This is a genomic window from Nostoc sp. NOS(2021), from assembly GCF_017115025.1.
Lineage (GTDB): Bacteria > Cyanobacteriota > Cyanobacteriia > Cyanobacteriales > Nostocaceae > Nostoc.
Map to the genome: position 1 here is coordinate 1 of NZ_JABXKM010000243.1, position 57,219 is coordinate 57,219.

Genomic DNA, 57,219 nt, shown 5'->3' on the forward strand with positions numbered 1-57,219 from the left:
GCGCTTTCTCCCCCATTAAAATGATTATCATTTTTATTAGCTGTATATTTTATTCTCTGGAAGTCCCTTAACCAAAATTTCAGAGTTAAAAATAAGTTAGGAATCCCGTAATGATTAGTTTCAGAAAAGCATCTTCCATTCATGACAACAAAACTATTCAACACTCTCGCTGCTGCCACAACTTTGGCAGGAATTGTTGCAACATCTGGAGCAGCTAATGCAGCTTCTCTCTCGTACACTAGTTCCAGTAATTACGATCTCACAGATATCATTGATGCACCTCTGAGCGTCCAACAATTTAATTCATCTTTAGGCACACTCCAAGGTGTAACAATAGAATTTACTGGGGACGTACTTGAAAATGCAGGTTTTGAAAACAGGAGTCAAACCCCAGGTCAGGTGACACTAAATCTTACCAGTGACTTCAGCTTACAACTAAATAATCAGTCTCTATTGGAGTTCAATCCACAATATACTTATAGTTACCAAGTTGCTAAATATGACGGCAACCTTGATTATGGTGGCACCTCTGGAAAAACTGTTTCTAACTTAACTGCCACACAATCTGCTACCCAGTCTTTTACTAATCCCCAATTCTTGCAGTCGTTCATTGGTAATAGCAACATAGACTTTTTGTTCTCAGCTCTAGCCAACTCAGTAGTTACAGGATCGGGCAACATCAGATCCTATGTTGATACATATGCCAAAGCAAATATCAAAGTAACTTATGACTACGATGATGTGAAATCAGTACCTGAACCCTCTACCACACTTGGAGTTGGTTTAATTGCTGGGCTTTGTTTGTTGTCACAACGCAAAAAAACCTGGCTCAAGGTGTCCAACTCATAGACTTTTTTAAATAGGTAGGTTTTTCCTATCCCATCTATCGGTATAGGCTATCTAATTTAAATGAAAATCCCCGATTTTTTCGAGAATCGGGTTTTTTTGTTGCGTCTATTAGTTAGAATTTTTAACAATTTAATTGTGTGACTCAGTATCCTCACAGTAGGGAAATTGGGTTGATTAGAAAACCCAATTTTTTCTACTACTCCCTACTGGTCGCTAGAGACTGTTAACCTCTTACTGTAACTTAAAATCTAGGAAATTATGCAGAAAGAATCTGCCACACATTTGGCATCTATTGATAATCAGGCTGCTGCAAAAGACATTAAACTACTAGTTTTGGATATAGATGGCACGATCGCCGGACATTCTAACACCATCAGTACAGGTGTAAAGCAAGCGATTATTGCGGCCCAAGCACGAGGAATTCAAGTGGCGATCGCTACAGGTCGAATGTATCGTTCAGCCTTGCGCTTTCACCAAGAAATCGCCTCTATTCTACCATTAATGGCTTATCAAGGAGCCTGGATTCAAGACCCGATCACCCAAAAAATTCATCGCCATTGGGTTGTTTCCAGGGAAATCGCCCACCAGCTAATCGACTATTTTGAACAGCCTGAGTTGCGATCGCTTCTATCTGTCCACTTTTACATCAATGATCAGCTATACGTCCGTGAGTTAACTAGAGAAACCCAAATTTATGCAGAACGTTCTGGTGTTATCCCGATTCCTGTGGGTGATTTGCGCCAAGCCTTAACGAATGAACCGACAAAAATTCTCGCTTTGTGTGATGACACTGATGTGATCAACCAGCTATTGGGGAATTTGCGCCGCCAATACACACCTGCTGAACTTTATCTGACAACATCTGTTGCTACCTTTTTTGAAGCAACTAACGCCTCTGTGAATAAGGGAACTGCTGTGCGTTACCTAGCCGAAGAATTGCTGGGATTACAGTTAGCCAACGTTATGGCGATTGGCGATAACTTCAATGATGTGGAAATGCTGGAATCTGTTGGACTTGGTGTAGCTATGGGTAACGCACCAGCAGGAGTGCAAGCGATCGCGCAGTGGGTAGCTCCTAGTGTAGAGGAAGATGGAGCAGCAGTAGCAATTGAAAAGTTTTTGCTCTAGTGAAAGTACTTTTTCAAACCTAACCCATACAAATCAGAAAGGACACCGACGACTGGCCGTGTTTCGTCTCGGTGCCCTAGCTGGTTCGCTCCTCACACACCTGCTAATGTAGCCGAGGTGATGCATTGAGTCAATAGCTGTGATAAAAGTTTTTATTTTCTGGTTAAGCAAAATTACCGATTTATAGCTCCAAGGGCGCAAAAACACCCAAATTTTCCTCTAGCACATATCTTAATACTGACTGAGTAGCCATCAGCAATCCCAGTCTGGCTTGGGCTAGCTCTGGTGACGTAATTTTCACCTCACCCCAAATCCGGCAATTAGACCAGAACTTTTCAAAAGCTTGGCTCAAATTCAGCGCTACTTTTTCCCATTTGATATAACCGCTAACATCTGGGCACTCTATGTTGTCTATCACTTGTACTAACTGGGCAATTAGACGACGCTCATCTGGGTGATTTAGTCGCAGTACTCCATCACAGTTGAGCCAAGGTATGGGGTTCGGAGCAATAACACTCCAAAATGCTGGACTACTATTTGGAACTGGTTCTGTAAGTTTAATCAATCCCTCTCGGTGAGCCAGCAACACTAGCGAACAGCAGCGTGCATGAGCATGTTGAACAGCAAACAATGAATTGGGTATGGGGCATGGGGCATCAATTGTCACCTCATCTTCCCCTGCTCCCCTGCTCCCCTGCTCCCACTCTCCCCCTGAACTCCCGACTGCAAGACTTTGTAACCAAGTCACTAACGTGGAGTGAGTCAATTCAAAATGTATCCAACCAGGGGGAACTATTTGGATGCTAAAAACGTCTTCACAAATCCCTGATATATCTGAGGCGATCGCACTGGCAAGCTCCATAGTTTTTCGATTCTGAGATTTTGACAGCCATAGAGCCACACCTGAGATATACAAAACTCTAGTATCATCTCTACCTTTATATAGAGGAATTTTTTCATCTTTTATGCATATATTTTCTATTTTATAAGTATCAATACTTAGTGATTTTATTAAATAACCGTATATTAGCTGTTTTATTGACGTATATTTGCTAACTAGTAATTTCTGATGCACGTAATTTTATTGAAATAATCATGTAAAATATATTTATTAATTTTCTGTCATCTATCTTGCGAGATAAGTTTAATGTAGATGAAGAAAAATGAGAGGAGGATAAAATTTGATGAATAATCGATGAATAGTAAGTAAACTTTACTACCATCATTGTACAGTAGGAAGTATAACAAAAGAGTAGAGAGTAATTTACTTTCTATTCTTTGTATGGCTGGCGCTGTTAGGCGTTAAGCCTGCCTCGCCAACACAAAGACACTCCTTGCACCTTTTTATTTACGTCTTTGTCTTCAGCCGATCGCTCTTTGTTACCTATGCAATCTCCATCCTCCTTTTCTGAGGCATCACGGCCTTTTTTGACTTGGCAACGAATTCTTGACTGGGCTCAAGAACACTACCGCTGCCGTACCTTTAGCAAAGATGAGCGCATTCCAGCCCGACCTGGATTGCTATATTTGGTGCAAAGGGGTGCGATCCGTATGGTAGGAACCGCCCAAGTTAGTGCGACTGCCAGTCAGCTAACGTCTCGACGAATCAACAGAACCCCAGAAGAAGCGTTCTTGGGTTTTGTGGGAGCGGGACAGCCATTTGAAATTGTTGCTCAGTCACCATTCACACTCCAGGCTTACGCCCATGTTGACCAAACTGCGGTGCTGTGGATGTACTGGCACGACTTAGACAACTGGCCTCACTTCCGTCGCGAAGTTATGGATGCCTTTAGGTATCAGCATCAGCGTAAGCTGCTGTGGCTGAGTGCCTTGGGACAACGCCGCACAATTGACCGACTCTTAGGATTTCTCACATTGTTAATTGAGGAATATGGAGAGCCAGCAATGAGCGACACTGATCCTGATGTGATTCGCGGTTATTGTCTGCCCTTTCCCCTCACCCATGCCCAAATTGGTAGCGCGATTGGTTCCACTCGTGTCACCGTTACCCGCTTGATGGGCAAGCTGCGTCAACGTGGCTTAATCCTTACTCAAGGGGATAATCTCATTTGCTTGCCAGCAGAGTCGATTAATAGAGCTGGTTAAAGCACAGTTCAGAGCGGCGATTTCCGCCACTCTGTCTGAGTGCGATCGCCTCCGCCGGGGCGTAGCCCATCGCAGGTGTCAGCGAATTTTGACAAACCCGGCTTGGGTAATCAGTTCCTGTCCCTGCTCAGTTAGCAGTAAGTTGGCGTAAGCGACACCTGCTTGCTGCTCAGTCTGACCATTCTGTTTGACCACCACAAACAGATTGCGGGTAATCGGGTATTTTCCTGATTGGAAAGCCTCAATGTTCAACTTGTTTCGTTTACCAGGACATTCAGACGGGAGGACAAATGTTCCTTGGTAGGGAGCAATATATTGCCCTTGCGTCCGCCCCAACGGCAAGGGTTTGATTGAGCATTGAGGAATCACCTCTGGGGCAGAAGCGTAGTAGATACCAGCAGGACTACCAGCCAATTTTTGCAAGGCTTGGGTGGTTGTGGAGATAAATTCTACATTGGAGCTGAAAGCTTGACCACCCAAGATGTCTTGGACAAAAAGCTCGACCGTACCGCCATCAGCAATGCGGCGGGAATAGGGCTTAATCGGAATATTGGGGCCGCCCACCTGGCTCCAATTATTGATTTTGCCTGTGTAAATTGACTTTAACTGGTCTACCGTTAGTCCTGGGATATTGAGGTTGGGGTTAACTGCGATCGCTAAACCATCAATTGCCACAGGAATTTGTTTTAAAGTAAACCCACGCTGCTGGGCACGGCTTAATTCCTGATCTAGAACTGGTCGAGAGGACTGGGCAAGAGCTAGTTGACCGTCTATCAGCGACTGGATACCAGTACCAGAACCAGGAGATGCATTACTGGGTTCTACATAGCGCAGCCGAAACTCTGGTCGCGCCGCTTGAATTCCTGGATCAACTACTAATCGAATCGGTGCCCAAGATGTACTGCCTCCGTAATTAAATAATCCTTTAGGAACATCCTGTACTGAGGTGAAAGTCTTGCCACTAGGTTGTTCTGATGTGGTTTGGGGCGTTTTGGTGCTACTAGAATTAATTGTATTTAGCTCAAGACCAGACTTTCTGCTGAACCACCAAAAACCGCCAGCTACTAGCCCGACGGTGATTAGGATGGATAAGACAAGAATAGGTATTTCATTTTTTTGGGACATAGTAAATTAGCCGCGCGTCCATTCAATACAAGTGCTTGCTACTTGAGATTGTATTTGGAGGACGGGTGTTTTATTAACGAATTCTGACCCTCTATGTTTGGTTGAAATTAATCGAGGAACGGACTCAGAAGAAGTCCTCCCCGGAAATGGTTCGCATTTAATCCGCGATCGAGCTTGAGTAGGGAGCCTTTCCCTAGATGGCGATCAAAGATGTCGCCATAGTTGCCTACAGATCCAAGAACGCGGCGCTGCCACTCCTTGTCGAGGCCAAAATCTGGTGCGGAGATCGGCATCGCTCCAGCACCGCCCGCATACCAGTGTGTTTCCGGTCTTTCTGCGTTGATCAATGTATGCACTGTCCACGCGACGATCGCCGACCACTGTCCGTCCTCGGTTCCGGTGGCGGCGATCACCGGAAAGGTCGTCAGCGACTCCGGGAGGATGCGGCTTGATAATCGGTTCACCCCAGAGTCGAGGCGGATATTTGCAAGGGTCGTGATCTCACCGGCGATCGCGTGGCAATTTTGCACGTTGTATGTATCGATCATCTCCCCATCCTCAGAGAACGGGCGACGGAACCAGTTTTTATGGAGCGCACCGAAGTAAGCCGTGAGACTCCGCTCAACCGAACTGCCAATCATGAAGCAGATGCTTTCTCCGGCCAGGTCGCTGACGTGGTGTGCAACCGAGGTGGACGCGACCATCACCGCAGTAGATTCTACGAAGATAGTAGGGCCAGGCAACAGCTTACCCGCCAACTTCTGCTCCTCAATCTCCGATCCTGTGAGAAAGTATACGTCGTCCTGCTGGTTACGCACCGCGTCGAAGTCCTTCGACGTTTCATATTCATGATATTCGATGCGGTCAGAAGATCCCAGCACGGCGGCGGCGATCGCACGGCAGATATCGACATTGAGACCACTCCAGCCACCTGACTCGGCTTCAGTTGCCAAACCTGTCCGCTCGACGCTGCCACACCGAACTACATTGTGTTCCTTCACACGTTTAATGACCGAACCCGCCTGAGCGGGGGAAATCGAGCCGCAAAAACCAATCAGAGTCACGAAGACTAACACAAAGCGCATGAATTCTCCTCAGGGAATGTCGAAAAACGGGGATATTGAACTGACAATTCAGGTCATGTGGAAAAGCCCACGAAAAACCTAACCCCCTTCCCGACACTCTAAGGGGGAAAATTCAAAGTCTCTCTCCTTTTAGGAGAGAGATTTAGAGAGAGGTTTTCCAGATACCATGAAAAGTCAGGGATATTGAAGGGTGCTGAGTAAAGAAGTGCTGAGTGTGAAATCTCACTTCTTGACTCAGCACTTTAAGGGTTAGCCACTGGATAAGTGCTTGGTAGTGGGTTGAAGCCCTTGGGGATTTTGTTGACTATCCCCTGGCGCTTGTCCTCCGGCGTGATCCCGATCGCTCGGCAGCCTTGCCCACCGTAGTGCGGTAGTGTGTTCACAACGCTGTCTGGAATCTTCGCAAAGGAGGCTGGCAGTGGGGGTGAGATGCCGAGCAGGCGCTTCGGATCGAAGCCCGACAGCAGGCTGTCGGTGATTGGCGAATTGATGTCCCGTGGGCCGAGGTACTTCTGCTGGAATCCTGGCGGCCCGAACTTGTTGAACTCCGGGGAGTTGCCAGCAGCGAGTGCCTGTGCCTCATCGGGCAGGCTGGCGAGGGCAGGCAAATTAAAGATTGTGTTGATCGTCTCGATCACCGAGTTGTGATCGCCCTCGACGTGGGAGACAGCGTGCGTCCGCGCGTAGGGTGAGATGAGGATCAACGGCACACGGACACCACGGGAGAGTGGCAGCCCGTCAGGGCCATAGGACAAGATCCTCGGTGGTACATGGTCGTAGAAGCCATCGGACTCGTCGTAGGTAATGATGATGGCACTCTGCTGCCAGATTTTCGGATTGGACGCGATCGCGTTGATCGCCCTGGCCGCCATCCCCTCACTGAGCTGGCGATCGCTGTAGCCCGGATGGTCGTCATCACCAGACTTCGCCGCATTAATCGCGGCGATCTCATCCGCAGGCGTCTTGGGGTTCGTGATCGGTGGCTTCAGACCCTGCTGGTTCGTGTAGCCGCCACGAATGTAAAACACGCCGCCTTTGGGCAGCGCATTGTTGGCTATGTCGCTAAATAAGTCACCAAGCCCACGGAGATTTTTACTCACCTCCGGCGTGTTGGAAATATAGCCGAAATACTGTGCGCCGTTGTGATGGGTGACATAGGCATTGTGGGAAGCGATCCCGTTGGTATCCGTCGGTTCGAGATTGTAGCCTTCTTGATACCAGCGCCAACTGACAGGCTCAGTCTGGAGTTTCTGGATATAGGGGATATCCTGCTGGATGTCGGCTAGATCGAATAAAGGATTCCTGTTACCAGCCAAGACCGACCGAATATTGCGCCCTTGGAAGGTGAGCGGCAGACTGGCGAAGGTCAGGTTCGAGGAGATGTTGTTATCGGCGTAGCTCTCTTTCGTGCCAGCAGGTTGCTTGTTATTCGTCGTTGTGTCGAACTGGGAGCCATAGAAGGGCTGTGGATCGTTGACCAGGGGTACACCCTGCGTAGTACCAGTGTGGCTGCCTACAGTGTAGGATTGCCCGCTCGCACCGTGCTTGACCCATTGCGTTTCACCCCCCTGCCCCGCGAGCATCGCCACCGCATTCGGGGTTGAGGGGGTGTCTTCGGTTGCAAAGATGTTGTCGAAGACTGTGAAGCGACTAGCCCACTTCCAGAAGAACGGAATGGTGTCACAGTCGATGTGTGACATGACAAGGTGCGCGAACTGCTTGCCCTCAGCAATGTTGGCGGCTCCACCCTTCGACGCGAAGCGCGTGTACTCGTCGTAGACGAACTGATCCATTTGTGGCTTGCCGTCCACAACGTGGATCTTGGTTGCAAGTCCGATGTGCGAGTGGTCAACGCTGTCAACGGCGCTGGCATTCTGCTCAGACCCGATCCGGAATGGCTGAACTGTGACGTTCACGCCGTTAGCATCCGTGTAGGTTTGGGTGAAGCCAGGTGTTTTTTTTGGGTCACGAGGCTTTTGTCCATCTGAGTAGAGTCCGTTAACACCGGGCAAAGTTCCATACTCGTTGTCGAAGGAGTGGTTCTCGTTAAAGATTACGAAGACGTACTTGATCCGCTGCTGAAGCAGTTTTTTGAGCAACTTCGGCGGCAGATTGGGTTCTTTGGCTGGATCATTTAAGTATCGCGCCACGTCTGGCGCTGCATCTGGCTGAGTTGTGACGGTTGAGTTTGCTTCGTGTGGAGAGGAATCCTGTGCGATCGCCGAGCCGAGAAACATCGACGGTAGTAGCAAGAATGTTAGAGCAAAATAGAACTTTGTAAATCGTTTCAAAGCACATCTCCTTGGTAATTTATATCCAGGTAATATCGCTACGCGGAATTCAGAATTTCTATTCATATACCGCAAGCATTTGATTGATTTAAAATAGGTATTTTGGTTACGCCGTGCTTTATTGGTTCCGAAATTCAGAAAAACTTAACACCGTTGAGCGTAAGCAAAATTATGTCGCTATTTAAGCTTTTTGCTTTCTTTTCAGCCACAAACCGATAGTAGCAAAAACTACTGCTCCCGCAATAGTTCGAGGTTCAGGAACAAGCTCACTTTTAGCGAAAGTAACGGCAGTAATGCCGGACTTTTGGACACTTCCAAGGTCGCTGTTGTCCAGAAAAATTCCATAATTGGTACTACCAGTACCTGTGAAATTGCTGTCAAAATACAGTTCTAGACTGTATAAATTATGGTTTTGCTTTGTCAATAAGCCTGCGTCTGCAAAAGCAAGTATGTTCTCTTGAATGTAAGCTGTATTGCCAGCCAAACTGTTGGATAATGTTCGCAAAACAGTATTATCATTGACTAAGTTGATAGTCCAACTTGTCAAATCTACAAAAGAACTAGAAGCGGGTAATTTATCCACATCTACTGTGTAAGTCCCATTAAAAGAACCATTTGCTAAATTCACAGGTAGCCCTACTGAACCATCAAGAGGCGTAGGAGCAAAATTTCCGGAAATATTAAATGTTTTCAAATTGACAGCCTGGGCAGGATCTGTGCCAATAGCTGCTAGCATAGCGAAACCAAGCGCAACGTTAGCAGCTGCTTGCGATAACCTTCTTGAAGGTGTTGCACTCAGCATAAGTTTGCTCTTAATATTTTTGCCCATAGTTTAGAGAAGTGCGCTTTTTGCACACCGAAAATAATGCCAAAGTGAAGAAACTACTATGGCTAGGCTTGAAGGTATACAGCAGAATTCAGAATCCAGAAGTAAAACAGGGTTTATAAGCTAATCGGCATTGAAGTTGCATAATCAGGGCGCTCATATTGCCCACCCCACAAGATATTGAGAAAATTTTAATATGCAAATTAGATGTGTTTTAGCTTACCTGGCTTTGGGACGAATCGTCGTGTACTTCACCAACTTGAAATCTGCTGTAAATAAAAATCCAGAAGTCATAAATGACTGCACCCATAATTTGATACAATTTTCATCGCAGCAAATTATTCTTGATTTTCCCCACAAGGGACAAGGTATTAAACCACTTGTCCATTAGCTCTCTGGGTTCGGCAGTTACTCACTTGGGAAAACCTCAAGATTGCACTACCTCAGCAGCTGCTAAAAATCGCCACTTCTGTATTTTGTTACCTGAAAATTAATGACAAGTTAAGGAAAAGCAAAGGTTATTAAATAGTCGTCTTTAATTTTAAATTTGGAATTGTTAACGCACTGGTTCAAAGTCATAACCAGTGCGGGAGCGAGAACCAGGAACGATTTTTACAAGTTGGACTGGCGCATTGCGATCGCCTGATGCTAAAAACCGAATTGTACCAGAAGCACCGATGGCAGAAAAGTCAGAGGAGGTTAATGCTTCTTGGACTCCAAATCGCGTGGGATTGCGTTCTAATGCCGCAATTAGAGCGACAGTGGCATCATAGCTGAGGGCGGTTCGCCAACTCACATCACCGCCCCATAGCTGCCGGGATTTCTGACGAAAATCTGACTTAGGATCGCTATCAATATGCCAAGGAACTGCCAATACCATCCCCGCAGCTTGCTCTCTGCCAATTTCTAAAGTTTTAACGGTGTAAACATCATCTCCCGCTAACAGAGTTAACCGTTTCTGATTAATTTGAATTACTTGCAGTGCTTTATCCAGAGTTTCAGTGTTAGCAGCTAACATCAACACTTCTGCACCTTGCTTTGTTGCTTGTTCTACACTTTTAGCCGCACTAAAATCCGCCTTGGATAAGTCAAATTCGCTCGATACCTGTCCACCCTCTAGGGAAACAGATGAAACAAACTCCGACTTTAAAGACTGGCTATAGTTACTCTGAGAATTAAAGAAAACCACTGCATTTTTTTTCTGCAAGGTTCTCGCCATGTAGTTGGCTAAACTTCTAGCAGCCATAAAATCACTGGGAACCGTGCGAAAAACGTAGTGGCTAAAGTTAGAAATTTTTACAGATGTGCTGGTAGGAGAAATTGCTACAAGTTGTCCAGAAGTATAGATAGTACCTGCGGCTAAGGTGGAATCGCTAGTAATCGGCCCAACTACACCTAATACTTCGGAATTGCTGACTAGGCTAGAAGCGATTTCCTTGGCTATTTTTGGATTGTCGTCGTCATTAGCTATCCCTACTTTTAAAGGTACTCCCTTGATTCCTCCAGAGCGGTTAACTTGATTTTGGGCTTGGGCTATGCCACGTAAAACTTCTAAAGAAGCATTGGGATCAGTGCCGAATGGTACAGAAGCGACAATGGTGTAGCTCTTGGAAGAACCGATGCGGGCATTGTTAAGAAAAATTAATGCTTCTGGATCGTTAGGGTTGAGTTTTAGGGCGGCTGTGAAATTAGCGATCGCTTGATCATAACTTTTAGCAGCGATCGCCTGTACTCCTTCTTTTTTTGCAGGAGAAATGTCACCTGGAGTCAAAGTTTTTTCCCCAAAACTAATCCGGTCTTGTAAGGATGGATTGCTGCCTGTTTGCTGATTTGGAATGATGGTATTACCAATTTTGACCCCAGAGCCATTAGTAAACCACCACACACCACCGCCAACTATTCCAACTGTCAGCAGCAGGGCCAAGGCTAAAACTGTGGTTTCATTCTTTTGTGACATAAATAAATTTGAATAAAATAAAAATGTTTATTATTTGATTATTTTGCTAAATCTAACCACTTTGATCATTTAATTCTGACAAATCCAGCTTTTTCGATCAGTTCTTGACCTTGAGGTGTCAGCAGCCAATTTGCATAAGCAACGCCTGCTTGCTGATCTGTTTGACCATTCTGTTTAACAATTACAAATAAATTACGGGTAATTGCATAGTCCCCACTACGAAACGCCTGAGTATTCAACTGATTACGCTTATTGGGACATTCAGATACAGGTACAAAGGGTTCTTGGTAGGCAGGCACAAATTGACCGCTTGTGCGCCCTAGTGGCAGGGATTTAATCGTACACTGGGGTACAACCTCTGGGGCAGAAGCATAGTAAATTCCGCCAGGACTTGCGGCTACTTTTCGTACCGCTTCAGTAGTTGTGCCAATATAACTAACGTTGGCACCAAAATTCTCTTTATTTAGAACATTTTCGACAAAGAATTCTACTGTACCCCCAGCTTCTTTGCTACGAGAGTAGACTGTAATTGGTAAATTTGGCCCACCCACCTGTTGCCAATTAGTAATCTTGCCCGTGTAGATGTCTTTGAGTTGGGCGACAGTTAAACCAGGGATGTTGAGATTGAGGTTAACTGCGATCGCAATACCATCAATCGCCACCGGAATTTCTTTCAAACTAAATTCTTTTTGTTTAGCTTCTGTATTTTCTTCAGCTTTAACTGAGCGAGAAGATTGAGAAAAAGCTAGTTGATTATCTATCAACATCCGAATCCCAGTTCCAGATCCTGCTTGACCTAATGAAGGTTGAGTGTAGCGTAAAATAAACCGAGGGCAAAGGCTTTGCAGTTTAGAGTCTACGTCTTTACGGATAGGTGCCCAGGTTGTACTACCACCATAGTTGAATGTCCCCTCTGGCAGGTTTGGCACGTTACATCTGTTGACAAACTGGTTTATGGGATTACCTGTGTTGCCAGTTTCTGAAGGTTTAGTAACAGTTCCATTTAATTGCGCCCACCGTTCCATAAAAAACCATAAGCCACCAAAGATTAAACCAATGGTGATGACGACGGCTAAGAAAAGACTAAGTGTTTCGTTTTTCTGAGACATAGGTGGCTGTTAGCAGCAGGAGTTTTTTAAAGTAAGAGAGATAATAATTTATAAATAAGTCGAAATACGGCTGTTAGTGAAATGGCTACTAAGCCTGCTACAACTGCTAAAACAACTACTGCTTGAATGCCAAGACCCCCTTGTAACAAGGGGAGAAAAAAAATAATCGCAAAAGTAATTGTCGGAATAATTAATAAATCGAACTTTTCAATCCACCGCCTGGTTTGAGCAAAAATTAGTATACCTAAAATCAGGGCGGAAGTAGGCAAAGTAATTATTAGTGATTTTACTAGACTGAAGAGAGCGATCGCGATCAATGCACCCTCAAATCCACTAAATGCAGCCCCACCTAATAATTCCAGTGTAGAAAACGCTGGTTGAGTTGGTGGACGGCGAGGGACGACGGGACTAGAACCTTTGGGTGGTTGTGGCGGAAGTGTTACAGAGGGCGAATTAAGTTGTGTAGGGGCTTGAGCCGCCTGTGAGTTAAGTGCATCTAGAACCTGCTGGGCTGACTGGAAGCGCTGATTCGCAGCAGGTAGCAGCATCTTGTCTAAAATGTCAGCAAGGCGAGGGTTGACACTCACTTGCGATCGCCATTTCCACTGGTTGTTAAAGGCATCAAATAGTTGAATTGCTTCCTGATTTGTCAACAAAGTAATAAGAGTTACAGCCAACGCATATAAGTCTGTAGATGGGAATACTTGACCCCCAGCCATCTGCTCAGGTGGTGCAAATCCCATAGAATAAATTCCTGTGGAAGAAGCAGCAGAACCAAGTGCAGCATTTGTTACTTGCTTAACTGCGCCAAAATCTAGTAAAAAAAGTTTACCATCACGACGACGCATGATGTTAGAGGGTTTGATATCTCTGTGGATAATGCCTCTATCATGAACAAACTTTAGCACCTTCAGGATTTCTTGCAGCACCTCCACCACTTGCTGTTCAGAAAATTTGCCCTGTTGAACTAATTCTTCCTCTAAGTTTTTCCCATCAATGTACTCTTGTACCAAGTAAAAAAATTGGTCTTGCTGTCCTGGTTGCAAGCTATTAACTATCACTGGAAAGAAGGCAAACAAGTCAGGAATTTGCTCGTGATCATTACCAAGTTGTGCTAAAACTTCGGCCTCTCTCTCAAACATTAACTGCGCTTGTTGCAGTTGAGTTGAGGTTAAATTTCCGACTGGTTGAAACTGCTTAACTACGCATTGACGCATTCCAGGTATTCGGCGATCGCGTGCCAAAAAAGCTGCTCCAAATCCCCCCCTTCCCAGCAGCTTCATGGTTACATATCGACCATCTAGCATCAGTGGCATACCACAGGTGGTACAGTACTTTTGCTGCATTGTTTTCAGCGTCGTAATATCATCTAAATCGGCAAAATAGTTCTGTGGGCGTGGGCAACGTGGACGAGTGCAGTAAACTTCCATTTTCGTGATTAGTCAAAATAATTCGTAATTTATAATTAGTAATTCGTAATTCATTCATTCATTCAGATTACATAGAAACTAAATTTCTTTATCAAGAACAGGAAACTTTTTTGCTGAGGTCAAATTCTTAACTTGCCTACGGTACGCTACGCGAAAAGCTATGAGATAATAATTACGAATTACGAATTACGAATTACGAATTATTTGGTCATTGGTCATTTACAAAAAAACAAAGAACAAATGACAAAAAAAGAAGTATGAGCGCCTGCTTCTGGCGATAGCGCAGCCTCAACTCTTTGAGAGGCTTCTCTACGAGAGGCTACGCCAACGCCAACGAGTCCGCGTACCCCTCCCCTACTCTTGAAGCTTGCTAGCAAGAGCGTCAGCACTCTTTGCGTCTGGCTACGCCAATGCCAAGGTTGAACAGAACTTCAAAGACTAATGACCAGATTTTAGTCTCCAGAGGAGGTGGACGTCGCTGCATCTAATGTAGTTACCACTATGCTTTTTTGTGCCAATGTTAACACATCTTGATTCCATCCAGGGTTAGCAAACTGGGGCAAAATCTCTTGACTAAAAGCTTCTGCCGCCTTGGATCTATAGCGATTAGGATTAAAAATCAGCCACAGTGTCCGTTTGACGACAACGCCTTCAATGTTGGCACAGTGCAGAACGCCCATTTGTAACTCTTTAGCGATCGCGCTAGTTGAAACAAAGGCACCCCCCAAACCAGATTGCACAGCATTTTTAATTGCTTCAATGGAATTCAATTCCATTTCAACCTTAAAACGCCTGGTATCAATCTCACAGCGTGCTAGCACTTGGTCAATTACTTTGCGGATAGTCGATTGGGAATCTAGGGCAATGAATTGTAATTTATATAGGTCTTCTTTTTGGATTTTTTCAAGTTTGGCAAAGGGATGAAAGACAGGTAAAATCAGCGCTAGTTCGTCTTCAGCGTAAGGAATAACTTCTAAAGATTCTGATAGTTCACCAGGAATTTCACCGCCAATAATTGCCAGATCAACTTGTCCATTAGCGACACTCCAAGCAGTTCGCCTAGTGGAGTGGACGTGTAATTGCACTGCCACATCTGGATATTTTTGTCGGAACATCCCGATCATTCTGGGCAAAAGATAAGTGCCGGTGGTTTGAGAAGCACCGACAATCAAAGTACCGCCTTGAAGATTTTGTAAATCTTCGATCGCGCGGCAGGTTTCCTGACACAGACTGAGGATTTTTTCACCGTAACTTAGGAGTAGATGGCCTGCTTCGGTTAATTGAGCGCGTCGTCCTCCACGGTCGAATAAGGGGACATCTAGCTGCCGTTCGAGATTTTGGACTTGCAAGCTTACGGCAGGTTGGGAAACGTAAAGACTATCAGCGGCACGCTTGAAGCTTCCTTCTTGGGCGATCGCTTTCAGAATACGTAACTGATCTAAAGTGAAAGGAAGGTCAGACATAAGGCTCAAACCACAAACTTTAAAAGGAGCGGATGCACGTAACAAATCAGGTTTGGCAGTAATTAGCCCGTCATGATTTGTTGCATATTAAACTTGAAGGCTTGACTCGAAAAAGACATTAGCACAACATCTCGACTAAAGTCTCCTTTTGAATACTTTGTGGTATTGGTTGTACTGAGTTCCATTTTCTTTAAATTATTTCACTCGTGTATATGCTACTGATTTCTTGGTTGACACCCAGTCATTTTGTCATACTGGGGTTACAAATAGCTTTTGCGATCGCTCACAGTGGAGGCGCTGCTTTGCGTCCAAGGGCCGAAAAATATATTGGCCCAAGGCTTTATCGCATTTTCTTTGCATTAGTTAGCCTCCCGTTGGCTGTGATATTAATTATTTACTTTTTTGGACACCGATATGATGGTTTGCAACTTTGGCAGGTACAAGGGGTGCTAGGAGTGCGAGAATTTGTTTGGCTGCTGTCAGCGATCTCGTTTTTGTTTTTATATCCTGCTACCTTCAATCTACTAGAAATTGCTGCCATTCAAAAGCCCCAAGTTCATCTTTACGAAACAGGAATTATTCGGATTACCCGTCATCCCCAGATGGTGGGACAAATAATTTGGTGTATTGCCCATACTCTATGGCTGGGTACTACCTTTACCCTTGTGACTTCCATTGGATTGGTGTTGCATCACTTGTTTGGGGTTTGGCACGGGGATCGCCGCCTAAGCGATCGTTATGGGGAAGCTTTTGAAATTGCCAAACAGCGGACTTCAATTATTCCCTTTAAAGCAATTATTGACGGGCGTCAATCTCTCAAATGGCAGGAATTTCTCCGCCCTGCCTATTTGGGAGTCGCTATTTTTATAGTTTTGCTTTGGTGGTCGCACCCTCTGTTGCTAGAAGCAACTAGTAGGATAAGATGGGAAATTTAGGCGATCCCCAGTGTCAGCAGAAAATCCCAAATAAATGAAAATTTCAGCTTATCAATTGCCCCCAAATCAATGTAGGATAAGTTCAAACATCTATTTAGTGGGGGTGTATTCTATTCAGCTTGAGATTTTATATTGGTAGTCGTTGGTCAGTTGCCTTTCCTTGGGAGTGAATGGCAGATTCAATCTAAATATCCCAAGCAGCCACGGCGATCAGGAGTTTAACATCCAAAAAAGCCACCGTAAAAGTCGCGCTAGCTTTTTGATTCAGAGACACATCAACGCGCTCAATTTTTGCCTAATTATTCTGTGTCCTGAGATTTGTATCCTGAAAGCATCTATACGGCAGTTAGTGGCTTGCCAATCCTTCACTTCATTGCGGATAGCTAGTTTAATATAAAAACCCTATAATCCAAGAGGCGTCATGGTATTGTCGGTTAGTGAGCGGACATTTACTCAAGAAGTTTTAGAATCTCCTATTCCTGTTTTAGTTAATTTTGAAGCACCTTGGTGTGGCTTGTGTCGGGTTATCCACCCACTGTTGTTGCAATTTCAAGCCCAATGCGGCGAAGAAATTAAATTAGTTGGGGTTAACGCCGATCAAAATTTTAAATTGTCTACTACTTATAGGCTAAAATCACTACCCACTTTACTATTGATTCAAAATGGCAATGTTCGCCATCGCTTGGAAAGCTTTCGCGGCAGAGAAGATTTACGTCTAGCTTTAGAAGACATTAAAGCCAGTTACAGCAGTTGCCCCAAAATCTACAAAAGTTCAAAAACAGTGGGCTTAGAGTATCGGTCAGCCTGATGGCTATTGGCATTGGGCATAGGAGGAAGGACAAATGACCAATGACAAATGACCAATGACAAATGACCAAATCTAAAACCATGCTTAATACCCCACCCAAAGGTCATTGGGTGGGTTATTTTATCCTAAAGGGTGTGTGTCACAATTATTAACAGTTCCGACACGCTAGTTAAGAATTCTAAAAGTAGGCGTCAGTGATGGAAGTAATCTATCAGTATGCGTGGCTGATTCCGGTGTTACCTCTTTTTGGGGCAATGCTGGTCGGTCTAGGGTTAATCTCGTTGAATCAGGTGACAAACCGCCTACGGCAGCTTAACGCTGTGGTGATTATCTCCCTAATGGGAGCAGCTATGGGGCTGTCGGTTGCCTTGCTATGGAGTCAAATTCAAGGACACGCGACTTATATCCGCACCTTGGAGTGGGCGGCGGCAGGTAATTTTCACCTGAACATGGGCTACACTATTGACCACCTAACAGCCCTAATGCTGGTGATTGTAACAACGGTAGCCTTCTTAGTCATGGTTTACACCGATGGCTACATGGCTCACGATCCCGGTTACGTGAGGTTTTACGCCTATCTCAGTTTATTTGGCTCCTCAATGTTAGGTCTGGTGGTCAGCCCCAACCTAGTACAGATTTATGTATTCTGGGAACTGGTCGGAATGTGTTCCTACTTGCTGGTCGGCTTTTGGTACGATCGCAAGTCAGCAGCCGATGCCGCTCAAAAAGCATTTGTGACCAACCGCGTGGGCGACTTTGGTCTATTACTCGGCATTTTAGGGCTGTTCTGGGCAACGGGAAGCTTTGATTTTAATATCATGGGCGATCGCCTCGCCCAACTTGTAGAATCAGGTTCTATCAGCAATTTTCTCGCTGTCCTGTTTGCGATTTTAGTTTTCTTAGGGCCAGTGGCGAAATCAGCCCAATTCCCCCTCCATGTCTGGCTACCAGATGCAATGGAAGGCCCCACCCCCATTTCTGCCTTAATCCACGCAGCAACAATGGTGGCGGCGGGTGTTTTCCTGATTGCCCGGATGTACCCAGTATTTGAACACGTTCCAGCAGCAATGAATGTGATTGCTTTTACTGGGGCGTTTACGGCGTTTTTGGGGGCAACCATTGCCATTACCCAAAACGACATCAAAAAGGGCTTGGCTTACTCCACCATTTCCCAACTCGGTTATATGGTGATGGCGATGGGAATAGGTTCCTACAGTGCTGGACTATTCCACCTGATGACCCACGCCTATTTCAAGGCGATGCTGTTCTTGGGTTCAGGTTCAGTAATTCATGGTATGGAAGGTGTCGTTGGACACGACCCAGCCTTAGCTCAAGATATGCGCTTGATGGGCGGACTGCGAAAATATATGCCCGTCACGGGAATTACCTTTTTGATTGGTTGCTTGGCAATTTCTGGTATTCCGCCCTTTGCTGGTTTCTGGTCAAAAGATGAAATTCTGGGGAAGGCTTTTGAGGCTAACCCATTTCTCTGGTTGATTGGCTGGCTAACTGCCGGGATTACAGCTTTCTATATGTTTAGGATGTATTTCTCGACATTTGAAGGCGAATTCCGGGGTAATGACGAGAAAATCAAGCAAAAACTCAAAAAGGCGACGGCGACAATTGTCCTGGAATTAGAGTCACAAGAACCAGCCCCGAATTTTGGGCCTGGGGCAATGAAAAAAGGAGAATTGGCGGCAACTAGTGAGCATCATGACTCCCATGACTCTCATGGGCATCACAGCGACTCGCCTCACGAGTCGCCGTGGACGATGACGCTGCCGTTGGCACTGTTGGCTGTGCCTTCTATTTTGATTGGTTTAGTGGGAACTCCCTACGCCAATTATTTTGAAGAGTTTATCTTTCCTCCTAGCGAAACTCTCACCGAAGTTATAGAAAAGGCTTCCGAGTTCAATCCGACGGAATTCTACATTATGGCGGGGGCCTCAGTCGGAATTTCTTTGATTGCGATTACCCTGGCTTCGCTGATGTATTTGCGCCGTAAAATTGACCCGGCGGCGATCGCTGCTAAAATCAAACCACTTTACGAGTTATCCCTCAACAAGTGGTACTTCGATGACATTTACCATCGGGTTTTTGTTGTGGGTTTGCGTCGCCTAGCTAGACAAGTTATGGAAGTTGACTTCCGCGTTGTCGATGGTGCTGTTAACCTCACAGGCTTTTTCACCCTTGTCAGTGGTGAAGGTCTGAAGTACCTAGAAAACGGTCGCGCTCAATTCTATGCCTTGATTGTGTTTGGGGCGGTTTTGGGCTTAGTGATTGTCTTTGGTGTTACCTGATTTTAACCGGGGTGGGCGATCGTCCGCCCCTACATCATTTCTTGAATTTTGTGATACAGCCATTTTCAGGTAAGTAAACTAAATCTTTTTTGTTTCACGCACAGGCACGTGGAGAAATTGAGAGTTGAGTTTCAAAAGATGACCAAAATTTTTAATACAACCTATAAAAGTTTAGCTTTCTAGTTCCGCTCTGATTTTTTCAAGATGTTTAATAATCTTCAAAGAATAAAATCGTTCAGAACATTTAATTATTTATGACAGAAGAAGAGATCAGAATCAGGCGGCACTATATACCAGATGATGAAGTTTGGGAACGAAGTCATAATACATGGAAACAACTCAAGCCAAGACTCAACTTTAATTATCGACTTGACCCATCTAATGAAACGCCTCTAGAATATTCACAAAGGATAATATCAATATTTAACAATATTCCTATAGACGTACTTCTTCAGTGGCAATTTGAGCATATCTATGACTTGGATATGGTAAATAACTATGGCTGGATTAATTACCATCAAGTGACTTTTAACCTTGTTTATTGGTCTGAAAAAGAGTTTTCTAAAGTGCAGATATTTTCAGGCTTTAAGGATTATGTAGACCGCAAAAGTCATATATCAAATTTTGAGCATCTATCATGCACTGATGAAGATAAAGATTATTGGAAGCAGTTTGGAACTTGGCTAGTTCCAATAATTGTATTAGAAACTGAAAATATGATTAATATACCAAGTTATGCAGAATTAAATTGCCCATACCAGCTTGTAGAAGGACATACGCGCTTTGGAAACTACAATGCTATTAAATGCTTAAGTGAGCAAGGAAAGGTTCAAATATCAAATAAACACAAACTTTTTCTGATGTCTGTTAGTTGAATAATCGATTGTTGCTGAAGTTCGCTGCAACACATTGTTATAAATTGTCCGACACATCATTATTTATGAGTATTTCATACTCGGTAAGAAAGAAAGAAATGTAAGAACGAATAAGATTACAGAATAAGCGACTTTCAGAAAGAGTGATTGGTTTGCCCTCTTTTATATCAAGTCCATGCCGACCACCACCACCAGTTGGTGACGAATGATAACCATGTAAACTTTCTAAAGATTTTAATATATACTTGATTGCTGTCCCTTCATTTGCATTGTGGAGTTCCTTCACAATTAGGTTAAAGTATGTCCCTTTTATTATTGTGCCAGATGGTAATTGCTCACCTCTAAAAGCAGTTGTAATTGATTCTAGAATCCAAAGCAGTTCTTGAACTGCTTCTCTAGCCCGATTTTCAATCAGTAGTTGTTCAGAACGGCTTAGAGACTTAGTAATGAGTTGCTTTGCAGACTCAGTAAAGGTTGATGGCGATTCGGCCACAGGGATAGCTTCTTCACCTTCGGATAGCTTCACAAGTTTTGGTGGATGGATTTGATAAGCAATCTTATGTTCAAGACAAATACTGTTGATACGTTCAATGTCAGGGATTGCATATTTATCCCGAAGATTCTCACACGCCTCGTAGAACGCCTCCAGAAACAGGGGTGAGTTTTTAGCCGCGTCTTCCAAATATGACCGTAAATCTGTGCTTGCCCAACTCTCTGAAGTACTCCAGTCACTCGTAGAGCCTACTACATGGGCAAAACACTCTTTAAAATACTCTAGTAACTTCCAGCGATCTCCCTTAGCTACTATTATGCCAATAAGTTTCTCAAATTCATCAATCGCTGCATTAGGAATAACTGAATCTGGTGAAGATATAAAGCGCCATGAATCAGGAAATTGAAGTGACATTTAAATGTTACATATTAAACAACAGTACTTGTATAACTTATTAGAGGTTCATCTTGCAAATCTTCCAGGTACTCTCGGAGTAGAAGATCAGACACATTTAGGTGAGACAACTTGATAAATCACGCGATATTCACCACTTTTGTCCGTCTGGATATCACTATTTTTTGCTCAAACTTTAAAAACGGTCAAGTCTATCCCAGAGATTTGATCACCGATAAAATTTCCAGCCTCTAGCTGATCAATAATGGGTTGAATGTCAATTTGAATTTGGCGATCGCGATCAAGAGGTAAAATATAAAAATCTTTTTGCGCCGTAACCCACAATTAATTATCAATACTCATGGTGGGTTACTCTGTCGCTAACCCACCATACAAATTAATAGAAACCCAATATTTAGCAAAATAATAAACTTCTCACTAAATATATATAATTAAAAAAATAATTCATGTATTGTCAAAATCTAGTTTTTTCTCGTCATGCTATCCAACAAATGTTTTATCGCCGCATCAGTCAAAAAGAAGTAAAAACTGCAATTTCTTATGGAGAAGTGATAGAAGAAAATCCTGATGATACACCCTACCCCAGTTATCTAATATTGGATTTTATAGAAGGTAAGCCGATTCATGTTGTATTTTCTTACAATGAAGCTACAGATACAGGATATGTAGTAACAGCTTATATTCCTGATACTAATATTTGGTTAGATGGTTTTACAACTAGGAGACAAAGATGATGAAATGCGTAATTTGTAAGCATGGAGAAACTAAGCCTGGTTTAGTAACTGTGACATTAGAAAGAGATGAATGTATTATTGTCTTAAAAAAAGTTCCAGCAGAAATTTGTGATAACTGCGGTGAATATTATTTAAGTGATGCAGTTACCGAACAGGTTTTAGAAAAAGCAGAGTCAGCTATTAATAATGGAGCAGAGTTGGAGATTCTTAGATATGCAGCTTAGTGTTCTTATTCGCGTCTCTGCTACCATTCATGAAGCTGATGGTACAGACATTGTTTAGTCAGAGTTTTGAGACGGCGTTTGAAGGGAGGTGTAAAGCGAACTTCTGACATAAATCTAGGCTTCGATATCGTCCCAAAGTTCTGAAACTGGGAAAGTTTGCCCTACTGCTGCTTGTCGCACGGACTCATGCAAATCGGCTAATATTTGTGCTTTTGGCTCTTGTTCATCAATCCAAGCTAAACCACTGACGTTATCAGAATTTATGGAACTTATAAGCTGTTGCCAAAGTTCTACAGGGACGAGTACATCTGTTGTTTCTCCATTTACGTTAGTGACATAACGAATTTGACTTTCAATTTGTGCGATTATCATAGTGTTATCTATCCTGTCATGCTTTTTTTGCACCAAATCGCTTTTTTCAACAACCACGCATACAGCATCGTGTATTTTGAGCAATAGGTTGTGCTATGCGATCGCATCGCTAAAATTCTAGTTTAGCGGCTTTTTTAGGGTAAATTTTTGACTTGATTGGGAGTATCACAACTCACATTCCGCACCCACAAGTGTCAAAAGAGACTCCCAAGAGAAAAAATCGGGGATTGCCAATTTAATTAAATCAACCTAACGAGGAAGACTAAATCACCAAAAAGCTGTTAGTTAATAACTAGTGACTTTTTGCCAAACATGATTTTGATAGCAGACAAATTGTGATGAATACAGCTAATTTTCCGTGGCTGACGACGATTATTCTGTTGCCTATAGTCGCGTCGCTACTTCTTCCCATCATCCCTGATAAAGAAGGCAAAACAGTGCGTTGGTACTCCCTCATCGTAGGGCTGATAGATTTTGCACTAATTGTTTACGCTTTTTATACTGGGTATGATTTCTCCAATCCAGATTTACAGTTGGTGGAAAGTTACCCCTGGGTACCACAATTGGGTTTGAATTGGTCAGTAGGGGCAGATGGCTTGTCCATGCCCCTAATCATTTTGACTGGATTCATTACCACGCTGGCGATTTTAGCAGCTTGGCCTATTACCTTCAAGCCCAAGCTATTTTACTTCTTGATTTTGGCAATGTATGGCGGTCAGATTGCCGTGTTCGCCGTCCAGGATATGCTGTTATTTTTCCTGGTGTGGGAACTGGAACTAGTGCCGATATACTTTCTGCTGTCGATTTGGGGAGGCAAAAGGCGACAATATGCAGCGACCAAATTTATTTTATACACTGCCGGCGGTTCGCTGTTTATTTTGCTGTCTGCCCTGACAATGGGATTTTACGGCGATACGGTGACATTCGACATGCGATCGCTCGCCTTAAAAGACTTCGCCCTCAATTTCCAACTTGCACTTTATGCTGGCTTCCTGATTGCTTACGGCGTCAAGTTGCCGATTATTCCCTTGCACACTTGGCTACCTGATGCCCACGGTGAAGCTACAGCCCCCGTACACATGTTATTGGCAGGTATTCTCCTGAAAATGGGCGGTTACGCCTTAATTCGGATGAATGCCCAAATGCTCCCCGATGCTCACGCTTTCTTTGCGCCTGTATTGGTGGTTTTGGGGGTAGTTAATATCATCTACGCTGCCTTGACATCCTTTGCCCAGCGCAACCTGAAGCGAAAAATTGCCTACTCCTCAATTTCCCACATGGGCTTTGTGATGATTGGTATTGCCTCCTTCACCGATTTGGGATTGAGTGGGGCAGTATTACAAATGGTTTCCCACGGGTTAATTGGGGCGAGTTTGTTCTTCCTCGTTGGTGCAACTTACGACCGGACACACACCTTAATGTTGGATGAAATGGGCGGTGTCGGTAAGAGAATGCCGAAGGTTTTCGCCATGTTCACCACCTGTTCAATGGCTTCTTTGGCATTGCCAGGGATGAGCGGTTTTGTGGCAGAATTAATGGTGTTTGTCGGCTTTGCAACCAGCGATGCTTATAGCTCTACCTTCAAAGTCATTGTGGTGTTTTTGATGGCAGTGGGAGTGATTTTAACTCCGATTTATCTGCTGTCGATGTTGCGGGAAATTTTCTACGGTAAAGAGAACGAAGAATTAGTTTCTCACCAAGCTTTGATAGATGCTGAACCCCGTGAAGTATTTATCATTGCCTGCTTGTTGGTGCCAATTATTGGTATTGGTTTCTATCCAAAATTGCTAACTCAGATGTACGACTCCACAACTGTACAATTGACGGCAAGATTGCGTGATTCCGTGCCGACATTAGCACAGCAAAAAGAAGAAACGCTAAAGGTTTCTTTGAGTGCGCCCCAAATCGGTAATTAGTTGCGATCGCTAGTTTAGTTTAAATATTTATTACTTTGAGGGCGGGTTATGTACCTGCCCTTTTTTGATGTAGATTCCTTGCAGGCGATCGCTTAATCAATTTTCTAGTTTAAATATTCAAAATCCTTCTATTTTTATCTAATGCCAAGAAGGTTTCCTCACCTTTGTAGACAATATTAATTTGTCCTCCAAACACATCATCAATAGCCAAAAACTTCTTGCCCTCTATCTTTTCAAATTCGCAACTCCCGATTATTCTAGAAATATTTCCAATTTCAATATAATTAGCCATACTTATCTGTTCAATACCCGTTAATCGGATGAAAATATAGGCTTCACCGTCGGTAATACTTTTTTTGATTTCATCAGGCAACCAAACAGAATCCCAGTCAATAGCTAAAGTTATGGCTTGTTCATATCCAATGTTATAGAAAATACCTATCCAACAAGAATCATGTAATGTATATTGTTCATTAAAATTTCCAAAGCTCATATTTTTGCCTTCCTGCCAAGGTAAGCAATTATTAATAAGGTCTTGAGAAAGCCAACTTGGGTAATAATTTTCTATCAAATTAAACAGCCCTACTTTTTAAGCTTTTTTGGACGTATTTGCAAGATGAACTTGGCTAATCAAAATATACAGCCATCTTAAATTATTCGTTAAATTTTTCTCTTATACCGATTATCTGTGAGGTTGCATAGAACAAGGGGCTTAAGCCCCTTGTCTCACCAAGGTTGATTTTGTGTAGCTTCACAAAGAATTGGTATTACTTCTCTTCGGAGTTAAGGCTAAAACTCTTTTAGGACTTACGCAAAAGTACACACTGTAGGGGCAATTCATGAATTGCCCCTACCTGAAAATAAGGGTTTCGGCTATTGTTTGCGTAAGTCCTGTCTTTGTCAAAAGTCAACCGCATCCCTGCGAGATACTACACGAATGGGGAATTTAGCTATGGCAACAATCGACCCAAACTAAAACTGCTCAAAAAATTAATTACTAGTTAATACTGAGGCCAGAAGATCAGGACGAGACAAATGCGGGCAATGTCCAGAAGGTAGCTCAATGGCATCGACTCCTAAGCGCTTGCGTGCAGCGTAGCGTGACCATGTAGGAGATAGTATTCGGTCATCGGTACAAACAATATATTTACGCTCAACTGAAGGCAAAGCTTTTAGAGGATTCGTTTCAAAAATATATGCCATAGATTGTTGCGAACGACTTTTCGAGATTGCCCACTGTGCTACATCCGGTTGACAATCATGAAAGAAAAAATCCCTTAATACTGCTTCGTCTGAATAATCTTTCCCTACGGAAGCTGGTTCATACATACCAGGCTCATCGTGGAACTGTTCGAGTTTACTTGGGTCTTTTGGCTGGTAATTGAATGATTTGAGCGTATCAGAATCAAGATGATGAGAAAATTGATCGAGTGTACTGATTCCAGGATACGGGAGCAACGCAGCCACAAACACTAGTTGACGCACTTTTACCGCTTCTGCAACCAGGGGAATTATAGTACCAGCCATTGAGTGACCAACTAGCACAATATCATCATCAGTTTTTGGCAGCGCTTGAATTACTGCATCCGCAAATTGGGACAAAGTAGCAGATGCATTTTCAATTGGCAAATCCATTGCTACGGTTTTGTGACCCTGTGCTTCTAAGTAGGGAATTAGCAAATCCCAACACCAAATGCCTTGGAAGGCACCGTGAACTAGACAAAAAAGACTCATGTCAATTGAATAGTGGTAATGGTGGACGAGTTTCCTGACTTCTCTTATTTTTCAGCAAATTTTAAACCTTGACCAGGTAAATTAAACCAGCACTCTGACTTTTACTCTTTATAACTACACCATCTTTTGACAAGAGTCGCACCCAAATAAATGCTCTAGCAGTAGCAGCGCGGCTTTGATTATACAATTGTGCCTGGGTCAATAGCGATCGCTAACTAGGTCAGCCACGCCTCGAATCAGTTCCACCTGATGATCACTCCAGCAACGAAGCGCCCTACTATGTTCGCAGACTTTTTCTCTTAGTAGGTATAGATAATTAGCCCAGCTACCAAATTCACCATCAAATTGAATACTTTGCAACTTCTGGAATGTTCAATTTGAACAATGTTCCACCCTTTTTTGCTATTGTCAGTTAGACACTCTGGTAGTCAGTACCGAAAAACCACGAATTAAATGTAAAGATTTTACACTTCTATGTATTTAAATACTGAGAAGCCAGATACAAGGCGATGTCTACGACGGGCTACGCCTACGCTAAAAATGGTTTTTGATTTTTGCTATGCGATCGCACATCAATAGATTACCTACAATCTATCTAGAATCAGATTTGGCAAAACCGCTCATGTTAAACTACAATCCGCTGCATTGCTTGCCATCTTCCGAAGAACTACCCGACTCCAATGATACCGCTGTGGATAATGAAGTCCAAAATTTAATTCCCGGCTTGCTGAAAACCACACTGGCTTTGGTTTGGTGCGATCGTTGGGATTGGTTCTTTGGTGTTGACATGGGTATTTATTATGACCCAGACAAACCAGCCATTGTCCCTGATGCATTTCTCAGCTTAGGAGTTAAACGCTTTATTGATGAAGACTTACGCCTAAGTTATGTGCTGTGGGAAGAAAATAAGCTGCCAATTTTAGCACTAGAAGTTGTTTCCCAAATATATCGGGAAGAATATAGCACCAAGAAAGAATTTTATGCCAAAGAATTAGGAATTTTGTACTACGTTGTATACAGTCCCCTGCGGCGTAAAAAGACACCTTTGGAGGTGTATCGCCTAGTTGAAGGGGAATATATTTTAATGTCAGGAAATCCCGTTTGGCTACCAGAAATTGGTTTAGGAATTGGGCGAGAACGAGGAATTTATCAAGGTATAGTGCGGGAGTGGCTGTACTGGTATGAGGAAGAAGGGCAAAAATTGCTGACACCAGAAGAACGCATCAGGGAAGCGGAAGAACGCACAGCTTTTGAAGAACAGCGACGTGTGGAAGCAGAACAACAAGTGAAAATGTTAGTGGAAAGGTTGAAGGGGCTTGGTGTTGATCCAGAAACTTTGTCATAGATTCACCAAATTTTGTAATTTTCGCTGCTTTAATGTTAATTAGCTTCCTGGCTAGGGAATTATATCTATAAAGTAACTCATCGCTTGACGGTACAAATCGTCAAGGCTGGTTGCTCAATAAATATATTTACCAAAACCTGCATCAAAAATATGGAAGTTAAATTAGGATTTGGAGCAGTACCAAAACCTCAGTATGTCTTTGTCAGCAAAGAATCGGATCACTGCTGGTATATGCTATCCGACGATACAAGACAAATCCCAATTTATGAGAGAGCCTTGACTGGGGTGATAACAGGGATAGAAGTTAATAAAAAAGTGGAAACTTCACATGGAGAAGCAGAAAAAATTGATTTGCATATTTTAGCAGACAAACCTTATGTTATCCGCTCAGGAAGTGAATCTTACTTTTCTAAAAGTTTGTTGCTTTCACTTGATGCCTTGACTTCTGAACAATTGCATCATCCACTTACGATCGCAGTCAGTGCTGGAGAGAGAACAATTGTGTTTTGTGCAATTTATAATCCAGTCACTTATCGTTCTATAGGTGTTAGTTGGAATGGACACAGGGAAATTGACTGGCAAGCTTTAGGACAAAAAGTAAGTTTAAAAATTAATTGTATTCAAAATTTACATCAAGATGAAATCCAAATATCTGCTAATACAACGGCATCAGAAATTCATGCAGTTTTGATAGCTCAAAGTGACACATATTTAGCCCAATTAAATTGGACTCCAGATCAGGGAAGGGAGTATTTACAGCAAAAATATGGCAAGCGATCGCGTCTACAACTCACTGATACAGAAATTCTGGACTTTATTGATTACCTGAAGCTACAACTAACCTAAAACTGCCCAACTTAGCTGCTGTTGTATTAGTTTTAGATAATTGCGTAAGTGTAGCCCGTCGTAGACTTTATTGTTACAGGTGACTTGGCTATTCGCAATTGTGCTTTAGCAAAAAATTCTTCTGACAAGGGTGGAATATCTGAGGTGTCGATGTCTTCGTCACTCATTGCATCGACTCTAACCCAATCTGTTCTTGAGGTATTGTTCATAGCGTTTTCGTTCGTGAGACAGTGCCTTTCTTAATGAGATGATACGCCCTTAGCAACTAGAACTGAGACAATAGGTTGTCGTAATCTCCATGAGTGCCAATCCAGTACCACACAATACCAATCTCGTTTCGCACACCAACAGCACGATAATTTTTGCTAACACGGGCAGAGTATATAGGCTCTCTAGGATGCACTTGCTTGAAACGAAGGCTAGGATGCCAGGGATCTTGCTTAAATAGATGATAAGCTTCGCGTGCCTGTTGCTGAACCTGCTGAGGAAGACTAGCAAATAAGTCGCGAAACTGAGCCGTTGTTCTGGATTTCACAAGGTTTCTGGATCTAGCTCTTGGGTTTTGCCTGCTTGGTCTTCAGCTAAGGCTGCTGTTGCAAGTTCAGCTAATACATCAGGAGACTTTGCAAATATTTTGTCCCAATGGGCTTCGTCTTCCAGTTCTTCCAGAATGAGCGCAGCAATTGCATCTTGCTCAGTTTCGGGAAGCTGTTTCACTCGTGCGATCGCTTGTTCAAGTAGCTTCGTCATAGCTGTTATACTGCTGTCAAAAATACCTGCTAATTATTCTAAGCTTTCAGGGGAAATTAAAGCTGCGTACTGTAATGAAAAGGATGCTAAATCAAGCTGATCTTGTTCAGTCCAGGTATCACTTTGGTCGGTGATAGACAAGTTTTGCTCGACTAGCTCATTTAGAATCAGGGTTGCCAAGCGTAGCCGCTCAGTTAGTGACATCGTGCGGACAACTTTATTATATATTTCTTGAGCAGTATTGGACATAGTAAACTCTCCAGTCCCTTATGGTAATAGCAATTAAGTTAAGTGATCGCCTGTTTGCTGCTATGAGGTGTTAGCTTGTTATCAATGCGATCACATAAGTAAGTAGTTGCTAAAGATACATATATTATTGGATATCCTAACTTCAACTGAAGTTAAGGTAATGAGCGACCATACTGCAAACAAAAAGATACTAACTTAACAATGAGGCATTAAGCTACAGATACATCTTGTGACAACTCCTCTAACTTCTCCCGCCTTAATGTATCTAATGTTTTGTTAGTGGGTTCATGAACTGTCCACTCATAGATATTAATAGAAGACCATCCAGTAAGCTTCTGACCCCAATCATTGTATTTCATTTTTTGCTCTTGATATTTGACATAGGCATGGTCGATAATTTCTGCACTGTCTGAATCATAATATCGAATATAGAGACGATCACCTACAGAAACAAGCCCCCAATTAAGAAGATCATTCATGCGAGGTAATACTTGCCTCGGTTGCATTTCTGTAATAGATGTAGCTGCGATACTACTTATTGTCGGTTCTGCAATTTCAACGTAATATTTCTCTAGTGCTGGAGGTGGTATTATCTGCTCAACCTTGAAGAAGTACTGTTGGTCATACTGCATTGGGGAAATTATTATGCATCGAACATCAATATTATTTTTAGCCAACCAAGCACAGGCTGATAAAGTTTGTCCGTCAAATGAAGCTGCAATTAGAAGAATTCGCTGATCTCGGTTGAGTGTCCCTTGAGCCTGATTATCTTGTAAAAATTTAGCTAGGATGCGAGTTGCAAGTTCGGAAGCTGTTAGACCACTTGATAATGCTTGCTGAAACTTAGGCTCATCTCGATGGCGCTCAATGTATGGTGCAAACAATTGTCGAACAATATCTTGCTGTGTCTTGATTAAAGCATAATTAGCCGCGTATCGAATTGCTTGAAACTCAAAAGGCTCTTTACGTTGTGCAATATCATCTCTATCGCGTTTTAACTCAATTAGAACGATATTTCCTTTCTTATCAAGTGCAACTAAGTCAGCGCGACCTGATAGCCTGTTACGTACTTGCTGACCGATAATGAGCAGGGTTTCTTCACCTTCAGGAAATAAAATCTCTACATTTGTGCGAACAAATTCCTCTAAGTCAGCTTCAGTAAGCCCAACCTCTTTCATCGTTCGCTCGTTTACTTCATTGCATGTAACAACTGTTCTGCCTGTTCCTTGTAGAATCTTGACAGGAAAGATGTTTGTATTGGACATTTTGGGTACTCTACTGATGTGTATAAAGTGATTGAAGAGAATCACGACTCAATTTCAGGATACCCACCAATACTCTCAAAGTATCGCTTTACAGCTAACCGCAGGATAAATCGATTAAAAATTCACAAACGTTAACATTACGGTTGTAATAATTCGTAATAGACTTTAACAAAGAACTGATTTGATATTTAATATTTAGCTTACGTTGTGCAGTCTTGCATTGTATTGCAATGACACACCATACAAACAACTTTATTTGATGGGACGATGACCAAAGAAAATATTACGTTTCAGATAGATAGCGATCGCAAAGCTGCACTTGATGCGATCGCAGCCGGAATGAATCGCGATCGCAGCTACGTACTTAATGAGGCGGTAGCCGCTTATCTAGAGATGTATCAGTGGCAAATCGAGGAGATTCAAAAGGGAATTTCTGAAGCGGATTCTGAAGACTTTGCTAGTTATGAAGAAGTAAAAGCGATTTTTGCAAGACTTACCAATACATATTAAGTGGCTGCGTTGTGCGCTTCATACCACACAGCCACAATTACAATTATCAAATATCGCTTGTTTCCGGGAGCCAGTCTTCATCCAACACTAATTCTAAAGAATATGGGCACTCTTCTGGAAACACGGAAATTAACATCTCTGTTTGCTTGGCTGCTTGGGGACGCGCCCTTTGATAACTTTCCTGAAGTTGCTCTGTAGGATAGCTTTTAAGACTAGGACTATCTTCTATGGCTAACTCAATTTGGGTGCGAGAATCGGTGATCGAATCCAGCCAACTATCTGAGCGACGCTGGGGTTGATATTGCCACTTGAGCAAATGCAACAGCAAGCGAATTAGTTGACTGGCAATAGCCCGCCGTTCACTTTTGCCCAAGCCTTCAACCTGTTCAATCAGATATTCTACATCAACTTCTTGCCAGCGATGCGATCGCAATAGTTGAGTTGTCTGCTCAATCCACAAATTAAAATCTGCTGTATAAGTTGCGCTCATAGCCATTCTCGATCAGCCGCATAACTTAGGCAAGCCAAAATATCCTCTTGTGTCAAATAAGGAAAGTCATCAAGCAGTTCCTCGTAGGTCATGCCAGAGGCAAGATAAGATAAAACATCGTATACAGTAATTCGCATTCCTCGAATACAAGGCTTACCACCTCGTTTTCCTGGTTCGATTGTAATAATGTTTTGATACTGCACAGCTATTCAAACCTCAAAAATCTTCATCATCAACAAAAAATTCGGCATCGTCTTCTAATCGAGAATTACCCCGCCCAGAACCAGCAACTCCCCACAGAGGTTGCAGCAGTGCCATACCAATTAACCCTATACCGGCACTAAAAGCCATCACTAAACCCATTGGTATCTGAATCGATTGGAATGTTAAGAATTTTAACGATACGGGTGTGGCATTTTGGACTGAAATAATTGCGATCGCAATTACCCAAACTGCTACAACTAGAGATGTCAAAAAAGGAGCCAGAGTTTTCATACTTTGATTGAAGTGAGAAGTTAGGAGTTAGAAGTTAAAAGTTATATTTTGCTCGAAATTAGAAATCAGGAGTTAAGAATTGTTAATTTACAACTCTTAACTCCTAATTCATAACTCTTAACTCTTAATTCCTAACTCTGACAGATTAAACTGCTACTGCCTCTAGTTTAGCAATGGCACTCTCTAACTCTTGGGCGATTTGGGTGAGTTTTTCGGGAGTGTTGGTTTCTAGGTAGACGCGCACTAGTGGTTCTGTACCGGAAGGACGCAGTAAAATCCAGCTACCTTCTTCTAAATAGAGCTTAATACCGTCTTTACGCCCCACTTCCTTGACTTTAATTCCAGCTACTTCTGTAGGTGGATTTTTAGTAAAGGAGTCGATGACGGCGGTTTTGTGCGCCTCTGTGAGGTGCAAGTCTAGGCGGTTGTTGTAAAGTGGGCCATCGGCTTCAGCGATCGCTTCTTTGACAAGTTGACTCAAAGGTTTGCCTTCATAAGCGATCGCTTCTGCCACCAGCATATCGGCTAATACCCCGTCTTTTTCGGGAATATGCCCGATAATACTCAAACCGCCTGATTCCTCTCCACCAATTAACACGGCAGTTTCGCGCATTTTTTCGCCAATGTATTTAAAACCTACTGGTGTCTCGTAAATTTGCAGCCCATTTTTAGCAGCAAAATTATCCAGCAGGTGGGTTGTAGCCACAGTGCGGACTATGGCACCAGTTTTACCTTTATTTTTGATTAAATGACGTGCTAGAACTAGCAGCACAGTATTAGGAGTGAGGACAGTTCCTTGTTCATCAACGATACCAAAGCGATCGCTATCTCCATCCGTCGCCAAGCCCAAATCTGCTTGATCGCGGAGTACTGCTTCCACTAACTCAACTAATTGTTCTCCTTTTGGTTCTGGCATTCCACCCCCAAATAACACATCCCTCCAATCGTGGAAACTTTCTAACTGAACGCCACTATGTTGCAAAACTTCATCTAAATAGCCGCGAGAGGTAGAATAAAGCGCATCGTACTTTACCTTTAAATTAGCGCTTCTGATCTTTTCTACATCAAGTAGAGTGTAGATAAATTGCAGGTAATCAGGTTTCGGATCGAAAATTGAAATTGAACCTGATGGATTGCTCCCAGGCAACTCATCCGATGCACTTTCTATATTTGCCACAATAGTATCAGTAATCTCTGGAGTGGCAGGCCCAGCATAATCGGGTATATATTTAATTCCACAGTAGGGTGCTGGATTATGGCTAGCAGTAAACATCAACGCCCCAGCGGAATTTAGGTGACGGGCGTTGTAGGCAATTACTGGTGTGGGGCAATCCCGATCAGTAATTTTGACAGTCCAACCCAAGTCTGCTAGGACTTGGGCCGCTGTTTGGGCAAACTGGTCAGCTAAAAAGCGAGTATCGTAGGCAATAAGTACTGGTCTATCTTTTGTGTAGGCTGTTTCTAAATAAGTGGCGATCGCCCTTGTTACTTTCCGCACATTGGGGAAAGTAAAGTCATCGGCAATAATCCCTCGCCATCCATCGGTACCAAATTTTATCTTGCTGGACATTTTTGCCACTTGCTCCCGTACATTATCAGTACTATAAAGCTTCCCGCAAAGCGAGTGTAGCAGCAAGTATCCTCGGAAGTTCTTTTCTAAGGAAGCTTTAGCTTAAACTTCTCCCCACCGTATTTTCTCTCACTGTTTCTGAGCAATGTCAACCCCCGATCGACCTTTTGCCAGTTATCACCTTTGGTCTCTAGTTGCCCCAGCGACTGGGCAAGAACGCTGGCATTGCCAGATGAGACGGGGGTTTATCAAAGCGCGGCAACACGAACCACAAGTCAAAATGCTTTTAGCGCAAGCCACCGCACCCCAGCGGATTGGCATACTCGCTCAAAAAGGCGTTTATGAGTTTCATCATCATAGGCATCTGTTGAAGCAAGCAGATGGTGTAGAAAGAGTTGCACAGCTACTTAAATTAGGCAACTCAAGTGAGCAAGTCCAGCAACGCGTGCTGCAAATTTTGAAAAGATATCACGATGCGCCGTTGCTTTTGGATAAAGATATTATCCAATTAACTCCGGGTGATGAAGGCTTTCCTAAACCGATTGTAATAGAACAAGAAGACTATTGCTTTCGCTTATATGCGGCTATGGACTGCGTTTTCATTGAATCTGATCGCACTTTACATATTTTAGATTTCAAAACTGGTAAGTCGGCTTTTGACCGACGACAGGCATTAGTTTATTTGCTAGCTGCTCGTTATCTTTACCCTGGACGAAAAGCTGTTGCATCATTTTATAATTTAGAAATATCTAAAAAGTCTGAGTTAATTAGCATCAATAATAGTGATTTAGAATCCTTAAAATTTGAGTTAGCTAATGTTGCCCACAAGCACCAGCACGATTTGCAAAAATATCAGCAAGAAACTAGTAATTTCAGTAAAATTTTCCCTCCCAATCCTGGCTCTCACTGCCGCTTTTGCCCATTTAACTCCATCTGTGAGTTTGCCGATTTTAAGCAGCATCAATCATATCCATTGCCCAGCTTAAGAGTTAATAGCTAATTGGTTTACCTGTTTGTCTTGGTTCAATTTTCAAAACAATCTAATAAATACTCGTATTTGTACTGACCTGATTCTCTTCTCCTATCAGACAACCTAGATGTTAAGATACACCGATTTTTATCTTTGGTTGTAAGGAGTTAAGACTAGTGCGATTAACCACAAATAAATCTTTATTTAGATTAGTAGGAATTTGGACGTTTCTTTTATAGCAACGGACAAGGAGGTTAGGACATTAACTGATGATAAAACCTATATACAAACAGACTTTCAACCCAGTCCCCAGTCCCCAGTCCCCAGTCCCTTGCTATACTTCTAATATTTAAGGGGATTTTACCTCAACCTGTTTATGCATTGCTGTTGTCTCCAGACGCTTGTGCTGTTCAACCTGAATGTGCCGCTGCTGGCTTGGAATTAGCTTCTATTGCAAAGGCTGCAATTAACACAACTAAAGCTCAAAATGAGCAGGTTCCAAATAAAGCGAAGGAGAGATATTGTTCTTTTTATCCACTTAATTTGGTTTGTGGCCCACAAGGTCAATCTTCAGTTCTTTATAATTACAAATTTCACCAAACAGTACATTACAGGAGGTCTGGTTCTCCCGACAAATTTGTAACTCATCATTATCGAAGTTGGCGACCTGTGCCAGGGGCAATTAGAAGTTTAGCTAATAAATCTCCAGGTCGTGAATTTGGTGGTGCTTATCCTCCATCTGGTGATTATGTAATTTGGATTCGTTTAAATGATGGAGATGGTAATAATCAAACTAGTGGAGTCGTTTATGAATACTCAACTGGCGACACCATGACATGGGATGATTATGCAAATTCTTCTAACAATAATGTTGAGGGAGAATGGATTAGCGATCTGGTTCGTGCTGATACAGTGCCACGATAATTCACCTGACTTTTCACGGGATCTGTAAAACCTCTCTCTAAATCTCTCTCCTTGCAGGAGAGAGACTTTGAATTTTCCCCCTTCCCGTGTCGGGAAGGGGGCTAGGGGGTTAGGTCTTTCGTGGACTTTTCCACATGACCTAAATTGTCAGGATAATTCACCCCCTCGTAATTGGAAAGATTGACCTCAATAAAAGCGCGATGTGGCTGTTCAATTACTAAATCTAAATCAACATAGCCTAAACTCGACTTTATCCATTTTTTTCGCAATGCGATCGTTATCGCTGAAACCTCTGTGGAACGGTAGTTTTACTTTTTTAACTTCATCGATAATCTGTGACGTGGAAAAAGTATTTGCCAAAAAGCCAGGGTTTTTGCCGGATAAAGAAAACCGAGTTCTTAATTTTGGATAAAGTCGAGCTAAAAAGCTATGCAAAAATTAAGCGGTTGTACGCTGTGCAAGGTTGATGAGTGAAAAGAAGGAATTACGGGGCTATGTTTCTCCAGAGTTAAACCGATTGTTTCGGGCTGTGGTAGCTCTCAAAGATAAAAACCTCAGCGATACTATCGCTGAGGCTCTAGAATACTGGCTCAATAAGCCTGAAAACCAGGAGCTAATTAAAAAGCATAATTTGGGTAAATAAATGGAAGAAATTCAAAAGGGCGGCAATTCTTTAAGAATTGTGAACCGAATATGATTAATCGCCAAATCACCGATGGGGATATCTTCTTTGGTTAGCCGCGCACCTTGACTGGTCACGGTTTCAAAGGTGATACCTTTGCCAATTTCAATGTGATACCAGCATAAGCCCATAAAAAAGCGCGTCGGATAAGGCCCACCTTCACCCACATCGTCAGGATTTGATTCCATTGGCAACCAGCCAAAATTAGGGATGTAGAACTCCAGCCAAACATGATTAAAGTCGGGTTGTAGCGGCACTCCTTGTAAGTCACTATGGGGAGGACATTTGTACCTACCGACGGTGCGGCAGGGGATGCCATTTAAACGGGATAGGGCAAGTAAGACGCCAACATATTCGCCACAGGAACCAACGCCCCGTTCTAAAACTATATCTGGCGTGTCAATGTAAGGTTTAATACCGTAGGATAACTGGTCATAGACGTAGTTGCGGATGCGATGCATTTTCCGCAGCACATTGGTTTCAGAACCAATCGCTTCTCTGGCGGCACGGCGAACAATGGTAGCATCCATTGCTAAATCGTCGTCATCCACTAGGTAGCGTGTTTGCAATTCTGGGGACAGTTCCGGTATATCTTCCACATTTCTGGGTGTGATGCGATACTTAATGCCTCGAACTTCCAAAAGTGCTTTCCAGCCAAATATATGCCGTTCACCTGGGGCAAGAGAATCAAATTTAAAGACTGCTACACGTTGCCCCTCTACCACTTCTTCGGTAAAGGGTATACCAATGGGTTCAACGTGTTTCACCTTTTGACGCTCAGTTTCGGATGGTAGGGCGATGCGCCATTCCACATCAGGTAAATAAACCTCGTCTAAGGGTGCAATTTCCTCAGCATAAGACATTTCAATGAGATAGCCGTTAGAGAGGGCGTAGCGCTGATCTGGATCGTAATGATAATACAGAGGATGAATAAAAGTGCGATCGCGGAACGTTAACTCATGACTTGGATCAGCATTGGGGTTGTCCCGGATATAAGCCTCCTCTGAGGCGTAGGCGACGTAAATACTTTCTTTGCCTGTTTCGCCATTTTTATGGATCGCTATGCCTGTGGGACATTCAAAGGGTGTCAGGACACTGAATTTAAGTTCTCCCGTCGCCCTGTCCATCGCGTAAACTGATTGTTCAGTGCGATCGCAAATCCACAGCATTTCTTGACTCACTGCCAAATTTTCTATCCCAACTCCAGGGGCATAAAATCTGGTAATCTCTTTTCGGGTTTCGCGGTCAAAAATCAGAATGTAGCCCAGCCTTTGGGAACTGACATAAACTGTTGTTTCCCAAACAGCAACGCCGTCAGCCTCATAAGGCAATGTCACAAAATGTTCCAGATCCAAAGCATTCAGCTTGCACAAGTAAACACTATTTTCTCGGCTCACCCACAGGGTATCTTCCCATGCCGCTAGACCAGTGACATCGGTAAATTCTTTAACTTGATGGGGATTGAGAATTTTGCTGTTGTCAGAGGTGGGATCAATCTCCAGTAGATGCCCTTTAATACTGTCAATGGCAATCAGTCTATCTTTGATGAAAGTAATGCCACACAGGGTAGCAGCAGTAAGCGGTCGAATTGTTTTTTGCCCAAACATCTGGCTTGCGGTCAAAGTGGGGAGTGCAAAACTCATAGAACCTTGTGGGAAGTGTAAAAACCCCTCACCTTTAGGTAGGGGAGGAAACATGACTCGCTCTATTACTCACAATTATCGGTACAATGTGTTCCGAAAAACTCTTTCGTGAGAAATAATACTATGTTAAAAAAGAAGAAATTTACAAATGTTAAGAATTACATATACATTCATCCAACGGGGCCACAGCCTTAATGTAACTTTAGGAGATGGTTTTCCAGCCTTCACTAAATTATGATCGAATTTTGTAACCATTTGCTGTGACCTACACGATGTCTGCTAATTCTCTGCCTGAAGGTGCCGCCGTTTGGCATAGTTTAGAAGTTGATAAAGCGTTAGACCTGCTCGATAGTAATGCAGACAGTGGCTTAACACCCCAAGAAATTCAACAGAGATTGCAAAAATACGGCCCTAACGAATTACAAGAAACTGCTGGCCGTAGTACTTGGGAAATTCTGCTGGATCAGTTCAAGAACATTATGTTGTTGATGCTGATTGGCGTAGCTCTCATTTCTGGGTTGATAGACCTATGGGGTTGGCGAACCGGCACCTTGAAGCCTGGTGAAGTGCCATTTAAAGATACGATCGCGATCTTAGCAATTGTCATCCTCAATGGCATACTCGGCTACGTCCAAGAAAGCCGTGCCGAAAAAGCCCTGGCAGCCTTGAAAAAACTCACCTCTCCTTTGGTGCGAGTCATCCGCGACGCTAGATTGGTGGAACTAGCGGCCAAGGAACTAGTTCCGGGAGATGTGATGCTGCTGGAAGCTGGGATGCAAATAGCCGCAGATGGACGCTTGATAGAACAGTCTAATTTACAAGTGCGTGAGTCGGCACTGACGGGTGAAGCCGAAGCGGTGAATAAACAGGCAACGCTAAAATTACCGGAAGAAACAGATTTAGGCGATCGCTTAAATGTCGTCTTTCAAGGAACCGAAGTAGTCCAAGGACGAGGCAAAGTTCTGGTGACTAACACTGGAATGACTACAGAACTCGGTAAAATTGCTGCGATGTTGCAGGCGGTAGAAAGTGAACCTACGCCTTTACAGCAACGAATGACTCAACTGGGTAATGTCCTGGTTACGGGTTCTTTAATTCTCGTGGCGATCGTCGTTGTCGGTGGTGTGATCAAGGACGGCGGTTTTAAAAACATCCAAGAACTCTTGGAAGTATCCTTGAGTATGGCGGTTGCTGTGGTGCCAGAAGGTTTACCAGCTGTAATTACCGTCACTCTGGCACTGGGAACCCAGCGAATGGTGCGCCAGAACGCCTTGATTCGCAAATTGCCAGCAGTGGAAACATTGGGTTCTGTAACTACTATCTGTTCTGATAAAACCGGCACCCTAACTCAAAATAAAATGGTGGTGCAATCGGTTTCTACTAATAACAAAACTTTTCGCGTCACCGGCGAAGGTTATGCTCCCACAGGGGATTTTCAGTTAAATGGTCAAAAAATCTCCCTAGAAGAGTCTCCAGAAATCTCAGCGTTGTCAGTCGCCTGTGCCGTTTGTAATGATTCGGTGTTGCAAAAAGAACAAGGTGAATGGGCGATTTTGGGAGATCCCACAGAGGGGGCATTGTTAACACTGGCGGGAAAAGCGGGAATCGAAAAAGACCAGTGGAACAGTAAGTTACCCAGAGTTAGGGAGTTTCCCTTTTCCTCAGAACGCAAGCGGATGAGCGTGATTTTTCAGGTGCAGCAAGTCGCCACAGGTGAAGCGTCTTCGAGAGGCGTTGACCCAGCGATCGCGAGTTTATTACAATCTGAACCTTACTTAATGTTTACCAAAGGTTCTCCAGAGTTAATTTTGGCACGTTCTGCTCAAATTCATTTGGGTAATGATACAGCCCCCTTGAGCGAAGAACAACGCCAGAAAATTTTGGCAGAAAATGACCAAATGGCGAGTCAAGGTTTGCGGGTGCTAGGTTTTGCCTACAAACCTCTGGCACAGATTCCCCCGGAAGGTTCAGATGAGACATCCGAGCAAAACTTGGTGTGGCTGGGATTGGTGGGAATGCTAGATGCGCCACGCCCAGAGGTAAGGTTAGCAGTCCAAGAGTGTCGGGATGCAGGCATTCGCCCAGTGATGATTACTGGCGACCACCAACTAACAGCACGAGCGATCGCTACAAATTTAGGAATTGCCCAAGAAGGCGATCGCGTCCTTACAGGTCAAGAATTGCAACGGATGAGTGACCAGGAATTAGAGCAAAACGTTGACCTGGTGAGCATCTATGCCAGGGTTTCCCCAGAACACAAACTGCGAATTGTCCAAGCACTGCAACGGCGGGGCCGATTTGTGGCGATGACAGGCGATGGTGTCAACGATGCCCCAGCCCTCAAACAAGCTGACATCGGGATTGCAATGGGCATTACTGGCACCGATGTCAGTAAAGAAGCCAGTGACATGGTGTTACTTGATGACAACTTCGCTACCATTGTCAGCGCCACCAGGGAAGGCAGAGTTGTTTACACCAATATCCGCCGCTTTATTAAATACATCCTCGGCAGTAACATTGGCGAAGTTCTCACAATTGCAGCTGCACCCTTAATTGGTTTAGGAGGCGTTCCCCTTACTCCCTTACAAATTCTGTGGATGAACTTGGTAACAGACGGTTTACCAGCCTTGGCATTAGCTGTGGAACCTCCAGAACCGGATGTGATGCAACGTCCGCCTTTTAGTCCCCGCGAAAGTATTTTCGCTAGGGGATTGGGTTCTTATATAATTCGCATTGGGATAATATTTGCCATTATCACCATTGCCTTGATGTGGTGGGCTTATCAACATACCCATGCCCCTAGCTATCAGGGCGATCGCGAAGCTTGGAAAACAATGGTATTTACTACCTTGTGTATTGCCCAAATGGGTCATGCGATCGCTATTCGCTCCAATAACCGACTGACTATCGAGATGAATCCCTTCTCCAATATCTTTGTATTAGCAGCTGTTGTTGTCACCACCATTTTGCAGTTGATGCTAGTTTACGTCCCACCCCTGCGAGAGTTCTTTGGTACTCACTACCTGAATATGCAGGAATTAGGGGTTTGTATTGGCTTCAGTGCCTTAATGTTTGTGTGGATTGAATTGGAGAAGATATTTTTGCGGATTATGGGCAAAAAAGCTGTGTGAGAGCATGGATAATGTTATTAAGCCAGAGCGTACATCATTGCCACAATCTAAGGAGGATAGTGTAGAGGAGTTTTTAACCGAGTACCGTGGGTTTAAGTCCCCCGGTTCTCTTCACCGGTAAGTTTTGGGTCGGGGTCTAAATCCCCGTCACAAAACTTAATTACGAATTACGAATTACGAATTACGAATTATTTAAGATGCGATCGTTAACTCCAACGATCGCATTATTTCAAGAATTATTTCTAATCAACTGCAACAAGATAGACTCAAGACTTTGTAATGCAGCGTTTGTAGTGCGCTGATGTTCTTCAAAATTACGCTGATGTTCTTCATGGCTATCACGTAACTCAAGTAACACATCGTCCAAAATCGCACTACGACCCAGAACACGGTCAACGTTACTGGTAAGCTCTCTCATTTCCTGGCTTAGTTCATTCAGTTGTGCCTGAGTGTTAGCTTGTCTAATAGTTAAATTGTCTAATTGTTCTTGTGTACTAGTTTGTCTTTGTGCCAACCCCAAGATTATTTGTTCAATACGGTCTATTCGGTTAGGGAAGTATTCAGGTGCGTCAGTCATTTTCCTTGTGTTGAACTTCTACAATTTTACTTCTATAGCTGTGTCTAACCTTCGTAGCGTTCTCTTTTCCTTCTGTTCCCTATGTATCTTAAAACTCTAAGCCTCCGACAATTTCGCAATTATCAAGACCAGCAGGTTGAGTTTACTGCTGCTAAAACAATTTTGGTAGGTAATAACGCTCAGGGAAAGTCGAATTTGTTGGAGGCGGTGGAGTTACTGGCGACATTGCGATCGCACCGAATGACCCGCGATCGCGATTTAGTTCAAGAAGGGGAGGCCATAGCCCAAATTAATGCCACCCTTGAGCGACAAACAGGCGTTAGTGACCTGACCTTAACCCTCCGCCGCAATGGTCGCCGTAGCGTTGCTCTCAATGGTGAATCTATCCGCCGTCAAATAGATTTTCTCGGCGTTCTCAATGCAGTCCAATTTTCCAGCTTGGATTTAGAACTAGTACGCGGCGGCCCCGAAGGTCGCCGCAACTGGTTAGATACACTCTTAATTCAACTCGAACCAGTTTATGCTCACATTTTGCAGCAGTATAACCATGTGTTACGCCAGCGCAATGCTTTTTTAAAAAAAAATCAAGACGGGCTAAACCCTAGCTATCCGCTAACAGCACTGGACACTCAGCACACAGAACTGGCGGTGTGGGATGCACAGTTAGCCACCACAGGAACCAGGGTAATTAGACGACGCGATCGCGCCATCCAAAGACTAGCTCCCATTGCTACCGCTTGGCACGCCAGTATCAGCGGCAGTACAGAAATTCTGCAAATCAAGTACCTGCCTAATATTCCTTTAGAGGATAATCATCCAGAAGAAGTGCAGCAAGCTTTTTTAGCAAAAATTCAGCAGCGAACCGTTGCTGAAATGCACCAAGGCACTACCCTTGTCGGCCCCCATCGAGACGAAATAGAATTAACAATTAACCAGACACCTGCTCGTCAATACGGTTCTCAAGGTCAACAACGAACGCTGGTTCTAGCCTTAAAATTAGCAGAATTACAATTAATTGAAGAAGTCGTCAAAGAGCCACCGTTGCTATTACTTGATGATGTTCTTGCCGAACTAGATTTATCCCGCCAAAATCAATTGCTTGATGCTATTCAAGACCGCTTTCAGACCCTGATTACTACCACTCACTTAGGTTCTTTTGATTCTCAGTGGTTGAAGTCCTCCCAAATTCTGTTTGTGAAAGGAGGAGAAATAATTCCAAATTATTAACTAATGACTAATCACGTTTTTCTAACCTTTTAAAAACGTTGAGAACCAGAAAAGTCAGCACAGCACCAATTAATCCTAACTGCCACAAACCACACCCGGCAGCAATTCCCAAAGCAGCCGAAACCCAAATAGCTGCTGCTGATGTCAGTCCGTGAATGTGAAGTTGCTGTGTTTGCTGGGAAGATTGGCGTACAATTTCTCCAGCACCGAGAAATCCCACACCGGCTGCAATTCCCTGAATCACGCGGCTGAGTGCATCATGACTGGACTGTGACCCACTTGTTTGCATAATTATGAGAGTAAACATCGCTGAACCTAAACTCACGAGTATATGAGTTCTTAAACCCGCTGGTTTGTGCCTAATTTGGCGTTCTAAGCCGATAATTGCTCCAATAAGCAATGCAAGACATAGCCTGAAGCTGATATTTAGCCAATCATTAGTTGCAAGGTAGTAAGTGTTTGGCAATGCTTAGTCTGGTATAGATAATTTTATATCTTACTACAGTAGGCGTAAATCTAGCTACCATCTCAATTAACCAGACAAGTTGCTTGAGCAACTTGTTTAGGCAAACTTATGCCACACTGTACTAGGTTAATTAGTAATATTTTTACAAAAATAGTGCAAAAATATTTTAATCTTTTATTGATGGAGTCTAATTCAAGGCGTGTAATTTAATAGCCTATATCATATAGCAATCCGATTTGATTTTTGAACAAGACTCAGTACGGATCTATCCCCTCTTTCCTGTTCCCTGTTCCCTGTTCCCTGTTCCCTGCCCACGCAAGTAAATTCAGGAATCAAATCTGAGTCCTATATTTGGATTCTATAAAATTCTGTAATACTTTTTAAGGTGCAAATTAATATCTTCCATTGTTAGGATTATTTGCCAATAAGATATTATTTTGGTCAAGAAAAAATGAAGGTTTGCATTGTTAAATTATGACAATGATCATAATCTGGGCAAACGACATGACTTTTAACTTTATTAAATAGTTTTTTGACTATTTAAAATGACTGAACTATAAAATTCTACCTTAAATTGCTAGATTTAACCCATACACTCAATAATTAGAGATGAGACCGCGATCTACAATCTCGTAAAAGAACTAAACCCCCGGTTTCAGTCAAGGAAGGCAATGAAGGAAAAATTTGATTTATAAAGGAGTCGAATTACAGCAATACATCGTGCAACCAGCAATTAACCACTAATAAGGTCGGTAAATTAAACGTAAATGCTGAAAAATCCTCCTATTAGTGGATTGAAGACTGATAACGTATCACAAGGAAATGGCTATGGCTATAGATAGACAACTGACACTAAGAAATTGAGTGGACAAACTCTACTGGCTAGACCAAATTAAACTACAAGACCGCGCTAAAGTAGGTGACAAAGCGTTTTACTTGAGCAGAATCATCCAGCGTGGCTATCCGGTGGTGCCTGGTTTTGTCGTTTCGGCAGAAATTTTGCGAGAATTCCTCGAAAATCTGAATAGTTCAGAGTCATTAGTGGCTGACTTACCCCATTCTTCGTTACACCTAGATGTAGCTAATTGGCGTCAACTTCAACAGGTAGCTGGTCGCTTGCGCCAAGAAATTCTCACTGCGACTGTGCCACAGCAGTGGGTAAGTACAATTTTCCAAGCAGCTAGACAATGGCAAACTGGCTGTTTGATTCTTCGACCGACGTTAGCTGTATCAAATGCTACGCTAAATATGAAGAATATATCTGGTTTGCTGGAGTCGGTGTTTTGCCAGTGCGAACCCGAAGCGATCGCTTTTGCATTAAAGCGTACCTGGAGCCAGATATTTCGTGCTAGAAGTCTACTATATTGGCAGCGGGCAGGAATTAATCTGCAACAAATGAGTTTAGCAGTTTTGGTTCAACCGGTTGAGAATGCGATCGCCAGTGGTTTGCTCAGAGCCAACTCCTCTGGGTGGGAAATTGAAGCTACTTGGGGATTAGGAATTGCGATCGCTCTTGGCGAAGTACAGCCAGATGTTTACTACATTCAACAGGAAACTGGGGTTGTGCTTGAGCAACAACTGGGCAATAAAATACTGGCTTATAGTGTTGATGATGCAGCACCTAGAGCTTTTTCGCAACCCGCACCGAAGTCATTGCTAACACCAGATCACACTTGTCTGAGTACCTACGTGATTCAGTCAGCCCAACAAAAACAGTACGCTTTACAAGAAGAATACTTACAACAAATAATTGCTCTGGGAACTCAACTGGTGAGTGAACTAGGTAAAACCTTTACTATTAAATGGACTATTGCTCAACAAACTACATCTGGCAAGCTCTACATCACACAAGTTAGTCCTTCCCAATCTGTAATTATTCCCCACGGACACTTCATTAGGGGACTAGGGGCAGCAGGGGGACGTGTTGTGGCGACTGCATTGGTAATTAATCCGCAACAGAAACCCGAACAATTACCCAAGGGAGTGATTTTAGTAGTGACAGCGATCGCCCCTGATTGGCTACCATTACTGCACCAAGTTGCTGGTATTATTACTGAACAAGGCGGATTAACCAGCCACGCGGCAATTCTTGCCAGAGAATTAGGTATCGCAGCAGTAGTGAACGCAATATCTGCTACAAGCTTAATCCAAACTGGCGAACGACTGCTGCTCGATGGCGACAGAGGAGAAGTTTATCGGATCAAAGGAGACTCAAAGGAGGAGATGGACAAAAGGGGAGAAGAAAATCTTCTTTCCCCCCATCACCCCAACCCGAAAGTGCCCCATCCTGCTCTTACTTCTCATCTACCTATGATTGCTACCCAACTGCTGGTTAACTTGAGTCAGTCTAGTTTAATAGAACAAGTGCAAAGCTTGCCTGTGGATGGGGTGGGATTATTGCGCTCAGAATTGATGATACTAAATATATTGTCTGGGCAACATCCTAATAGTTGGATTTTAGGCGGGCGTCAGGCAGAATTGTTAGAGCTATGGTCTGAGCAGATTATGCAGTTTGCTCGTGCTTTTGCACCAAGACCAGTTTTTTATCGTTCTTTAGATTGGCCGCAAGATTTACTATCATTGAGTGATAGTTTACAATCTTCACCACAGTCGATGTTGGGTGAACGTGGCACCTTCAGCTATTTACGAAATCCCGCAGTATTTGAGTTAGAACTGAAAGCTTTAGCGAGGGTACAGCAAGCTGGTTACAGCAATGTCAATCTACTGTTGCCTTTTGTGCGGACTGTGGAAGAATTTGTCTTTTGCCGTCGCAAAGTTGAGCAAGCTCTTTTAACTGAGGTGTCACAGTTTCAATTGTGGATGATGGCAGAAGTGCCAAGCGTGCTGTTTTTACTCCCAGAATATGTCAAAGCAGGTGCAGCTGGAATTTCTATTGGTACAAACGACCTAACCCAATTACTGCTAGGAGTGGATCGAGAACAAGGACAGTTAGCAAAAGTATTTAATGAACTTCATCCGGCAGTTATGAGTGCGATCGCTCAACTCATCCAGATGGCTAAAAGTGCCGGCATACCTTGTTCAATCTGCGGTCAAGCACCAGCCCTCTATCCAGAAATTATTGATAAGTTAGTAGAATGGGGCATAACTTCGATTTCTGTTGAACCGGAAGCAGTCGAGCGAACATATCAAGCGATCGCTCGTGCTGAACAACGCCTAATTTTAGCAGCAGCACGACGAAAACTTCATTAGCAGGACTTACGCACTCAAAACCTGAAACCTCGATCCCCCCTAACCCACGCCAGTCGCTCCACTTGGGGAGACCCCAGACGCTCGATGACTCGCTACCGCTTCTCTACGAGACGCTGCGCGAACGCTATCGCCCTTGGCGAGCGTAAACGGTGCCACCGTTTAATATTGAAACACAATTTCCTTTTGGCTGTTCTATTAATGTCTTGATTTCCTCTCTAGAGATTAATTGCATATCATATCCCTCCTATCAACGTGACCAGATACATCAGACCAGATCATCGATATTCAATGATCTGATAGGACGTTATTCTCAGATCGTGACGGTTGAAGTCCAACCATTTGCTTCTGAATTGATTTCACCTTAAGGATAGTTTATTTGCATCTTTCTTTTGACAGGCATATTCATCAGGGCAATTACTAATTAAAACCCCAAATTTCAAAGCCAAAATCGCCACGTTGATCAAATGTTTGGCGTGTTAGAGTTTGCGCGTCCTGAGTTTATCCCTATTTTCCTATCTGGTTGGCTAAGTCCTAAAGTTATTCGTTTCATAATCCAGTACAAACCTGCAAGTACCACAAAGGTGATAGTAATAATCACCAATGGCTGTTTACCAAGAATTTCCTCAACCCCTTTAGTCACTACAGCATCGGGTTGAGTAATAAAATCCCAACTGTTGAAACGCAAAAATCGCCCCCAATAGACACCAACAGCACAGAGAAAATGTGTAATCAACTCAAAGCGCCAAATCCATTGGCTCTTGCTGATACGATGTAAGTAGTAACCCCAATTAATTAACGAGATTACATAAGCTTCAAATCCACCAAGAATTACTAACAAATACACAGGAATGAGTACCAAAGTAATTATCCAAACCGATTGAATCGTGCGGATATCGTCTATCAGGTGAATTACATCGGTCAACAAATAGGGTGCATTTGGTAAGAAAGCATAGAAAACTAAGAATCCTAGCCACCAAAGCCAAGAGCCACCACGCCGAAAGCGAAATAACCACACACTCAAAGCTAAAGGTATAAAAGCCAGAAATAAATTCCAAGTCATCCAACTCATATTAATTCGCAATACCTGCACAACTCTGGCTATCAATTCTTCTTTCATAGGTGCTAACTCAGAAGACCTTTGATTGATCTAGATTTACTCTGTAGTATTAGTGTTAACTTCAGTGATTGACTGATAAAATTTTTGTACCCCCAAGGAAAGAAATTTATTTATTCCAAAACCAGACAAGGCTTTTGTGTCACTTAAAAGGAAATGCACACTGATAATATGTCTGAAATTTAGAGTTTTTATGTCTTTCATACTTAGGGATGAAATTTATCAATCAATCGGCTTAAATCACTAGTATAGCCAGAAATCATTAGGGTAAAATCTACCATAGAAAGAAAGTCTGAGCGACAAAAACGCCGCTGAATAACTTCCTGTGGACTTTTTTTATGGGAATGTTGCCCCTGTCCTGGCTATTATATTGATTTAATTTTGCCCTAATCGAGTTCCAGAAGCACCCGAAAGTTTTTGCCAAAAGTGTAAAATAATTGTGCAATTCCTTGAGAACTAACTCACGTTAAATAACTAAGGCAGTAGCAATCGACTACGGGGGCCGATCGCTTGTTTGGGTGAGGTGGGTATTGTACACTTCTTAGCAGAATCCTGTGAACAAGCCGCTTGAGTAAGGGTTGCAGGGTTGACAACTACTTGATTGACCTCTAAGGAATTACCGTTACTCAATTCCATATTAGGTGTAGTAGAAAGTGATGCAGAATTAAACCCAGATGTGTACGTTGTCGGTGTCGAGGAAGCGATCGCACTACCACTACTAACTACTGGTGTGGGAGTGGGTGTGCTACCAGCAACTACGGGTGTGAGAGTAGGTGTGCTACCACCGCCAACTACAGGTGTGGGAGTTATAAGAGTTGCAGTTACAGGTACTTTGATAGTTATTCTCGCCAAGGGAGAGTTAGTTATTTCCAAAGAAGTTACCTTTGGCGAACCTGGGATATCTGATTTGAAATCAAAAACTGTAGGGGTTGCACCACCATTATGATCGCTATATCGTACTCCATATCCACTCACTTCAAAAGTGCCCTGATACTGATTTCCAGTGTTTGGATCGGTGACAGTACCAGTGTATAAGGCTTTTGTGAGATTAAATTCATCCTGAACTACTCCTTGAAATGTGGTTCCGGCCAATCTTCCCTGGTATTTATAGGGTGTCAACGTACCGTCAGAGAGAATCGGCGAAGTTAGAACGCCATTAAAGGAGACAATCGGAATACCTTTAAAATCAACAAAGTAATGCAGACTACCATCAGAGCGTGTTTTTACCTGTACATAATCTGACTTGTATACAGGAACGTAATTAGGATTATTATTAGTTCCTAAGTTCCGAGAGTAAGTTCCCGTATCGTCTGTATCAACACGAGTAGTGCTTTGATTGAAATTGGGATTGATGCTGGGAAGTTGGATGGTGCCTGATAATGTGCCAGTGCTTTGAATTGTGATTTGAGCGAAAGCACTTGTTCCACCTAAACCGATGATTACTGCGGCTAAACTGCTACTGCTAAGAACCACACAACCCAACTGATACAATTTTGGATTTTGGATTTTAGATTTTGGATTGGCAATCCTGTTGTAACTGTCGTCCAAATTTTTCCAAGTGCTATGAGTTGATGAATTTAATTTCATGAAAAATTTGCTCCTTTAATCACCTATAAAAAAAATACGCATTATGTTTACGCACGAGTTTTCTTTGCTCCCATTGAGTTATGAAAGCATTTAATACTGACTTTATCAGTATGCAAACAGCGTATTTGATTACATTTACATCAGTACAAAATTAAAACCGGAAAGTTGCTCTTAATGCCCCAACTACTAATGCATCGTTAGCAGCATTGTGATCAGGATTGAAAATGACGAATAAGCCCGGAGTCAAGGCAATATTGTCGCTCAGTTGGGCGCGGTAAAAAAGTTCTACGTGAATTGATGTGTCACTACGTCCGCCTGCTGTCCCCCCATCAGAAAAGTTGGGAAAATTGAAGCCTTCGGGTAAAGTACTAGAAGTAATTTTGGGCGGTTGTCCGACGAGAACGCCCCCTAAATTTCCAGGACGCAGCAAATTCGGAAAAGCCGCGAACACCATCCAGTTTGTAGTTTCTACACTTCCAGAAAGGTTAAATGGCTTGGAAGAAGTAAAGCCACCCCAACCGCCCAACTGCAAGTTAGGGTTAATTCGCCAAGCAACGGTAGCGCCAATTGCTTGGGTATCGAAAGCTGTAGGATTGGCAAAAGGCGAAATCAGTTGAGAATCGCCGATAGCAGTTCCTAGTAAACCATCTGGGGAGTGGGAATAAAGATAATGTACGCCAATATCGATATGATTGGTGGGTGCTAAACTTAACTGAGCGCCAGCAGTAAATCTACCGCCAAATAGTCCGCCCTGTTTGATATTGCCAGGAAAACTAGGAATTTCCGCACTATAAACGCCTTGCAAACTGATGCGATCGCTAATTTGCCAGTCAAAGCCTATACCACCCATGCCGTTGCCAATACTTAAAATCGGGTTACGCTGACCAAATAGAGAAATTGCGCCGTCGCTAGAACCTTCTAAGGGACTAATACCGCGAAAGGTGTTAATTGGGTTAACTCCCGCCGTACCGACGACAATTCCCAAGTTATCCGAGAGAAGAAATCGATAAGATAAATCACTAATAACTAGATTGTTGTCTGTATTTGACTCGAAACCCAACCGTCCCATATTGGTAGATACCAACGATGCAGTAGAACCCAAATTACCAGCAGACAGCCCTGTTAATAGCAAATCTCGCCCTGTAAATGAAGTTGCTAAGGTTAGTTGGACGCTATTTGTGAAAGTCAGATTGGTTTTTCCCTGACGTTCAGGTATCCCATCTCTAGGAAACAAATCCACATCGGTGCGATTCGTTCCCTGCACGCTCAAAATGGCTTGGCCAAATAATCTGGTAGTTGTGGAAAAGCGATTACCTTGTAATTCACTATTCCGGTTTTCGACAGCCTCGACACGCTGCTGTAATTGCTGCAACTCTGCTTTGAATTGCCCTTGCAACCTTTGCAGCAAGATTAAATCTTCATTATTAACAGTATTAATTTTATTGTTAGCGTAGGCGTAGCCCGCCGCAGGCATCGCATCGTTAATCTTCTCCAAACAACCGTTTAAACCAGCAGCAAATTCATAACGGCTAATGGTACGCTTTCCTAAATAAGTCCCATCAGTGTATCCTGCAATGCAGCCATAGCGTTCTACTAAAGACTGCAAAGCACCAAAAGCCCAGTCAGAGGGTTGCACATCTTCAAGTTGCGACACCGAGGTGACTTGAGACATTTGGTTGTCTGAGTCTGGAGGCTGAGGAGATAGAGAGAATGCTTTTGTGTTTTTCTGGTTCTGTGCAACTTCTATTACAAGTTGAGTATCTTTTAATTGCGGTAAGTTAGGGGAACTGATGAATTGAATTTTTTTTCTACTTTTATTAAGTATATTTTCGTACTTACTCTTTATAGCTGATGAGGTGCTTATATCTGGCTGCACAAATTCAGGCGGTGTAATTTCAGCAGGTAAGACAACTTGAGATAATTTTTGTTGTGTTGACTGCTGCACCTGTTTGTCTGGCAGAATTACGGACTGTTCTGGTAAATGGAACGCAGATATTGGCGCTGTTGCTAGCACACTCGCCATCAGTAGACTAATATCACTCATCGTATTTTATTTTACTTGCACCAATATTTCTTTTGACAGATAAAGTTGGTGTATATCAGGAAAATTTTTGAAGAAAAAGTGATAAAAGTTACTAGGAATCTGAGATCGATCGCCGTGTCAGTGGAAAGTGGGAGAGTAGGGAAGTAGGGGAGATGAGGGGGATACCGTACATTGGTGTCAACTTAAGCTAAAACCCTTTTAAAACCTCGTTTCTAGCCAGAGGCTAGAAATGCACCTCATCGCGGCTCTGCCGCAAGTAAGGGAGGCGGCAGCCCTCCAGTAGGCATTAAGAGTCTGAGACCTCTTTTCGAGACAATCTCTAAAAGCTGGTTCTAGACTAACTTTCACGTTAAGTTGACACGCATGGATACCGTACTACTGTATTTCCTCCTGTTCCCAAGAGCATTGCGTTGCAGTCGATTGCTCGCACCGTAGCGGATGTTAAAGTTTGCTGCCATCACCAAAGGTAAAAGCACTCTTCATGACCACTGGCCCTAGTGGATACCGATGGTCAGTGGATGTCTCCAACGTCACAAACATTTCTGATACCCCCGCATCATAGAAATCAGCAGGCATCGCAAATTTTTCGACAATCTTACCCTGTGTACTGGCAGGAAGCTGTCCGCACGGGATTTTTTCGCCTTCAACAACTGCCCAAAGTCGGTAAACAGTTCCAACAGGCTGAGGGGGAACATTTTGAATCGCAATGACACCTGTTTGCTGTTCTAGATTCAGCAAAAAACTGCCAGAGGCATTTTTTGCTACATTCATACCCTTTAGGGGAAACAGGCGGGTTGCTTTTTGTTGCAGCAGTGTCTTGAGATTATCAGCTATCTGCAATTCTATACGCAAGTGGTAGTTATCTATTCCCAAATACAAAATTAATAGTGCGGCGACACTGCCGATGATTTTGCGCCAGGAGAGACTATAGGGAAAAGCGCTAACCGGACGACGCTGGGACGCGAAGAGATTTTCAGTCTCTACGTCCAATAAATTGCTGAGGATAGCTGCACGTAAATGCGGTGGCGGCTCAACAGCATTTAAACCATAAAGCACTTCATCTAATACTTGCTGTAACTGCTCTACTTCCACTGCCAAGGATGGATTTTCTGCGAGCATCTGCTGAAACTCAAGAGCTTCATCAGGAGACAGTTCACCCACGACATAGCCTGCTGCTAACTGTTGTATATATTGAGAATTTTCTGGTGCAGTCATAGGAATACAGGGGATGCGGGAAACTCAGTCCCTTTAGGGCTGAGAGGAAAGCGACACGAGCGATTTTAATCGCATTGAATCTTTTTTAATTTGAGTAACTGTAACCGTCTTTTTTATAAATTTGGGTACAGGTTTTATAACTAATTCCTTGAATTAGTCCGTTTCTAGTTGAGATATTGAAACTTCCAGTAGCACGAGTTGCTATTCTCCCAACATATTCACCAACTTTTCTGCCAGTTTTAACAAACGCTTTAACAATGTCCCCTGTTTGAAAACCAAACTGAAATTTAGTTCTTGAACAATGACGATTTGGAAACCCGAATTTATCTGTACGGCATGATTGCCTAGTACCGTTACCATTTGCTGTAATTAACAATGGTTTGACACCTTTGATATTAAGAATTGGGGTTGATGTGCCAACACAAGCAGCATCTAACCAATGCGTTTTTTCTAAATTCTGTTGACTACGATTAAACTTTGTTAGTCCACCTGAACCTGTTTCTACAGGTAATCCAGTTGCTTTTAATGCGTTCAACAATGTGAGTCTGGTTATGTTTACTGCTGCCGCATCAGCCAATGGTCTTTTAACTTGCCTCAAGATTATTTCCAGTCTAATTGAGTCTTTTTTGAGAAATTGTTTAATATCTTTCGTTCCTTTTTTTGTGTTACATTTTTCGCAACTTAAAGTGAGATTTGTTATTGAATTGCTACCTCCCTTTGCTCGTGGATGAATATGTTCTACTTGAAAAGGAACGTCTCTAACTCCACAATAAGCACATTGTCTACCCCACTTTTCTAAAAGATACTCTCTCGTTTCGTAACCTACTAATGTTCCTTGCTGGTACTCTTTTCCTTGGATGTCAGGATTAGCCATTAATTGCATATCAAAGCGTACAAGTTCTTGACTAATTGCAACAACAGGTGCAAACCTACGTAGTCTGTTAACCCAAGTTTTGATATTTTCAACTCGGCTTTGTAGGCTTGGTGCTAACCATCCTTGTGGACGAGTTCTGTTTAAAAATCTCGGTTTACGATATCTAGTTTTGCGGTTCCTTCTGCTACGTCTTAGTTGTCTTCTAGAGGTTAAAGCATCTCTGATTGCAAACCGTTTGTCAGTATCTAATACGAATATTTTGGACATAAGTCCCTCCTTGCGGGTAATGTTAGCTTCGTCAATGTTTTAAGAGCTTTTTCGACTTGCAACACTGTTTCAGTGACTTTAAAACTGTTTAATTGCAAATGACAGAGCAGGGAACTAGCTTCGTATTCCAGGGTGTCGTGACTCAAAAAACGTAGTCAGTGAAGACTTAGACTGGTCAGCACAGCTTGCTTGATTTCTCTTACAAGCTCAGTGGCACTTAGCCCTGAGTTACTGACAGGTAACTAATCAATAGCATCAAGTAATATTTGTTTTAGCTTCAGCAGTCCTTGGCGCGTCCAAGTTTTCACTGTTCCTAATGGTACATCTAGTTGTTGGGCAATCTCCGACTGGCTAAGTCCAGCATCATAAGCCATCTCTATAACCTGGCGTTGGTTGTCTGGCAGTTGGGTAAGGGCAGAGCGAACGGCAAGAGAGCGTTCTGTTAACTCAGCTTGCTCAACCGGAGTTGGAGAGAGGGTTTCGGCGGTGACTGTTTGCCCAAAGCGATGCAAGAGATTGAGGGTGCGACTCCGAGAGCGGATTTTATCTATTGCCCTTGAGCGCGTCATCGTTATCAGATAACGCAGGAAATGACTGTGATTGGGATTGACAGTCGCATTGCGCCACAAAGCCAGAAAAATCTCCTGTGTTAAATCCTCCGCTTCCTGTGGGTTTTGCAATACTTTCAGTGCAATTCCGTAGATGACGTGACCGTAACGGTCATAGAGAATACTTAACGCCCCTGGCTGTTTTGCTTTCAGGGCGTGGAGCAACTCTGTATCTGTCTGATGCGGGGGAGAATGTGACTCCATGCTGGGGTGTGAATATACCTGGTTGGATATCAGATTAGAGCATTTGGTTGGCGATCGCAAAGATTTTACTTCTATTTATATAACGATTGACGGAGGCAATTGGATTTTAGATTTGAGAATTTGGATTTTAGATTGAGGTTAAATCCAAATTCTCATCTCGTTCGTTATAGGAATAGAAGCGAACACTAACCCACACAATTATTGATTTCGGTAATGCTTGATTGTAGAGACACGATGCCGTTAACGGCGTGTGAGTCTCTCTCAAATAGAACCCGCGCACACTATTTAATTGTGTCTCTACTAAAATAGCCTTTCTCACTTACACATCACCCAGATGAAAACAAGTTGGGTAGGTTTTCCCCTACCTGCTTTCATTGCTTTATCCCAACAACTCTATTAACGAGGTAGAACTATGCAACGTTACATTCTCCCAATTTTATCAGCTTTGTTAATATCTCCTGTACTAGCAACCACTGCTCAAGCCCAAACCTCAATTACATATAATTCAGTCGTGGCAAACAGTGCCAAAGCCAGTCAACTTAATCCTTTCAATCTGGCTTTTATGGCTGAACGCGGCTACTTACAAAATGTAGGTATCAAGAGTGGGAATGCTCTGTTGAACGCGCATCAGTCGGGAATGCTAACAGCTAAAGATATTCTTCAAAGTGCGGTGAAGGCAAAGCTACTACCAGAGCAAACTCTATCTGACCAAGGATATTTAAACGCACTAGAAGCACAACTACAAGCCTTAGAAGAAGATTAGGAATTTGATAATGAGATTAGTCTTCCGCAAATATCACCGACTAATTGCACTTACAATCTGCTTACCACTAATTATCACCGCAGTTACAGGTATTGCCATGACAGTTGCGGATGAGTGGTTGCATCAAGCCAGATTAGTCGGATTTCTCCTCAAAATTCATACGTTCCAATTTTTGGGACTATCAGCAATTTTACCCGTATTCAACGGATTGGGATTGCTGAGTTTAATTGCCACCGGACTAAATATGACGGGTTTATTTTCTCAACGGCGCAAGTCATAACAAGTAAAAACAGGACTTACGCAAAAGATAACGACAGTAGCGGTAATTCATGAATTACCGCTACGCAAGAATAAGGTTTTCGGTCACATCTTGCGTAAGTCCTGAAAAAGTAAAAATGCAACAAATAGCCTCTTTTATCTGTTGCATTTTTGCGTCGTCTGGTGCAATTCCTTAGTAAATTTCGGTTCTATCGATATATGAAATATATCTGTTACTTGCTTCAAGGACTTGCTTCTGCAATTCTGGTAATTGTGTTTTCTTTATCATCCTGCACCCCCAACCGACAATCTGTAACACCTACACCCCAACCGCAGGAAATTACCGCCAATACCGCAAATCCTACTGTCAAAATTGTCAATTTCAAATACTTACCGTCAAATTTCAAGATAGGTGCTGGTGAAACCGTGCAGTTCGTCAACCAAGACGAGGAACCACACACCATTACCGCCAAAGATGGCTCTTTTGATTCTAAGGGACTGGATGAGGCTCAAGTTTGGAAACACACCTTCACACAGCCAGGAACTTTCCCTTACTTGTGTTCTATTCATCCCTACATGCAAGGAACAATTACTGTTAACACAAGTAAAAAGTAAAAAGGCACTCATAAAAGACAAGAGTGCTTTTGACTTTTTACTTAAAGCAAAGCAACTTTCACTTTAAATAGGAAAACAAAATGAGACGTAGAAAGTTTATTGAACACGTTGGCTGGACTGGTCTTGGTATTCTGTGGGTAGTGGGGGAAAATGGTTTACTTGCATCCTGTTCAGTCAGAGATTCGCAAGGCAAGAAATTAGCAAATTCTGCACCCTTATCATTTGTGCAAATCAGCGACACACATCTAGGTTTCAATAAGGAAGCGAACCCCCACGTTACTGCAACTCTGCAACAAACCATCAACGCCATAAATTCACTACCCACACCACCAGCATTCATTGTTCATACTGGAGACATCACGCACCTTTCCAAACCGGAGGAATTTGACACGGCAAAACAATTTCTTTCCCAATTGAAAGCACCACTGTTTACCCTTCCTGGTGAACATGACACTATCGGAGACAGGGGGAAAGCTTATGGAGAAGCATTCAGCCAAAAGGATAAAAGAGAAGGTTTGCAAATATGGGACTATAACGGCGTGCATTTGATTTCCCTGACCAATGTGCTGGAATTTGGGGAAACTGGTCAAGGGAAACTCGGCCAAGCGCAACTAGATTTACTAGAAAAAGACCTCGCAGCGCAGAAACAAGACACGCCAATAGTTATTTTCAGTCACATTCCTCTGTATAATCTTTATCCTCAATGGGGTTGGGCAACCGCAGACTCAGGCAAAGTACTCTCGTTATTATCCCGCTTTTCTTCTGTTACCGTCCTCAGCGGTCACATTCATCAAGTAATTCAACATAGCGAAGGTAACATTCGATTCAGTACGGCTGCATCTGTTGCCTATCTGTTACCTGCACCAGGAAAAGCTGAAAAACCAAGTCCAGTCAAGTTACCAGAAAAGGATTTACTGGCTGTGTTGGGTTTCCGCACACTGGAATTTGTACCTGGTAATGATGTCAAAATTGACCAGCATTCTCTGGCTTAGAGTCTCGATAGAAGTGTGTCCAATAGACATCTCAATACGGTTCGGTTAAGGTGCATAGGTTTTAAAGATCCCCCTTAGTCCCCCTTAAAAAGGGGGAAATAGAGCGATTTTTAGCCCCCCTTTTTAAGGGCAGGGCTAGGATAAACATTGGTGA

At 43.1% G+C, this 57,219-nt stretch carries 58 protein-coding genes; 25 read left to right on the top strand and 33 right to left on the bottom strand.

Annotated features, from left to right (window positions below; all coding sequences use genetic code 11):
- Positions 1–141: 141 nt before the first annotated feature.
- Positions 142–849 carry a PEP-CTERM sorting domain-containing protein gene (locus tag HWQ41_RS25430; RefSeq protein WP_292769232.1) on the top strand — a complete coding sequence of 236 codons (708 nt, stop codon included), beginning with the start codon at positions 142–144 and terminating at the stop codon, positions 847–849.
- Between the two features lie 258 nt (positions 850–1,107).
- Positions 1,108–1,977, top strand: a complete 870-nt coding sequence (locus HWQ41_RS25435) for a Cof-type HAD-IIB family hydrolase (RefSeq protein ID WP_292769235.1) — start codon at positions 1,108–1,110, stop codon at positions 1,975–1,977.
- A 181-nt stretch (positions 1,978–2,158) separates the two neighbouring features.
- Here HWQ41_RS25435 and HWQ41_RS25440 read toward each other — a convergent pair whose 3' ends face one another.
- On the bottom strand, positions 2,159–2,839 hold the full coding sequence (locus HWQ41_RS25440) for a DALR anticodon-binding domain-containing protein (protein WP_366931711.1): 681 nt from the start codon (positions 2,837–2,839) through the stop codon (positions 2,159–2,161).
- A 524-nt stretch (positions 2,840–3,363) separates the two neighbouring features.
- Between HWQ41_RS25440 and HWQ41_RS25445 the strand changes: the two genes are divergently transcribed.
- A complete protein-coding gene (locus tag HWQ41_RS25445) occupies positions 3,364–4,083 on the top strand; it encodes a Crp/Fnr family transcriptional regulator (protein ID WP_012412419.1) in 720 nt (239 codons plus the stop codon).
- Between the two features lie 78 nt (positions 4,084–4,161).
- On the opposite strand, the gene HWQ41_RS25450 is transcribed toward HWQ41_RS25445, so the two are convergent.
- The 4 genes from HWQ41_RS25450 to HWQ41_RS25465 form a co-directional block, all read right to left on the bottom strand.
- A complete protein-coding gene (locus tag HWQ41_RS25450) occupies positions 4,162–5,208 on the bottom strand; it encodes a PstS family phosphate ABC transporter substrate-binding protein (protein WP_292769241.1) in 1,047 nt (348 codons plus the stop codon).
- A gap of 107 nt (positions 5,209–5,315) precedes the next feature.
- Positions 5,316–6,293 carry a hypothetical protein gene (locus tag HWQ41_RS25455; protein ID WP_292769244.1) on the bottom strand — a complete coding sequence of 326 codons (978 nt, stop codon included), beginning with the start codon at positions 6,291–6,293 and terminating at the stop codon, positions 5,316–5,318.
- A gap of 242 nt (positions 6,294–6,535) precedes the next feature.
- On the bottom strand, positions 6,536–8,584 hold the full coding sequence (locus HWQ41_RS25460) for an alkaline phosphatase family protein (RefSeq protein WP_292769247.1): 2,049 nt from the start codon (positions 8,582–8,584) through the stop codon (positions 6,536–6,538).
- 181 nt (positions 8,585–8,765) lie between these two features.
- Positions 8,766–9,413 carry a PEP-CTERM sorting domain-containing protein gene (locus HWQ41_RS25465; RefSeq protein WP_292769250.1) on the bottom strand — a complete coding sequence of 216 codons (648 nt, stop codon included), beginning with the start codon at positions 9,411–9,413 and terminating at the stop codon, positions 8,766–8,768.
- Positions 9,414–9,606: 193 nt separating this feature from the next.
- Between HWQ41_RS25465 and HWQ41_RS25470 the strand changes: the two genes are divergently transcribed.
- Complete coding sequence (locus tag HWQ41_RS25470; RefSeq protein ID WP_292769253.1) at positions 9,607–9,801, top strand: hypothetical protein; 195 nt, start codon at positions 9,607–9,609, stop codon at positions 9,799–9,801.
- A gap of 165 nt (positions 9,802–9,966) precedes the next feature.
- On the opposite strand, the gene HWQ41_RS25475 is transcribed toward HWQ41_RS25470, so the two are convergent.
- From HWQ41_RS25475 to HWQ41_RS25490, 4 genes are all read right to left on the bottom strand, one after another.
- Positions 9,967–11,367 carry an ABC transporter substrate-binding protein gene (locus HWQ41_RS25475; RefSeq protein ID WP_292769255.1) on the bottom strand — a complete coding sequence of 467 codons (1,401 nt, stop codon included), beginning with the start codon at positions 11,365–11,367 and terminating at the stop codon, positions 9,967–9,969.
- Between the two features lie 65 nt (positions 11,368–11,432).
- On the bottom strand, positions 11,433–12,476 hold the full coding sequence (locus HWQ41_RS25480; protein WP_292769258.1) for a phosphate ABC transporter substrate-binding protein: 1,044 nt from the start codon (positions 12,474–12,476) through the stop codon (positions 11,433–11,435).
- 26 nt (positions 12,477–12,502) lie between these two features.
- Complete coding sequence (locus tag HWQ41_RS25485) at positions 12,503–13,906, bottom strand: serine/threonine-protein kinase (RefSeq protein WP_292769261.1); 1,404 nt, start codon at positions 13,904–13,906, stop codon at positions 12,503–12,505.
- 452 nt (positions 13,907–14,358) lie between these two features.
- On the bottom strand, positions 14,359–15,369 hold the full coding sequence (locus tag HWQ41_RS25490; protein ID WP_292769263.1) for a LysR family transcriptional regulator: 1,011 nt from the start codon (positions 15,367–15,369) through the stop codon (positions 14,359–14,361).
- 212 nt (positions 15,370–15,581) lie between these two features.
- Between HWQ41_RS25490 and HWQ41_RS25495 the strand changes: the two genes are divergently transcribed.
- The 4 genes from HWQ41_RS25495 (at position 15,582) to HWQ41_RS25510 (ending at position 20,287) form a co-directional block, all read left to right on the top strand.
- Positions 15,582–16,304 (top strand): NnrU family protein, encoded by a 723-nt coding sequence (locus HWQ41_RS25495; protein ID WP_292769265.1) that lies wholly within the window; start codon positions 15,582–15,584, stop codon positions 16,302–16,304.
- Between the two features lie 421 nt (positions 16,305–16,725).
- Positions 16,726–17,112: a thioredoxin domain-containing protein gene (locus tag HWQ41_RS25500; RefSeq protein WP_292769268.1), complete on the top strand. Its 387-nt coding sequence runs from the start codon at positions 16,726–16,728 to the stop codon at positions 17,110–17,112.
- A 197-nt stretch (positions 17,113–17,309) separates the two neighbouring features.
- Positions 17,310–19,412: an NAD(P)H-quinone oxidoreductase subunit 5 gene (locus HWQ41_RS25505; protein WP_292769271.1), complete on the top strand. Its 2,103-nt coding sequence runs from the start codon at positions 17,310–17,312 to the stop codon at positions 19,410–19,412.
- A 254-nt stretch (positions 19,413–19,666) separates the two neighbouring features.
- Positions 19,667–20,287, top strand: coding sequence for a hypothetical protein (locus tag HWQ41_RS25510; RefSeq protein WP_292769274.1), 621 nt, complete (start codon positions 19,667–19,669; stop codon positions 20,285–20,287).
- A 37-nt stretch (positions 20,288–20,324) separates the two neighbouring features.
- Here the strand turns inward: HWQ41_RS25510 and HWQ41_RS25515 are convergent, their stop codons facing one another.
- Both HWQ41_RS25515 and HWQ41_RS25520 read right to left on the bottom strand, forming a co-directional pair.
- On the bottom strand, positions 20,325–21,194 hold the full coding sequence (locus tag HWQ41_RS25515; protein WP_292769276.1) for a hypothetical protein: 870 nt from the start codon (positions 21,192–21,194) through the stop codon (positions 20,325–20,327).
- A gap of 168 nt (positions 21,195–21,362) precedes the next feature.
- Positions 21,363–21,518, bottom strand: a complete 156-nt coding sequence (locus HWQ41_RS25520; protein ID WP_292769279.1) for a hypothetical protein — start codon at positions 21,516–21,518, stop codon at positions 21,363–21,365.
- Between the two features lie 122 nt (positions 21,519–21,640).
- Here HWQ41_RS25520 and HWQ41_RS25525 point away from each other — a divergent pair, with 122 nt between their 5' ends.
- Both HWQ41_RS25525 and HWQ41_RS25530 read left to right on the top strand, forming a co-directional pair.
- A complete protein-coding gene (locus tag HWQ41_RS25525; protein WP_292769282.1) occupies positions 21,641–21,928 on the top strand; it encodes a DUF4258 domain-containing protein in 288 nt (95 codons plus the stop codon).
- Positions 21,925–22,152: a type II toxin-antitoxin system MqsA family antitoxin gene (locus HWQ41_RS25530; RefSeq protein ID WP_292769284.1), complete on the top strand. Its 228-nt coding sequence runs from the start codon at positions 21,925–21,927 to the stop codon at positions 22,150–22,152. The genes HWQ41_RS25525 and HWQ41_RS25530 overlap by 4 nt, the downstream gene beginning before the upstream one ends.
- A 114-nt stretch (positions 22,153–22,266) precedes the next feature.
- Here HWQ41_RS25530 and HWQ41_RS25535 read toward each other — a convergent pair whose 3' ends face one another.
- Positions 22,267–22,524, bottom strand: coding sequence for a hypothetical protein (locus HWQ41_RS25535; RefSeq protein WP_292769287.1), 258 nt, complete (start codon positions 22,522–22,524; stop codon positions 22,267–22,269).
- Between the two features lie 338 nt (positions 22,525–22,862).
- Here HWQ41_RS25535 and HWQ41_RS25540 point away from each other — a divergent pair, with 338 nt between their 5' ends.
- Positions 22,863–24,440: an NAD(P)H-quinone oxidoreductase subunit 4 gene (locus HWQ41_RS25540; protein WP_292769290.1), complete on the top strand. Its 1,578-nt coding sequence runs from the start codon at positions 22,863–22,865 to the stop codon at positions 24,438–24,440.
- A 109-nt stretch (positions 24,441–24,549) separates the two neighbouring features.
- Here the strand turns inward: HWQ41_RS25540 and HWQ41_RS25545 are convergent, their stop codons facing one another.
- The 3 genes from HWQ41_RS25545 to HWQ41_RS25555 form a co-directional block, all read right to left on the bottom strand.
- Positions 24,550–25,011, bottom strand: coding sequence for a hypothetical protein (locus HWQ41_RS25545; protein WP_292769293.1), 462 nt, complete (start codon positions 25,009–25,011; stop codon positions 24,550–24,552).
- A gap of 419 nt (positions 25,012–25,430) precedes the next feature.
- Positions 25,431–26,174: an alpha/beta hydrolase gene (locus HWQ41_RS25550; RefSeq protein WP_292769295.1), complete on the bottom strand. Its 744-nt coding sequence runs from the start codon at positions 26,172–26,174 to the stop codon at positions 25,431–25,433.
- A gap of 198 nt (positions 26,175–26,372) precedes the next feature.
- Positions 26,373–26,534 carry a hypothetical protein gene (locus tag HWQ41_RS25555; protein ID WP_292769297.1) on the bottom strand — a complete coding sequence of 54 codons (162 nt, stop codon included), beginning with the start codon at positions 26,532–26,534 and terminating at the stop codon, positions 26,373–26,375.
- A 262-nt stretch (positions 26,535–26,796) separates the two neighbouring features.
- Between HWQ41_RS25555 and HWQ41_RS25560 the strand changes: the two genes are divergently transcribed.
- A complete protein-coding gene (locus tag HWQ41_RS25560) occupies positions 26,797–27,519 on the top strand; it encodes a Uma2 family endonuclease (protein ID WP_292769391.1) in 723 nt (240 codons plus the stop codon).
- A 150-nt stretch (positions 27,520–27,669) separates the two neighbouring features.
- Positions 27,670–28,365 (top strand): hypothetical protein, encoded by a 696-nt coding sequence (locus HWQ41_RS25565; RefSeq protein WP_292769300.1) that lies wholly within the window; start codon positions 27,670–27,672, stop codon positions 28,363–28,365.
- 32 nt (positions 28,366–28,397) lie between these two features.
- On the opposite strand, the gene HWQ41_RS25570 is transcribed toward HWQ41_RS25565, so the two are convergent.
- From HWQ41_RS25570 to HWQ41_RS25590, 5 genes are all read right to left on the bottom strand, one after another.
- Entirely contained in the window at positions 28,398–28,574 is a 177-nt protein-coding gene (locus HWQ41_RS25570) for a hypothetical protein (RefSeq protein WP_292769303.1), read from the bottom strand.
- Between the two features lie 56 nt (positions 28,575–28,630).
- Complete coding sequence (locus HWQ41_RS25575) at positions 28,631–28,900, bottom strand: hypothetical protein (protein WP_292769306.1); 270 nt, start codon at positions 28,898–28,900, stop codon at positions 28,631–28,633.
- A complete protein-coding gene (locus HWQ41_RS25580) occupies positions 28,897–29,115 on the bottom strand; it encodes a hypothetical protein (RefSeq protein WP_292769309.1) in 219 nt (72 codons plus the stop codon). Before HWQ41_RS25580 ends, HWQ41_RS25575 begins: the two co-directional genes overlap by 4 nt.
- Before the next feature lie 33 nt (positions 29,116–29,148).
- Complete coding sequence (locus HWQ41_RS25585; RefSeq protein ID WP_292769312.1) at positions 29,149–29,364, bottom strand: hypothetical protein; 216 nt, start codon at positions 29,362–29,364, stop codon at positions 29,149–29,151.
- 209 nt (positions 29,365–29,573) lie between these two features.
- Positions 29,574–30,629: a hypothetical protein gene (locus HWQ41_RS25590; protein ID WP_292769315.1), complete on the bottom strand. Its 1,056-nt coding sequence runs from the start codon at positions 30,627–30,629 to the stop codon at positions 29,574–29,576.
- A 267-nt stretch (positions 30,630–30,896) separates the two neighbouring features.
- Between HWQ41_RS25590 and HWQ41_RS25595 the strand changes: the two genes are divergently transcribed.
- Positions 30,897–31,139, top strand: a complete 243-nt coding sequence (locus HWQ41_RS25595; protein WP_292769318.1) for a ribbon-helix-helix protein, CopG family — start codon at positions 30,897–30,899, stop codon at positions 31,137–31,139.
- Positions 31,140–31,185: 46 nt separating this feature from the next.
- On the opposite strand, the gene HWQ41_RS25600 is transcribed toward HWQ41_RS25595, so the two are convergent.
- The 4 genes from HWQ41_RS25600 to HWQ41_RS25615 all read right to left on the bottom strand — a co-directional run bounded on the left by HWQ41_RS25600 (position 31,186) and on the right by HWQ41_RS25615 (position 33,694).
- Positions 31,186–31,629 (bottom strand): DUF29 domain-containing protein, encoded by a 444-nt coding sequence (locus tag HWQ41_RS25600; RefSeq protein WP_292769321.1) that lies wholly within the window; start codon positions 31,627–31,629, stop codon positions 31,186–31,188.
- The gene (locus HWQ41_RS25605; RefSeq protein WP_292769324.1) at positions 31,626–31,832 is read right to left on the bottom strand and encodes a DUF433 domain-containing protein; all 207 of its coding nucleotides are present in this window, start codon (positions 31,830–31,832) and stop codon (positions 31,626–31,628) included. Before HWQ41_RS25605 ends, HWQ41_RS25600 begins: the two co-directional genes overlap by 4 nt.
- Before the next feature lie 13 nt (positions 31,833–31,845).
- Positions 31,846–32,124 carry a LapA family protein gene (locus HWQ41_RS25610; protein ID WP_292769327.1) on the bottom strand — a complete coding sequence of 93 codons (279 nt, stop codon included), beginning with the start codon at positions 32,122–32,124 and terminating at the stop codon, positions 31,846–31,848.
- A 145-nt stretch (positions 32,125–32,269) separates the two neighbouring features.
- Positions 32,270–33,694, bottom strand: coding sequence for a phosphoglucomutase/phosphomannomutase family protein (locus HWQ41_RS25615; RefSeq protein WP_292769329.1), 1,425 nt, complete (start codon positions 33,692–33,694; stop codon positions 32,270–32,272).
- Between the two features lie 145 nt (positions 33,695–33,839).
- Between HWQ41_RS25615 and HWQ41_RS25620 the strand changes: the two genes are divergently transcribed.
- The 3 genes from HWQ41_RS25620 to HWQ41_RS25630 all read left to right on the top strand — a co-directional run bounded on the left by HWQ41_RS25620 (position 33,840) and on the right by HWQ41_RS25630 (position 36,231).
- Positions 33,840–34,694, top strand: coding sequence for a PD-(D/E)XK nuclease family protein (locus tag HWQ41_RS25620; RefSeq protein ID WP_292769331.1), 855 nt, complete (start codon positions 33,840–33,842; stop codon positions 34,692–34,694).
- A 351-nt stretch (positions 34,695–35,045) separates the two neighbouring features.
- Positions 35,046–35,588, top strand: a complete 543-nt coding sequence (locus HWQ41_RS25625; protein WP_292769334.1) for a hypothetical protein — start codon at positions 35,046–35,048, stop codon at positions 35,586–35,588.
- A 466-nt stretch (positions 35,589–36,054) separates the two neighbouring features.
- Positions 36,055–36,231 (top strand): hypothetical protein, encoded by a 177-nt coding sequence (locus HWQ41_RS25630; protein ID WP_292769337.1) that lies wholly within the window; start codon positions 36,055–36,057, stop codon positions 36,229–36,231.
- Positions 36,232–36,242: 11 nt separating this feature from the next.
- On the opposite strand, the gene HWQ41_RS25635 is transcribed toward HWQ41_RS25630, so the two are convergent.
- Complete coding sequence (locus HWQ41_RS25635) at positions 36,243–37,913, bottom strand: transglutaminase family protein (protein ID WP_292769339.1); 1,671 nt, start codon at positions 37,911–37,913, stop codon at positions 36,243–36,245.
- 272 nt (positions 37,914–38,185) lie between these two features.
- Between HWQ41_RS25635 and HWQ41_RS25640 the strand changes: the two genes are divergently transcribed.
- Complete coding sequence (locus HWQ41_RS25640) at positions 38,186–41,044, top strand: cation-translocating P-type ATPase (protein ID WP_292769394.1); 2,859 nt, start codon at positions 38,186–38,188, stop codon at positions 41,042–41,044.
- 229 nt (positions 41,045–41,273) lie between these two features.
- On the opposite strand, the gene HWQ41_RS25645 is transcribed toward HWQ41_RS25640, so the two are convergent.
- Positions 41,274–41,621, bottom strand: coding sequence for a hypothetical protein (locus HWQ41_RS25645; protein WP_292769342.1), 348 nt, complete (start codon positions 41,619–41,621; stop codon positions 41,274–41,276).
- Between the two features lie 81 nt (positions 41,622–41,702).
- Here HWQ41_RS25645 and recF point away from each other — a divergent pair, with 81 nt between their 5' ends.
- On the top strand, positions 41,703–42,848 hold the full coding sequence (recF, locus tag HWQ41_RS25650; protein WP_292769344.1) for a DNA replication/repair protein RecF: 1,146 nt from the start codon (positions 41,703–41,705) through the stop codon (positions 42,846–42,848).
- A gap of 7 nt (positions 42,849–42,855) precedes the next feature.
- Here the strand turns inward: recF and HWQ41_RS25655 are convergent, their stop codons facing one another.
- The gene (locus HWQ41_RS25655; protein WP_292769346.1) at positions 42,856–43,314 is read right to left on the bottom strand and encodes an MgtC/SapB family protein; all 459 of its coding nucleotides are present in this window, start codon (positions 43,312–43,314) and stop codon (positions 42,856–42,858) included.
- A gap of 864 nt (positions 43,315–44,178) precedes the next feature.
- Between HWQ41_RS25655 and HWQ41_RS25660 the strand changes: the two genes are divergently transcribed.
- A complete protein-coding gene (locus tag HWQ41_RS25660) occupies positions 44,179–46,524 on the top strand; it encodes a putative PEP-binding protein (protein ID WP_292769348.1) in 2,346 nt (781 codons plus the stop codon).
- 460 nt (positions 46,525–46,984) lie between these two features.
- Here HWQ41_RS25660 and HWQ41_RS25665 read toward each other — a convergent pair whose 3' ends face one another.
- From HWQ41_RS25665 to HWQ41_RS25690, 6 genes are all read right to left on the bottom strand, one after another.
- Positions 46,985–47,641 (bottom strand): DUF1361 domain-containing protein, encoded by a 657-nt coding sequence (locus HWQ41_RS25665; RefSeq protein ID WP_292769350.1) that lies wholly within the window; start codon positions 47,639–47,641, stop codon positions 46,985–46,987.
- 471 nt (positions 47,642–48,112) lie between these two features.
- The gene (locus HWQ41_RS25670; protein WP_292769354.1) at positions 48,113–49,225 is read right to left on the bottom strand and encodes a hypothetical protein; all 1,113 of its coding nucleotides are present in this window, start codon (positions 49,223–49,225) and stop codon (positions 48,113–48,115) included.
- 151 nt (positions 49,226–49,376) lie between these two features.
- Positions 49,377–51,269: an iron uptake porin gene (locus tag HWQ41_RS25675; RefSeq protein ID WP_292769357.1), complete on the bottom strand. Its 1,893-nt coding sequence runs from the start codon at positions 51,267–51,269 to the stop codon at positions 49,377–49,379.
- Between the two features lie 441 nt (positions 51,270–51,710).
- Positions 51,711–52,484, bottom strand: a complete 774-nt coding sequence (locus HWQ41_RS25680) for an anti-sigma factor (RefSeq protein ID WP_292769360.1) — start codon at positions 52,482–52,484, stop codon at positions 51,711–51,713.
- Positions 52,485–52,569: 85 nt separating this feature from the next.
- Entirely contained in the window at positions 52,570–53,625 is a 1,056-nt protein-coding gene (gene iscB / locus HWQ41_RS25685; protein WP_292769363.1) for an RNA-guided endonuclease IscB, read from the bottom strand.
- 242 nt (positions 53,626–53,867) lie between these two features.
- Entirely contained in the window at positions 53,868–54,437 is a 570-nt protein-coding gene (locus HWQ41_RS25690) for a sigma-70 family RNA polymerase sigma factor (RefSeq protein WP_292769366.1), read from the bottom strand.
- Between HWQ41_RS25690 and HWQ41_RS25695 the strand changes: the two genes are divergently transcribed.
- The 5 genes from HWQ41_RS25695 (at position 54,436) to HWQ41_RS25715 (ending at position 57,065) form a co-directional block, all read left to right on the top strand.
- Positions 54,436–54,573, top strand: coding sequence for a hypothetical protein (locus HWQ41_RS25695; RefSeq protein ID WP_292769369.1), 138 nt, complete (start codon positions 54,436–54,438; stop codon positions 54,571–54,573). The two genes, HWQ41_RS25690 and HWQ41_RS25695, sit on opposite strands and share 2 nt — an antisense overlap.
- A 276-nt stretch (positions 54,574–54,849) precedes the next feature.
- Positions 54,850–55,200, top strand: coding sequence for a hypothetical protein (locus HWQ41_RS25700; protein ID WP_292769372.1), 351 nt, complete (start codon positions 54,850–54,852; stop codon positions 55,198–55,200).
- Positions 55,201–55,210: 10 nt separating this feature from the next.
- Positions 55,211–55,480 (top strand): peptidase, encoded by a 270-nt coding sequence (locus HWQ41_RS25705; RefSeq protein WP_292769375.1) that lies wholly within the window; start codon positions 55,211–55,213, stop codon positions 55,478–55,480.
- A gap of 197 nt (positions 55,481–55,677) precedes the next feature.
- Positions 55,678–56,073, top strand: a complete 396-nt coding sequence (locus HWQ41_RS25710; RefSeq protein ID WP_292769377.1) for a cupredoxin family copper-binding protein — start codon at positions 55,678–55,680, stop codon at positions 56,071–56,073.
- An 80-nt stretch (positions 56,074–56,153) separates the two neighbouring features.
- A complete protein-coding gene (locus tag HWQ41_RS25715; protein WP_292769380.1) occupies positions 56,154–57,065 on the top strand; it encodes a metallophosphoesterase in 912 nt (303 codons plus the stop codon).
- Positions 57,066–57,219 lie beyond the last annotated feature (154 nt).

Bases quoted from the DNA above. Each gene is read 5' to 3' on its own strand.
- HWQ41_RS25440 (WP_366931711.1), bottom strand. From the start codon at position 2,839: ATGGAGCTTGCCAGTGCGATCGCCTCAGATATATCAGGGATTTGTGAA.
- HWQ41_RS25525 (WP_292769282.1), top strand. From the start codon at position 21,641: ATGTATTGTCAAAATCTAGTTTTTTCTCGTCATGCTATCCAACAAATG.
- HWQ41_RS25675 (WP_292769357.1), bottom strand. From the start codon at position 51,269: ATGAGTGATATTAGTCTACTGATGGCGAGTGTGCTAGCAACAGCGCCA.
- HWQ41_RS25495 (WP_292769265.1), top strand. From the start codon at position 15,582: ATGCTACTGATTTCTTGGTTGACACCCAGTCATTTTGTCATACTGGGG.
- HWQ41_RS25670 (WP_292769354.1), bottom strand. From the start codon at position 49,225: ATGAAATTAAATTCATCAACTCATAGCACTTGGAAAAATTTGGACGAC.
- HWQ41_RS25435 (WP_292769235.1), top strand. From the start codon at position 1,108: ATGCAGAAAGAATCTGCCACACATTTGGCATCTATTGATAATCAGGCT.
- HWQ41_RS25690 (WP_292769366.1), bottom strand. From the start codon at position 54,437: ATGGAGTCACATTCTCCCCCGCATCAGACAGATACAGAGTTGCTCCAC.
- HWQ41_RS25515 (WP_292769276.1), bottom strand. From the start codon at position 21,194: ATGTCACTTCAATTTCCTGATTCATGGCGCTTTATATCTTCACCAGAT.
- HWQ41_RS25445 (WP_012412419.1), top strand. From the start codon at position 3,364: ATGCAATCTCCATCCTCCTTTTCTGAGGCATCACGGCCTTTTTTGACT.
- HWQ41_RS25635 (WP_292769339.1), bottom strand. From the start codon at position 37,913: ATGAGTTTTGCACTCCCCACTTTGACCGCAAGCCAGATGTTTGGGCAA.
- HWQ41_RS25585 (WP_292769312.1), bottom strand. From the start codon at position 29,364: ATGTCCAATACTGCTCAAGAAATATATAATAAAGTTGTCCGCACGATG.
- HWQ41_RS25715 (WP_292769380.1), top strand. From the start codon at position 56,154: ATGAGACGTAGAAAGTTTATTGAACACGTTGGCTGGACTGGTCTTGGT.
- HWQ41_RS25595 (WP_292769318.1), top strand. From the start codon at position 30,897: ATGACCAAAGAAAATATTACGTTTCAGATAGATAGCGATCGCAAAGCT.
- HWQ41_RS25615 (WP_292769329.1), bottom strand. From the start codon at position 33,694: ATGTCCAGCAAGATAAAATTTGGTACCGATGGATGGCGAGGGATTATT.
- HWQ41_RS25560 (WP_292769391.1), top strand. From the start codon at position 26,797: ATGTTAAACTACAATCCGCTGCATTGCTTGCCATCTTCCGAAGAACTA.
- HWQ41_RS25700 (WP_292769372.1), top strand. From the start codon at position 54,850: ATGCAACGTTACATTCTCCCAATTTTATCAGCTTTGTTAATATCTCCT.
- HWQ41_RS25610 (WP_292769327.1), bottom strand. From the start codon at position 32,124: ATGAAAACTCTGGCTCCTTTTTTGACATCTCTAGTTGTAGCAGTTTGG.
- HWQ41_RS25470 (WP_292769253.1), top strand. From the start codon at position 9,607: ATGCAAATTAGATGTGTTTTAGCTTACCTGGCTTTGGGACGAATCGTC.
- recF (WP_292769344.1), top strand. From the start codon at position 41,703: ATGTATCTTAAAACTCTAAGCCTCCGACAATTTCGCAATTATCAAGAC.
- HWQ41_RS25620 (WP_292769331.1), top strand. From the start codon at position 33,840: ATGTCAACCCCCGATCGACCTTTTGCCAGTTATCACCTTTGGTCTCTA.
- HWQ41_RS25640 (WP_292769394.1), top strand. From the start codon at position 38,186: ATGTCTGCTAATTCTCTGCCTGAAGGTGCCGCCGTTTGGCATAGTTTA.
- HWQ41_RS25630 (WP_292769337.1), top strand. From the start codon at position 36,055: ATGAGTGAAAAGAAGGAATTACGGGGCTATGTTTCTCCAGAGTTAAAC.
- HWQ41_RS25535 (WP_292769287.1), bottom strand. From the start codon at position 22,524: ATGATAATCGCACAAATTGAAAGTCAAATTCGTTATGTCACTAACGTA.
- HWQ41_RS25455 (WP_292769244.1), bottom strand. From the start codon at position 6,293: ATGCGCTTTGTGTTAGTCTTCGTGACTCTGATTGGTTTTTGCGGCTCG.
- HWQ41_RS25505 (WP_292769271.1), top strand. From the start codon at position 17,310: ATGGAAGTAATCTATCAGTATGCGTGGCTGATTCCGGTGTTACCTCTT.
- HWQ41_RS25570 (WP_292769303.1), bottom strand. From the start codon at position 28,574: ATGAACAATACCTCAAGAACAGATTGGGTTAGAGTCGATGCAATGAGT.
- HWQ41_RS25600 (WP_292769321.1), bottom strand. From the start codon at position 31,629: ATGAGCGCAACTTATACAGCAGATTTTAATTTGTGGATTGAGCAGACA.
- HWQ41_RS25645 (WP_292769342.1), bottom strand. From the start codon at position 41,621: ATGACTGACGCACCTGAATACTTCCCTAACCGAATAGACCGTATTGAA.
- HWQ41_RS25540 (WP_292769290.1), top strand. From the start codon at position 22,863: ATGAATACAGCTAATTTTCCGTGGCTGACGACGATTATTCTGTTGCCT.
- HWQ41_RS25510 (WP_292769274.1), top strand. From the start codon at position 19,667: ATGACAGAAGAAGAGATCAGAATCAGGCGGCACTATATACCAGATGAT.
- HWQ41_RS25590 (WP_292769315.1), bottom strand. From the start codon at position 30,629: ATGTCCAATACAAACATCTTTCCTGTCAAGATTCTACAAGGAACAGGC.
- HWQ41_RS25475 (WP_292769255.1), bottom strand. From the start codon at position 11,367: ATGTCACAAAAGAATGAAACCACAGTTTTAGCCTTGGCCCTGCTGCTG.
- HWQ41_RS25430 (WP_292769232.1), top strand. From the start codon at position 142: ATGACAACAAAACTATTCAACACTCTCGCTGCTGCCACAACTTTGGCA.
- HWQ41_RS25565 (WP_292769300.1), top strand. From the start codon at position 27,670: ATGGAAGTTAAATTAGGATTTGGAGCAGTACCAAAACCTCAGTATGTC.
- HWQ41_RS25480 (WP_292769258.1), bottom strand. From the start codon at position 12,476: ATGTCTCAGAAAAACGAAACACTTAGTCTTTTCTTAGCCGTCGTCATC.
- HWQ41_RS25580 (WP_292769309.1), bottom strand. From the start codon at position 29,115: ATGACGAAGCTACTTGAACAAGCGATCGCACGAGTGAAACAGCTTCCC.
- iscB (WP_292769363.1), bottom strand. From the start codon at position 53,625: ATGTCCAAAATATTCGTATTAGATACTGACAAACGGTTTGCAATCAGA.
- HWQ41_RS25665 (WP_292769350.1), bottom strand. From the start codon at position 47,641: ATGAAAGAAGAATTGATAGCCAGAGTTGTGCAGGTATTGCGAATTAAT.
- HWQ41_RS25680 (WP_292769360.1), bottom strand. From the start codon at position 52,484: ATGACTGCACCAGAAAATTCTCAATATATACAACAGTTAGCAGCAGGC.
- HWQ41_RS25490 (WP_292769263.1), bottom strand. From the start codon at position 15,369: ATGTCTGACCTTCCTTTCACTTTAGATCAGTTACGTATTCTGAAAGCG.
- HWQ41_RS25465 (WP_292769250.1), bottom strand. From the start codon at position 9,413: ATGGGCAAAAATATTAAGAGCAAACTTATGCTGAGTGCAACACCTTCA.
- HWQ41_RS25500 (WP_292769268.1), top strand. From the start codon at position 16,726: ATGGTATTGTCGGTTAGTGAGCGGACATTTACTCAAGAAGTTTTAGAA.
- HWQ41_RS25485 (WP_292769261.1), bottom strand. From the start codon at position 13,906: ATGGAAGTTTACTGCACTCGTCCACGTTGCCCACGCCCACAGAACTAT.
- HWQ41_RS25695 (WP_292769369.1), top strand. From the start codon at position 54,436: ATGCTGGGGTGTGAATATACCTGGTTGGATATCAGATTAGAGCATTTG.
- HWQ41_RS25550 (WP_292769295.1), bottom strand. From the start codon at position 26,174: ATGAGTCTTTTTTGTCTAGTTCACGGTGCCTTCCAAGGCATTTGGTGT.
- HWQ41_RS25705 (WP_292769375.1), top strand. From the start codon at position 55,211: ATGAGATTAGTCTTCCGCAAATATCACCGACTAATTGCACTTACAATC.
- HWQ41_RS25710 (WP_292769377.1), top strand. From the start codon at position 55,678: ATGAAATATATCTGTTACTTGCTTCAAGGACTTGCTTCTGCAATTCTG.
- HWQ41_RS25450 (WP_292769241.1), bottom strand. From the start codon at position 5,208: ATGTCCCAAAAAAATGAAATACCTATTCTTGTCTTATCCATCCTAATC.
- HWQ41_RS25530 (WP_292769284.1), top strand. From the start codon at position 21,925: ATGATGAAATGCGTAATTTGTAAGCATGGAGAAACTAAGCCTGGTTTA.